59 protein-coding genes and 1 riboswitch (1 of these 60 cut by a window edge) are annotated in these 55,459 nt (G+C 59.7%); of the genes, 37 read left to right on the top strand and 22 right to left on the bottom strand.

Features of this window, described 5'->3' with window-relative positions:
• Together dnaB and alr are read left to right on the top strand one after the other, a co-directional pair.
• Positions 1-1,269, top strand: the 3' portion of a protein-coding gene (dnaB, locus tag AAF659_RS13635; protein WP_349752330.1) for a replicative DNA helicase. 126 nt of this gene lie to the left of the window's left edge; only the last 1,269 of its 1,395 coding nucleotides appear in the window; its start codon lies beyond the left edge, outside the window; its stop codon occupies positions 1,267-1,269.
• Positions 1,269-2,354 (top strand): alanine racemase, encoded by a 1,086-nt coding sequence (gene alr, locus AAF659_RS13630; protein WP_349752329.1) that lies wholly within the window; start codon positions 1,269-1,271, stop codon positions 2,352-2,354. Before dnaB ends, alr begins: the two co-directional genes overlap by 1 nt.
• On the opposite strand, the gene AAF659_RS13625 is transcribed toward alr, so the two are convergent.
• Positions 2,355-2,711, bottom strand: a complete 357-nt coding sequence (locus AAF659_RS13625) for a hypothetical protein (protein ID WP_349752328.1) — start codon at positions 2,709-2,711, stop codon at positions 2,355-2,357. It lies immediately after the preceding gene.
• Between the two features lie 139 nt (positions 2,712-2,850).
• On the opposite strand from AAF659_RS13625, the gene AAF659_RS13620 reads away from it, so the two are divergent.
• The 5 genes from AAF659_RS13620 (at position 2,851) to AAF659_RS13605 (ending at position 8,509) form a co-directional block, all read left to right on the top strand.
• On the top strand, positions 2,851-3,678 hold the full coding sequence (locus AAF659_RS13620; RefSeq protein WP_349752327.1) for a sugar nucleotide-binding protein: 828 nt from the start codon (positions 2,851-2,853) through the stop codon (positions 3,676-3,678).
• Between the two features lie 84 nt (positions 3,679-3,762).
• The gene (locus AAF659_RS13615) at positions 3,763-4,899 is read left to right on the top strand and encodes an efflux RND transporter periplasmic adaptor subunit (RefSeq protein WP_349752326.1); all 1,137 of its coding nucleotides are present in this window, start codon (positions 3,763-3,765) and stop codon (positions 4,897-4,899) included.
• The gene (locus AAF659_RS13610) at positions 4,899-7,946 is read left to right on the top strand and encodes an efflux RND transporter permease subunit (RefSeq protein WP_349752325.1); all 3,048 of its coding nucleotides are present in this window, start codon (positions 4,899-4,901) and stop codon (positions 7,944-7,946) included. The genes AAF659_RS13615 and AAF659_RS13610 overlap by 1 nt, the downstream gene beginning before the upstream one ends.
• Before the next feature lie 30 nt (positions 7,947-7,976).
• On the top strand, positions 7,977-8,264 hold the full coding sequence (locus AAF659_RS15155) for an amidase family protein (RefSeq protein WP_502949216.1): 288 nt from the start codon (positions 7,977-7,979) through the stop codon (positions 8,262-8,264).
• Positions 8,150-8,509 carry an amidase family protein gene (locus AAF659_RS13605; protein ID WP_502949218.1) on the top strand — a complete coding sequence of 120 codons (360 nt, stop codon included), beginning with the start codon at positions 8,150-8,152 and terminating at the stop codon, positions 8,507-8,509. Before AAF659_RS15155 ends, AAF659_RS13605 begins: the two co-directional genes overlap by 115 nt.
• 4 nt (positions 8,510-8,513) lie before the next feature.
• On the opposite strand, the gene AAF659_RS13600 is transcribed toward AAF659_RS13605, so the two are convergent.
• Entirely contained in the window at positions 8,514-9,656 is a 1,143-nt protein-coding gene (locus tag AAF659_RS13600) for an alkane 1-monooxygenase (protein ID WP_349752324.1), read from the bottom strand.
• 151 nt (positions 9,657-9,807) lie between these two features.
• Between AAF659_RS13600 and AAF659_RS13595 the strand changes: the two genes are divergently transcribed.
• Positions 9,808-10,473, top strand: a complete 666-nt coding sequence (locus AAF659_RS13595; protein WP_349752323.1) for a GntR family transcriptional regulator — start codon at positions 9,808-9,810, stop codon at positions 10,471-10,473.
• A gap of 23 nt (positions 10,474-10,496) precedes the next feature.
• Here the strand turns inward: AAF659_RS13595 and AAF659_RS13590 are convergent, their stop codons facing one another.
• Together AAF659_RS13590 and AAF659_RS13585 are read right to left on the bottom strand one after the other, a co-directional pair.
• Positions 10,497-13,085 (bottom strand): EAL domain-containing protein, encoded by a 2,589-nt coding sequence (locus AAF659_RS13590; RefSeq protein ID WP_349752322.1) that lies wholly within the window; start codon positions 13,083-13,085, stop codon positions 10,497-10,499.
• A gap of 125 nt (positions 13,086-13,210) precedes the next feature.
• Complete coding sequence (locus tag AAF659_RS13585; RefSeq protein ID WP_349752321.1) at positions 13,211-13,600, bottom strand: ectoine synthase; 390 nt, start codon at positions 13,598-13,600, stop codon at positions 13,211-13,213.
• Positions 13,601-13,789: 189 nt separating this feature from the next.
• On the opposite strand from AAF659_RS13585, the gene AAF659_RS13580 reads away from it, so the two are divergent.
• Positions 13,790-14,539: a pseudouridine synthase gene (locus tag AAF659_RS13580; protein WP_349752320.1), complete on the top strand. Its 750-nt coding sequence runs from the start codon at positions 13,790-13,792 to the stop codon at positions 14,537-14,539.
• Here AAF659_RS13580 and AAF659_RS13575 read toward each other — a convergent pair.
• Positions 14,502-15,536, bottom strand: coding sequence for a GGDEF domain-containing protein (locus AAF659_RS13575; RefSeq protein ID WP_349752319.1), 1,035 nt, complete (start codon positions 15,534-15,536; stop codon positions 14,502-14,504). The genes AAF659_RS13580 and AAF659_RS13575 overlap by 38 nt on opposite strands.
• A gap of 66 nt (positions 15,537-15,602) precedes the next feature.
• Between AAF659_RS13575 and AAF659_RS13570 the strand changes: the two genes are divergently transcribed.
• The 3 genes from AAF659_RS13570 to AAF659_RS13560 all read left to right on the top strand — a co-directional run bounded on the left by AAF659_RS13570 (position 15,603) and on the right by AAF659_RS13560 (position 18,281).
• On the top strand, positions 15,603-16,535 hold the full coding sequence (locus tag AAF659_RS13570; RefSeq protein ID WP_349752318.1) for a cation diffusion facilitator family transporter: 933 nt from the start codon (positions 15,603-15,605) through the stop codon (positions 16,533-16,535).
• 64 nt (positions 16,536-16,599) lie between these two features.
• Complete coding sequence (locus AAF659_RS13565; protein ID WP_349752317.1) at positions 16,600-17,523, top strand: ABC transporter ATP-binding protein; 924 nt, start codon at positions 16,600-16,602, stop codon at positions 17,521-17,523.
• Positions 17,520-18,281 (top strand): ABC transporter permease, encoded by a 762-nt coding sequence (locus AAF659_RS13560; RefSeq protein WP_349752316.1) that lies wholly within the window; start codon positions 17,520-17,522, stop codon positions 18,279-18,281. The genes AAF659_RS13565 and AAF659_RS13560 overlap by 4 nt, the downstream gene beginning before the upstream one ends.
• A gap of 11 nt (positions 18,282-18,292) precedes the next feature.
• On the opposite strand, the gene AAF659_RS13555 is transcribed toward AAF659_RS13560, so the two are convergent.
• Positions 18,293-18,847, bottom strand: a complete 555-nt coding sequence (locus AAF659_RS13555; RefSeq protein ID WP_349752315.1) for a porin family protein — start codon at positions 18,845-18,847, stop codon at positions 18,293-18,295.
• Between the two features lie 212 nt (positions 18,848-19,059).
• Between AAF659_RS13555 and AAF659_RS13550 the strand changes: the two genes are divergently transcribed.
• From AAF659_RS13550 to wrbA, 5 genes are all read left to right on the top strand, one after another.
• Positions 19,060-20,019 (top strand): D-2-hydroxyacid dehydrogenase, encoded by a 960-nt coding sequence (locus AAF659_RS13550; protein WP_349752314.1) that lies wholly within the window; start codon positions 19,060-19,062, stop codon positions 20,017-20,019.
• Positions 20,016-20,564 (top strand): tRNA 5-(aminomethyl)-2-thiouridylate-methyltransferase MnmM, encoded by a 549-nt coding sequence (gene mnmM, locus AAF659_RS13545; RefSeq protein ID WP_349752313.1) that lies wholly within the window; start codon positions 20,016-20,018, stop codon positions 20,562-20,564. The genes AAF659_RS13550 and mnmM overlap by 4 nt, the downstream gene beginning before the upstream one ends.
• Positions 20,565-20,660: 96 nt before the next feature.
• Positions 20,661-21,017: a transporter substrate-binding domain-containing protein gene (locus AAF659_RS13540; RefSeq protein ID WP_349752312.1), complete on the top strand. Its 357-nt coding sequence runs from the start codon at positions 20,661-20,663 to the stop codon at positions 21,015-21,017.
• Position 21,018: 1 nt separating this feature from the next.
• Positions 21,019-21,471 (top strand): substrate-binding periplasmic protein, encoded by a 453-nt coding sequence (locus AAF659_RS13535; RefSeq protein WP_349752311.1) that lies wholly within the window; start codon positions 21,019-21,021, stop codon positions 21,469-21,471.
• Between the two features lie 161 nt (positions 21,472-21,632).
• Positions 21,633-22,232 (top strand): NAD(P)H:quinone oxidoreductase, encoded by a 600-nt coding sequence (gene wrbA, locus AAF659_RS13530; protein WP_349752310.1) that lies wholly within the window; start codon positions 21,633-21,635, stop codon positions 22,230-22,232.
• Positions 22,233-22,278: 46 nt separating this feature from the next.
• Here the strand turns inward: wrbA and tfpB are convergent, their stop codons facing one another.
• Together tfpB and AAF659_RS13520 are read right to left on the bottom strand one after the other, a co-directional pair.
• A complete protein-coding gene (tfpB, locus tag AAF659_RS13525; RefSeq protein ID WP_349752309.1) occupies positions 22,279-24,045 on the bottom strand; it encodes a type IV pilus assembly ATPase TfpB in 1,767 nt (588 codons plus the stop codon).
• Positions 24,046-24,050: 5 nt separating this feature from the next.
• A complete protein-coding gene (locus AAF659_RS13520) occupies positions 24,051-24,434 on the bottom strand; it encodes a DUF2069 domain-containing protein (protein WP_349752308.1) in 384 nt (127 codons plus the stop codon).
• Positions 24,435-24,533: 99 nt separating this feature from the next.
• Here AAF659_RS13520 and AAF659_RS13515 point away from each other — a divergent pair, with 99 nt between their 5' ends.
• From AAF659_RS13515 to tilS, 4 genes are read left to right on the top strand one after another with little or no spacing between them, the layout of a single operon-like run.
• Positions 24,534-24,995 (top strand): TlpA family protein disulfide reductase, encoded by a 462-nt coding sequence (locus AAF659_RS13515; protein WP_349752307.1) that lies wholly within the window; start codon positions 24,534-24,536, stop codon positions 24,993-24,995.
• Positions 24,996-24,998: 3 nt separating this feature from the next.
• The gene (gene dnaE / locus AAF659_RS13510; RefSeq protein WP_349752306.1) at positions 24,999-28,484 is read left to right on the top strand and encodes a DNA polymerase III subunit alpha; all 3,486 of its coding nucleotides are present in this window, start codon (positions 24,999-25,001) and stop codon (positions 28,482-28,484) included.
• A 27-nt stretch (positions 28,485-28,511) separates the two neighbouring features.
• The gene (accA, locus tag AAF659_RS13505; RefSeq protein WP_349752305.1) at positions 28,512-29,468 is read left to right on the top strand and encodes an acetyl-CoA carboxylase carboxyl transferase subunit alpha; all 957 of its coding nucleotides are present in this window, start codon (positions 28,512-28,514) and stop codon (positions 29,466-29,468) included.
• Positions 29,452-30,810, top strand: a complete 1,359-nt coding sequence (gene tilS, locus AAF659_RS13500; RefSeq protein ID WP_349752304.1) for a tRNA lysidine(34) synthetase TilS — start codon at positions 29,452-29,454, stop codon at positions 30,808-30,810. The genes accA and tilS overlap by 17 nt, the downstream gene beginning before the upstream one ends.
• A gap of 6 nt (positions 30,811-30,816) precedes the next feature.
• On the opposite strand, the gene AAF659_RS13495 is transcribed toward tilS, so the two are convergent.
• Together AAF659_RS13495 and AAF659_RS13490 are read right to left on the bottom strand one after the other, a co-directional pair.
• Entirely contained in the window at positions 30,817-31,575 is a 759-nt protein-coding gene (locus AAF659_RS13495; protein ID WP_349752303.1) for a class I SAM-dependent methyltransferase, read from the bottom strand.
• A gap of 58 nt (positions 31,576-31,633) precedes the next feature.
• Positions 31,634-32,485 carry a histidine kinase dimerization/phospho-acceptor domain-containing protein gene (locus AAF659_RS13490; protein WP_349752302.1) on the bottom strand — a complete coding sequence of 284 codons (852 nt, stop codon included), beginning with the start codon at positions 32,483-32,485 and terminating at the stop codon, positions 31,634-31,636.
• Between the two features lie 65 nt (positions 32,486-32,550).
• Between AAF659_RS13490 and AAF659_RS13485 the strand changes: the two genes are divergently transcribed.
• The 5 genes from AAF659_RS13485 to dsbG are packed head-to-tail and all read left to right on the top strand — an operon-like array spanning position 32,551 to position 35,167.
• Entirely contained in the window at positions 32,551-33,018 is a 468-nt protein-coding gene (locus tag AAF659_RS13485) for a protein-disulfide reductase DsbD domain-containing protein (RefSeq protein WP_349752301.1), read from the top strand.
• Positions 32,921-33,292: a cytochrome c biogenesis protein CcdA gene (locus AAF659_RS15150; protein ID WP_502949217.1), complete on the top strand. Its 372-nt coding sequence runs from the start codon at positions 32,921-32,923 to the stop codon at positions 33,290-33,292. Before AAF659_RS13485 ends, AAF659_RS15150 begins: the two co-directional genes overlap by 98 nt.
• A gap of 20 nt (positions 33,293-33,312) precedes the next feature.
• Entirely contained in the window at positions 33,313-33,753 is a 441-nt protein-coding gene (locus tag AAF659_RS13480) for a thioredoxin family protein (protein WP_349752300.1), read from the top strand.
• A gap of 11 nt (positions 33,754-33,764) precedes the next feature.
• Positions 33,765-34,592, top strand: a complete 828-nt coding sequence (locus AAF659_RS13475; protein ID WP_349752299.1) for a prolipoprotein diacylglyceryl transferase family protein — start codon at positions 33,765-33,767, stop codon at positions 34,590-34,592.
• Positions 34,592-35,167, top strand: a complete 576-nt coding sequence (dsbG, locus tag AAF659_RS13470; protein ID WP_349752298.1) for a thiol:disulfide interchange protein DsbG — start codon at positions 34,592-34,594, stop codon at positions 35,165-35,167. Before AAF659_RS13475 ends, dsbG begins: the two co-directional genes overlap by 1 nt.
• A 6-nt stretch (positions 35,168-35,173) precedes the next feature.
• Here dsbG and AAF659_RS13465 read toward each other — a convergent pair whose 3' ends face one another.
• Positions 35,174-36,160 carry a zinc-dependent alcohol dehydrogenase family protein gene (locus AAF659_RS13465; protein WP_349752297.1) on the bottom strand — a complete coding sequence of 329 codons (987 nt, stop codon included), beginning with the start codon at positions 36,158-36,160 and terminating at the stop codon, positions 35,174-35,176.
• A gap of 253 nt (positions 36,161-36,413) precedes the next feature.
• Between AAF659_RS13465 and AAF659_RS13460 the strand changes: the two genes are divergently transcribed.
• From AAF659_RS13460 to AAF659_RS13450, 3 genes are all read left to right on the top strand, one after another.
• Positions 36,414-37,418, top strand: coding sequence for a histone deacetylase family protein (locus tag AAF659_RS13460; protein ID WP_349752296.1), 1,005 nt, complete (start codon positions 36,414-36,416; stop codon positions 37,416-37,418).
• A gap of 73 nt (positions 37,419-37,491) precedes the next feature.
• Entirely contained in the window at positions 37,492-39,729 is a 2,238-nt protein-coding gene (locus AAF659_RS13455; RefSeq protein ID WP_349752295.1) for an NADP-dependent isocitrate dehydrogenase, read from the top strand.
• A gap of 170 nt (positions 39,730-39,899) precedes the next feature.
• The gene (locus AAF659_RS13450) at positions 39,900-40,949 is read left to right on the top strand and encodes a proline racemase family protein (protein ID WP_349752294.1); all 1,050 of its coding nucleotides are present in this window, start codon (positions 39,900-39,902) and stop codon (positions 40,947-40,949) included.
• 12 nt (positions 40,950-40,961) lie between these two features.
• Here the strand turns inward: AAF659_RS13450 and AAF659_RS13445 are convergent, their stop codons facing one another.
• Positions 40,962-41,606, bottom strand: a complete 645-nt coding sequence (locus AAF659_RS13445) for a class II aldolase/adducin family protein (protein ID WP_349752293.1) — start codon at positions 41,604-41,606, stop codon at positions 40,962-40,964.
• 138 nt (positions 41,607-41,744) lie between these two features.
• Positions 41,745-42,182, bottom strand: a complete 438-nt coding sequence (locus AAF659_RS13440; protein WP_349752292.1) for a hypothetical protein — start codon at positions 42,180-42,182, stop codon at positions 41,745-41,747.
• A 98-nt stretch (positions 42,183-42,280) separates the two neighbouring features.
• Positions 42,281-42,423, bottom strand: a riboswitch (adenosylcobalamin (AdoCbl) riboswitch).
• A gap of 119 nt (positions 42,424-42,542) precedes the next feature.
• On the opposite strand from AAF659_RS13440, the gene bamE reads away from it, so the two are divergent.
• Complete coding sequence (bamE, locus tag AAF659_RS13435; RefSeq protein ID WP_349752291.1) at positions 42,543-42,854, top strand: outer membrane protein assembly factor BamE domain-containing protein; 312 nt, start codon at positions 42,543-42,545, stop codon at positions 42,852-42,854.
• A gap of 31 nt (positions 42,855-42,885) precedes the next feature.
• On the opposite strand, the gene AAF659_RS13430 is transcribed toward bamE, so the two are convergent.
• Positions 42,886-43,566, bottom strand: a complete 681-nt coding sequence (locus AAF659_RS13430; RefSeq protein WP_349752290.1) for a type 1 glutamine amidotransferase domain-containing protein — start codon at positions 43,564-43,566, stop codon at positions 42,886-42,888.
• Between the two features lie 234 nt (positions 43,567-43,800).
• Between AAF659_RS13430 and AAF659_RS13425 the strand changes: the two genes are divergently transcribed.
• The gene (locus tag AAF659_RS13425; protein WP_349752289.1) at positions 43,801-45,198 is read left to right on the top strand and encodes a rhomboid family intramembrane serine protease; all 1,398 of its coding nucleotides are present in this window, start codon (positions 43,801-43,803) and stop codon (positions 45,196-45,198) included.
• Positions 45,199-45,222: 24 nt separating this feature from the next.
• Here the strand turns inward: AAF659_RS13425 and AAF659_RS13420 are convergent, their stop codons facing one another.
• From AAF659_RS13420 to AAF659_RS13410, 3 genes are all read right to left on the bottom strand, one after another.
• Positions 45,223-46,503: a DUF4013 domain-containing protein gene (locus AAF659_RS13420; RefSeq protein WP_349752288.1), complete on the bottom strand. Its 1,281-nt coding sequence runs from the start codon at positions 46,501-46,503 to the stop codon at positions 45,223-45,225.
• 249 nt (positions 46,504-46,752) lie between these two features.
• Positions 46,753-47,748 carry a hypothetical protein gene (locus tag AAF659_RS13415; protein ID WP_349752287.1) on the bottom strand — a complete coding sequence of 332 codons (996 nt, stop codon included), beginning with the start codon at positions 47,746-47,748 and terminating at the stop codon, positions 46,753-46,755.
• Between the two features lie 80 nt (positions 47,749-47,828).
• Positions 47,829-48,494: a GNAT family N-acetyltransferase gene (locus AAF659_RS13410; RefSeq protein ID WP_349752286.1), complete on the bottom strand. Its 666-nt coding sequence runs from the start codon at positions 48,492-48,494 to the stop codon at positions 47,829-47,831.
• Between the two features lie 129 nt (positions 48,495-48,623).
• Here AAF659_RS13410 and cysZ point away from each other — a divergent pair, with 129 nt between their 5' ends.
• On the top strand, positions 48,624-49,382 hold the full coding sequence (cysZ, locus tag AAF659_RS13405) for a sulfate transporter CysZ (protein ID WP_349752285.1): 759 nt from the start codon (positions 48,624-48,626) through the stop codon (positions 49,380-49,382).
• 2 nt (positions 49,383-49,384) lie between these two features.
• Entirely contained in the window at positions 49,385-49,894 is a 510-nt protein-coding gene (locus tag AAF659_RS13400; RefSeq protein ID WP_349752284.1) for a retropepsin-like aspartic protease family protein, read from the top strand.
• Between the two features lie 4 nt (positions 49,895-49,898).
• Here the strand turns inward: AAF659_RS13400 and AAF659_RS13395 are convergent, their stop codons facing one another.
• From AAF659_RS13395 to AAF659_RS13385, 3 genes are read right to left on the bottom strand one after another with little or no spacing between them, the layout of a single operon-like run.
• On the bottom strand, positions 49,899-50,768 hold the full coding sequence (locus AAF659_RS13395; RefSeq protein ID WP_349752283.1) for an alpha/beta fold hydrolase: 870 nt from the start codon (positions 50,766-50,768) through the stop codon (positions 49,899-49,901).
• 24 nt (positions 50,769-50,792) lie between these two features.
• Positions 50,793-51,485, bottom strand: coding sequence for a hypothetical protein (locus tag AAF659_RS13390; protein ID WP_349752282.1), 693 nt, complete (start codon positions 51,483-51,485; stop codon positions 50,793-50,795).
• Between the two features lie 12 nt (positions 51,486-51,497).
• Positions 51,498-52,127, bottom strand: a complete 630-nt coding sequence (locus tag AAF659_RS13385; RefSeq protein ID WP_349752281.1) for a SatD family protein — start codon at positions 52,125-52,127, stop codon at positions 51,498-51,500.
• 117 nt (positions 52,128-52,244) lie between these two features.
• On the opposite strand from AAF659_RS13385, the gene AAF659_RS13380 reads away from it, so the two are divergent.
• A complete protein-coding gene (locus AAF659_RS13380) occupies positions 52,245-53,024 on the top strand; it encodes a PhzF family phenazine biosynthesis protein (protein ID WP_349752280.1) in 780 nt (259 codons plus the stop codon).
• Here AAF659_RS13380 and AAF659_RS13375 read toward each other — a convergent pair.
• A complete protein-coding gene (locus AAF659_RS13375; RefSeq protein ID WP_349752279.1) occupies positions 53,017-53,586 on the bottom strand; it encodes a cyclin-dependent kinase inhibitor 3 family protein in 570 nt (189 codons plus the stop codon). The two genes, AAF659_RS13380 and AAF659_RS13375, sit on opposite strands and share 8 nt — an antisense overlap.
• 55 nt (positions 53,587-53,641) lie before the next feature.
• Here AAF659_RS13375 and AAF659_RS13370 point away from each other — a divergent pair, with 55 nt between their 5' ends.
• The 3 genes from AAF659_RS13370 to AAF659_RS15145 are packed head-to-tail and all read left to right on the top strand — an operon-like array spanning position 53,642 to position 54,657.
• Positions 53,642-53,965 (top strand): antibiotic biosynthesis monooxygenase family protein, encoded by a 324-nt coding sequence (locus tag AAF659_RS13370; protein ID WP_349752278.1) that lies wholly within the window; start codon positions 53,642-53,644, stop codon positions 53,963-53,965.
• A gap of 60 nt (positions 53,966-54,025) precedes the next feature.
• Positions 54,026-54,520: an NlpC/P60 family protein gene (locus AAF659_RS13365; RefSeq protein WP_349752277.1), complete on the top strand. Its 495-nt coding sequence runs from the start codon at positions 54,026-54,028 to the stop codon at positions 54,518-54,520.
• On the top strand, positions 54,517-54,657 hold the full coding sequence (locus AAF659_RS15145; RefSeq protein WP_502949215.1) for a hypothetical protein: 141 nt from the start codon (positions 54,517-54,519) through the stop codon (positions 54,655-54,657). Before AAF659_RS13365 ends, AAF659_RS15145 begins: the two co-directional genes overlap by 4 nt.
• A gap of 3 nt (positions 54,658-54,660) precedes the next feature.
• Here the strand turns inward: AAF659_RS15145 and AAF659_RS13360 are convergent, their stop codons facing one another.
• A complete protein-coding gene (locus tag AAF659_RS13360) occupies positions 54,661-55,365 on the bottom strand; it encodes a Crp/Fnr family transcriptional regulator (protein ID WP_349752407.1) in 705 nt (234 codons plus the stop codon).
• Positions 55,366-55,459: the final 94 nt, after the last annotated feature.

Here is a 55,459-nt window from a genome sequence, read left to right as displayed (position 1 = left end):
GGGCTCGTTACCCCAGGGGACTTCTACCGCTCCGAACACCGTTTGATATTTCACGCCAGCGAGCGCTTGATCGCTAATGACAAGCCGCTCGATATGGTCACTGTGGGTGAGTGGCTGGAACAGGCCGGGGATCTCGATGCCTGTGGTGGGCTGGAGTATTTGGGCCAGCTGGTGGAACAGACGCCGGGCGCCGCCAATCTCCGCAGCTATGCGGAAATTGTTAAGGAACGGTCCATTCTGCGCCAGCTGGTTGAAGTTTCCGGGCACATTGCTGATTCGGCGTTCAACCCCCAGGGACGCTCCAGCGCGGAAATTCTGGATGCCGCTGAAAGCGAGGTGTTCCAGATTGCCGAACACCAGGTCCAGCAGAGTGGCGGTCCGCGCGATATCAATCCAATTCTCCGGGAGACCCTGGAGCGCATCGAGTCGCTTTTTGAGACCGAGGGCGGTCTGACCGGCCTGACCTCTGGTTTTAAGGATCTCGACGATATCACCTCCGGCTGGCAGCCCTCCGATCTTGTGATCGTGGCTGCGCGCCCTTCCATGGGCAAGACGGCGTTTGCCATGAATCTGGTCGAGAACATGCTGATGGCGTCAGATAAGGGCACGCTGGTATTCAGCATGGAGATGCCAGCAGACGCCATTGTGATGCGGATGCTGTCGTCCATCGGCCGTATTGACCAGACCCGGATCCGTAACGGCAATCTTGAGCAGGATGACTGGCCACGTCTCACGTCGGCCATCAGTCTGCTGAAGGACAGACCGCTTTACATCGACGACACGCCTTCTCTCAGCCCCACCGATATGCGCTCGCGGGCGCGACGCATTGCTCGGGAAATGGACAGCCAGGGTACGGAGCTCGGTATGGTCATGGTGGATTATCTCCAGCTGATGCGTGCGCCCGGAAACAATGAGGGCCGGACAGCCGAGATTTCCGAGATATCGCGGGGCCTGAAGGGGTTGGCCAAAGAGCTCAACTGCCCGGTGATCGCGCTATCCCAGCTGAACCGGAGTCTGGAGCAGCGGCCCAACAAGCGTCCGGTCAACTCGGACCTGCGTGAGTCAGGGGCCATCGAGCAGGACGCTGATGTGATCGCCTTCATCTACCGCGATGAGGTCTATAATGAGGACAGTACCGATAAGGGCATTGCTGAGATTATCATCGGTAAGCAGCGTAATGGCCCTGTCGGATCCGTCCGACTTGCCTTCCTCGGCCAGTACACCAAGTTCGAGGATCTGGCCTACGGGGATTATGGAGGCGATTATTAATGCCGCGTCACACCCGGGCCCGTATCGATCTGGATGCGCTCCGGCGTAACTTCCGTCAGGCCCGGCTGAGGGCGCCCCGTTCCGCCTCCATGGCGATCGTTAAAGCGGACGGGTATGGCCATGGTCTTGAACCGGTTGCGCGGGCGCTGGCCCGGGAAACCAGTTGCCTTGCAGTGGCCACCCTGGAAGAGGCCCGGCGCCTGCGTGATGCCGGTATTGAGTCGACGATCGTCCTGTTTGAAGGGGTGCATGAGGCGGCGGACTGGCCAGTTGCTGCGGACCTTGGGTTGCAGCCAGTACTGCACAGCCGTCATCAACTGGAAGGCGCTGAAGGCCTTAATCAACGGGTAGCAGTCTGGATCAAATGCAATACTGGCATGAACCGGCTCGGCGTAGCGCCACATGATGTGGCCGCCTTTCGCCAGGAGCTTGAGGCCCACCCTGGGCTATGGCTGACCGGTCTTCTTTCCCATTATGCCTGTGCGGATGACCTGTCACACCCTATGACCCGCCGCCAGCACGAATGCTTCCAGCACCTGCGTGATGAACACCCGGATCTTCAGGTCAGCCAGGCGAACTCCGCGGCCCATTTCCATGAGCCGGCGCCGGACTGTGACTGGACCCGCCCTGGCATCATGCTCTATGGGGGGACGCCGCTGATCGATACCACGGGGCCGGCGCTGGGGCTCGAGCCGGTTATGAGCCTGGCGTCACGGCTTATTGCTGTGCGGGACCTGGAAGCTGGTGAGCCTGTGGGTTACGGGGCTACCTGGACAGCGCCGGGCCCACGCCGGATGGGTATTGTGGAGATTGGCTATGGGGACGGTTACCCCAGGCATGCGCCCAGTGGCACACCAGTGGCCGTTGGCGGATGCCGGTGTGAACTGATCGGCCGGGTTTCAATGGATATGATTGCCGTGGATCTGACGTCCTTCCCGGATGCGGAGCCCGGGACGCCAGTGGAGCTCTGGGGCGCCCAGGTTAGCGTCGACGAGGTGGCCGGCATGGCGGGTACCATCAGCTATGAACTGCTGACCGGCGTGTCACCACGGGTGCCGCGGACCCATGAGGGCGGGCAGGACTGATCACGCGGTACTGTCGGGTTCGAACAGGACCTCTTCGAGAAACACCAGAATTCCTTCGATGTGTTCGTCGTCCGCTTTCTTGAGTACGTTGTGGATCACCATCCGGGTGCCTTTGAGCATGCTGCTGATACCCATTTTGGCCATTTTCTGGAGCATGGAACCGGCATCCATTCGCCGCAGCGGCTCAAGGAAGAAAAAATCCGTGCCTGTCTCTGTGAGCTCCATGATCAGGTTGTAGAGATCATCCCGTCGCTCCCTGGTGACGCCATTGGTCCGGATGTCCTCGATTACCTCGTGCGCTCGCTGGTACTGCGCGTCGGGCAGGGGGGCTACCAGGTGGTGCTGATCTTTTGGCATGGGGACGCTCCTTTGTGTACAGATGTTTTGTATCGCCGCTATTACAAGGGTTGCATGAATCTTGGGCATTGGCTGAAATGGCGGTTATGCTGTCCCTTCGTGCAACCCGTCGTAATCCGAACCTGCAAGTGATCCTGTTTTGAAAATACTCGTGGTTTATGAACCCGGTGAACTCGGTGAAGCGCTGCTGTCGCGTCTGGACGCCACCGGACTGGAGCCCACGCCTTTGCTGCTGAGCCGCCCCTCGGATGTGGCCCTGGACCAACTGCAGTCCTGGGTGGAGCCCTGTTTTGACATGGTCATCAATGCCATCACTGGCGCCGACCCTGAAAAGGCGGAGCAGGCTCCGGAGGAAACCCGTCACCGATTGTATGATCTGCCTGTGGCGTTGGCGCAGCGGGCTGCATTCCACGCAATTGCGATGATGAGCCTCTCCAGCTGCCAGGTTTTCGACGGCCGCAAACAGCAGGCCTATATCGCCAGTAATCCGGGCAACCCACTGTCCGTACTGGGTCGTTGCCAGTGGGACTGTGAGCAGGCCCTGCGCAGCCATCTGCCGCGGCACCTGATCCTGCGGGTCGGCTGGTCGCTGGCGCGGTTCATGGAGCGGATAAGCCGGCATGACTCGACGGAAATACTGTACCTGAGCAGCCGCTACCAGGGCCAACCCACACCCTGGCCTGACTGCGCCCGGGCGATGACAGCCATAGTCCAGCAACTGGATTGTGGCGCGGAAGCCTGGGGAACCTACCAGTATGCGGCCAGTGAAACGGTTTCTTTGTATGACCTGGGACTGGCGCTTCTGGATCAGTTTCCTGTGAACCAGCGCCCCCATCTGGTTGATGAGGAGGCGACATGGATGCGGCTTGAACCCGCTAATGCCGTGCTTAACTGCCGGAAAATCCGGTATACGTTCGGTGTCCAGCAACTGTCCTGGTCCCCGACGATTGCTGCGCCTGAGGCATGACGAACCTGTAATGGAAGAGTAGACTGGTCGACCTTTCTTGCGGGCGTAGCGATTGCCCTTAATCAACGATTCAGGATGGACGTCATGTCAACGACACGCCGATTCATAGTGGTTACTCTCGGGCTGGTGATCGTCTTCGGGGGCATATTCGGCTACAAAGCCTTCGAATTCCGGATGATGCAGCAGTACCTCAATAAGGAAGAGCCGCCAGCAGTTATCGATGCCACCAGGGCTGGTACCCGTGAATGGGTTCCGTCCCTGCATTCCGTCGGCAGCATCCGGGCTGTCAACGGTATCAAGGTAGCCAATGAGCTCCCCGGGGTGGTTGAAAGTATTCGCTTTGAATCCGGGGACATGGTTGAAAAGGGCGATGTGCTGGTGAAGCTGGATGTGGAGTCTGATCAGGCAGCACTGGAGACCCGCCGAGCGGAAGCTGAAAGGGCGCGGCAGTCTTTTGAGCGCATCTCCAACCTGATTGAGCGCGAGGCGGTTTCCCAGTCGGAGTTCGACGAAGCCAAGGCCGCTTATGACGCGGCGAAAGCGCGGGTTCGCGAGCAGGAGGCGCAGCTGCGCAAAAAGATCCTGCGGGCGCCCTTCGACGGCAAGACCGGCCTGAGGCTGGTCGACCAGGGAGAGTATATGCCCACTGGTACCCCCGCCGTTGAGATCAACATGGTGGATCCCATCTACGCCGAATACACCATCCCGGAAAAACACCTGAGCCGCGTCGAAGTTGGGGATAAAGTAACGGTTTCAGTGGCCGCTTACCCGGAGCGCCTGTTCGAGGGTGAGATCAGCGCTATCAACAGTTCCGTCAATGTCGACAACCGCTCGGTGCGAGTGCGGGCAACTCTGGATAACGCGGATGGCGCCCTGCAACCAGGGATGTTCGCGGATGTTCGCACCCTTGAGCCCCAGCCGCGTGAAGCCGTGGTAATTCCACGTACGGCCGTGTCCTTCAACACCTATGGGGACTTCGTCTACGTGCTCAATGAAAACGATGACGGAACACTGGTTACCGAACGCCGCAGTATCCAGACCGGCCCCGAACGCAGTGATCTGGTGGAAATTGAGTCCGGCTTGGAGGTAGGCGAGCGGATTGTCGCCAATGGCCTGCTCAGGCTGAGCGCCGGCCAGCGCGTGCAGGTCGCGGATGAGGATGATCGGCCGGGCGCTACGGTTGAAGACAATGGTAGCGATGCAGGTCAGGGAGACGGCTGATGCGATTCACCGATATATTTGTTCACCGGCCGGTGCTGGCGACGGTGGTCAGCCTCCTGATTCTGCTGCTTGGCGTGCGAGCGGCTATGGAAATGGAGATCCGCCAGTATCCGGAGCTGGAGAGCACCACGGTTACTGTGGCCACCGCTTACCCCGGAGCCAGTTCGCAGCTGGTCCAGGGATTCGTAACCACGCCGCTGCAACAGGCCATCGCCGAGGCCGATGGTATTGACTACCTGACGGCAACCAGCCGCCAGGGCAGCTCCATCATCCAGGCGAAGATGAAGCTGAACTATGACGCCAATGATGCGCTTTCCGAGATCCAGGCGAAGGTGGCGAGTCAGCGCAACGAACTACCTGATGCGGCGCGGGATCCAGTGATCGAGTCAGAGACCGGTGATTCTACCGCGCTGATGTACATTGCGTTTCACAGTGACTCGCTGCCTGTATCGCAGATCACCGACTATCTAACCCGTGTGGTGCAGCCACAGCTTCAGGCGCTGAGCGGCGTGGGCAAAGCTGATCTGCTGGGTCGGACCTATGCCATGCGCGTTTGGCTTGATCCCGCCCGGCTTGCCAGCCTGGACATTACGCCGCGCGAGGTCGCTGAGGTGTTGCGCGCGAATAACTACCAGGCAGCGGTCGGTTCTATCGAAAGTGATCTGGTCCGTGTGAGCCTGGATGCTGATACCGATATCGCGGATCCGGAACAGTTCCGTAATCTGGTCGTGCGTGAGGTGGATGGCAGTCTGATCCGTCTGGAGGACATTGCAGAGGTCAAACTCGGCGCCGAGAACAACGATCAGATTTCGTACTATGCCGGCAGCCCTGCCACCTATCTGGCCATTGAACTGGCGCCGGGGGCCAACCCACTGGATGTGGCCGAGCGCGTGCGTACTGAGCTGCCCGAGATTGAATCCCAGCTGCCTGCGGGCCTGAAGGTGGACCTTCCGTATGATGCCTCTGAATTCATAGAGGACTCGATCAACGAAGTGATTCGCACGCTGGTTGAGGCGCTGATCATCGTTCTTGTGGTCATCTTCCTGTGTCTGGGCAGCATTCGCGCTGCTGTGGTGCCTTCCGTAGCGGTACCGCTGTCGCTCATCGGCGGGGCCTTCCTGATGCTTCTGATGGGCTTTTCCGTGAACCTCCTGACACTGCTGGCGATGGTTCTGGCCATCGGTCTGGTTGTGGACGATGCTATCATTATGGTTGAAAACGTCCATCGCCACATTGAACGCGGCGAAAAGCGATTTGATGCAGCCATCAACGGGGCACGTGAAATGGCGGTGCCAATCATTGCCATGACCACCACACTTGTTGCCGTATTCGCGCCCATCGGTTTCATGGGGGGACTGGTCGGTGCGCTGTTTACCGAATTCGCGTTCGCTCTGGCGGCAGCGGTGGTGATCTCTGGTATTGTGGCCCTGACGCTGTCGCCGGTCCTTTCCGCCAATGTTCTCAAGCCTTCCGGGCAGTCAGGGCGGTTCGAGCAGATGGCGGAGTCGTTCTTCGAGAGGCTCTCCAACCTCTACCGGCGGGCGCTCACCAGCGTTGTGCAGAGCCTTTCCGTTATTGCGTTTTTCGGGGTGGCCATACTGGTAGCGATCTACTTCATGGTGACCTTCAGCCAGAGTGAGCTGGCGCCGGACGAAGACCAGGGCATTGTGTTCTATCAGGGTACGGCGCCCCAGACCGCGAATCTCGATTATCTCAAAAAGTATGGGGCGCAGATGCAGGAGCGCTTCGAGACGCTGCCTGGTTATGAGGAGTCGTTCATGCTGATGGGCTCCACTGCCCCGAACGAGATTTTTGGCGGTTTCAAGCTCAAACCACACAGCGAGCGGGATATCTCCCAGTTTGACGTACAGCCCATGCTCCAGGAGGAGATGGACCGTGTGACCGGGTTGCGTGTGGCTACCTTTCCGCGGCCACCTTTGCCCGCATCCGGAGGCGGCCTGCCTTTCCAGTTCGTTCTGACAACGGGCAATGACTTCAAGCAGCTCAATGAGGTAGCGCAGGAAATGCTGCAGAAGGCCAAGCAGAGCGGCAATTTCATCTATCTGGAGAAAAGCATCGATTATGATCGTCCGGTGACCGGTATCAAGGTGGACCGCGAGCGGGTGGCGGATCTTGGTTTATCCATGGCGGATATCGGTCAGACGCTGTCCACCATGCTGGGTGAAGGGTTTGTGAACCGGTTCAATATGGAAGGCCGGGCCTATGATGTGATTCCGCAGGTATCGCGGCCTTTCCGCAGCGATCAGGAAAAGCTCAGGGAGTACTACGTGCGGGCCTCTTCCGGCGAGCTGGTTTCTCTGGATCAGGTGGTTGATTTCGAGCAGCGGGTTGAACCCTCAAGTCGCACTCAATTCAATCAGCTCAATTCGATCACCCTGCAGGGTGTACCCATGCCCGGAGTCGCCATGGGGGATGCCATGGGCTATATGGAAGGATTGGCCAGCAACACGCTGCCAAAGGGCTTTGGCACGGACTACAAAGGTCAGTCCCGCCAGCTCGCTCAGCAGGGCAGTGCTCTGATGGTGACTTTCTTCCTGTCGCTGTTGGTAATCTATTTGGTGCTGGCAGCCCAGTTCGAAAGCTGGCGCGATCCGTTCATCATCCTGGTTTCGGTGCCATTGTCCGTCGCGGGCGCGATGATTTTCATCGTGCTTGGTGTGACCACCATGAATATCTACTCCCAGGTGGGGTTGATTACATTGATCGGGGTGGTGGCCAAGAACGGTATCCTGATCGTAGAGTTTGCGAATCTGCTGCAGAAAGATCGTGGCATGGGGGTGCGTGAGGCAGTCATTGAAGCGTCTGCCATTCGACTTCGCCCGATCATCATGACCTCCCTGGCGTTGATCGTGGCCATGGTGCCGCTGTTGATCGCCTCCGGCCCTGGCGCTGTGAGCCGGTTCGCAATCGGGCTGACGGTTGCCACAGGGCTTGGTTTCGGAACCTTCTTCACCTTGTTCGTTCTGCCTGGGTTCTACATTATGCTGGCACGGGATCGAAATGACGTGGCGCCCACGCAGGCGTGACCGGCGTACCAGCAAGGCAGAGGGGGAGCGATGCAGCCGGACGAGTGCATCAACCAGGATGCCACCGGGCCGGCTGACCTGCCCATGGCCGGCGCCAATGACGGCGTCGGCTCCATCCGGATCCCTGCGGCCTATAACGGTCTGTTTGGCCTCAAGCCCTCGCGCGGGCGCTGGGGCAGTTCTTTGTTAACTACGACCTGTGTCTGTCGCCCACGACCGCACAGCCGCCAGCACGGATTGGTGAGCTTGAAACGCCCGCGCATCTCAAATTCGCGGCACGGGTGCTGGTGGGCCTGCGCACGGGCAGTCTGGCGCTGAAAAGCGGTATGATTGAAGATTTGGCTCAGGAGAACCTAGCGCGTACGTCGTTCACGCAGCTTGCCAATCTCACAGGGACGCCCGCGATATCAGTGCCACTGCACTGGTTGCAGGCGGGATCGCCGATCGGCGTTCAGTTTGGCGCACCGCAAGGTGACGAGACCACGCTCATGCAACTGGCAGCCCAGCTGGAAGCCACCCATCCCTGGTGGCCTCGCTATCAGTCCCTTTGGCAGCACCAGTAGCGGCTCAGGCCTTGCTATAGGGGCGCTGAGTCCGGAAGAGCTGGTCGAGCTCGCCTTCGTAGTAGGCTTCAACCCGTGGGTTCATTACCTTTTTCCACAGTGGCGGCACAAGCGCTAGAACGAACATGGCGGCATAGCCGCCAGGCAGCTGCGGGCTTTCATCGTAATGGCGCAGAACTTGATAACGCCGGCGTGGGAAGGCGTGATGATCGGAATGACGCTGAAGATGGAAGAGAAAGAGGTTGGTCAGCAGGTAGTTGCTGTTCCAGCTGTGGGCCGGGGTGACCCGCTCGAAGCGGCCGTTTTCCTGTACCCGGCGATGCAGGCCGTAGTGTTCGATGTAGTTGATCACTTCCAGGGTTGCCGCGGCGAAGAAGCTCTGTGCCAGGAAAAACACCAGCCCGGCCCAGCCAAGGGCGACGGTGAAGGCCACCGCGAACAGCGCTGAAATGGCGTACCACCAGATTAGCTCATTGGCCGGCCCCCAGGGGCTCTTGCCCTTGCGGCGCAGTTTCTTCGCTTCCAGCCCCCAGGCGTTCATGAAATTGCGTGGGAATGCCTGCATCAGGAAAGCGTAGACCCCCTGGTTGTAGCGCGAGGAACTGGCGTCGTCCGGTGTGGACACGTGCACATGGTGACCCATGATGTGCTCCACCTTGAAACCGGCGTAGGTCACGCTGGAGAGGGCGAGTCCGCCGGTCCAGGTTTCCAGTTTCGTATCCTTGTGGATCAGCTCATGGCCGATATTGATGGCCATGATCCCGCCGACGACCCCGATCGAAACGACCCAGCCGATCTGCGCGGCCAGCCCCATCTCAACCGTTGCGAAAGCCCAGCCGGCATAGACCAGAACAGCCAGATGGATGGGCACGCACACCAGGGTCAGGGCGCGGTAGTACCAGTCGTTCGTCATGTCCGGAACCTCAACCTCTTCGTCGGGGTTAGCCGGATCCTTGCCGATGATGTAATCAAGCACGGGAATGATCCCGAAGATGAAAAGCGCAGGGAACCAGGCCCAGAACAGGACGTTCTCGCCCAATGTCAGGCGCCACGTGACCCAGGCGCCAATGGCCGGGACCACAAGCACCAACAGATAGGCGTAACGTTTGATGCGCAGCATTACTTCCGGGGGAACTCGGGAAAGCATGAGGGGATTCTCCTCTGGTTATTATCAAAAATGGCGATCAACGCGGAATCAGGCTAATTCTTGAATTAATGAATTGTCAAACAACTCATGTGTAACAAGCTTTGCGTTTCCTGTAGAATATCGGGAGTCGCATTACGAGGACGCAGATACCATGGCCTTACCGCAGCAGCTCAGTCTCAGTGAGCGGATCGCCCATCATCTATCGCTGGAGATCATCCGTGGCAGAAAACAGCCCCTGGAGCGGTTACCGGAGACCGAGCTGGCGGCCGAACTTGAGGTCAGTACCAATTCCCTGCGCGAAGCCTTCCGCCTTCTTCAGGGCTGGCATCTGGTGGAGATTCAGCCGCGCCGTGGCGCCCGTGTCTGTGACGTGGGCGAGGCTGATGTACGCGACCTCTATGATTTCCTGTTCCTGCTCCTGGGCCGTCTGGCCAGTGATGTGGCCCATAACTGGCAGCCCGGCCAGCTGGAGCCCTTCCTGGCCATAAGCCGGGAATTCGAGGTGCAGGCTGAGCACCGGGATCGGGAGCGGGTGCACGAATTGGCGTTCGAGTTGGCGCGGGAAGGACTGAAACTGACCACCAACCGCTACCTGACGGATGCCATTGAGGATCTGCTACCGCTGCTGCAGCGCTATTCATTCATGGCACTGCAGGAGGAGACCACAGAGCTGGCGCAGTCACTGGACTGCATGCGCGACACCATTGAAGCGGTATTGGCAAGGGATGCCGAGCGGGCCGCGCAGTGCTTGAAAGCCTATGGGGAAAACCAGTGTCAGATCGTGTTGAGGGCGCTGGCGAAGAGAGAGGCCGCCTGAGGCCCAAAGATGGCACAGGGCATTTACGTTTGGGCATTGCCTTGGTCTGGATCCAGCATGACCGGCTGCCCCCAGAAAAAACCCTGTCCCTTTAGATCAGTGAACTGACGCAGCCATTGCACTGTCTGCTCATCCTCAATGCCTTCCACGACCGTATCCAGACTCAGTGACTGCGCCAGCTCGACCGTCGTCCGGAACACTTTCTGACGATCCTGGTCGGCAAGTAGCCGCGTCAGGAAACGCCTGTCGATCTTAACTTCATCCAAGGGGAATTCCGTCAGGGCCGACAGCGAGGAGGTCCCGGTTCCGAAGTCATCCAGTGCCAGACTGAAACCGCTGCGCCTGAGTTGGCCCAATCGCTGCGAGGTCAGTTCGAGATTCTGGATGACGGCGGTTTCGGTGATTTCCAGAATGAAGTCTTGGGGACTACGACCGTGGTTCCGAACGATGTCCTCAAGACTGTCAGCCAGCTCAGGGAGCGCAAGATCTCTGGACGAAATATTGATCGCCACACGGGTGCCCATTCCGTAACGGCTGCGGATCCGTTCAAGGTCCACAGCCGCGCGGGCGAGTACCCAGCGCGTTACGCGGGTAATACTGCCGAGTTCCTCCACAAGAGGGATCCAGTCACCTGGCGGGATCAGGTGGAATCGCGGATGATACCAGCGAATCAGTGCTTCCACGGATTCCGTCTGGCCAGAGCTGAGGCTGACCTTGGGTTGGTAGGCAAGATGAACCTGGTTGGACGTAAAAGCGTCCTCCAGGTCGAGCATCAACAGTTGCTGGTGTCGCTGGTGTTCACCCACCGTGTTGTCATAGAAATTCAGTGTTCCCTCCTGAAGACTGGCGTATCCTGCTGCGGAAAGGGCTTGGTGAATGCTGTTGCCGTGGCGGGGCAATGAGGCGACGCCGATCGAGCAGAGCCAATTAAAGGTGTAGCCCTGGTGCCTGGAATCCGGCGTCACAACGTCAATGAGCGTTTGCCAGAAATTGGACTCGCTGGGTATTTCGTCGGCGAGAATGAACACGGAGTGCATAGTGTCAATGGATATCAGCAGCGCGTTATCGATCCGCACCAGTGAGCTCGGCCCATTGAGTTGGAGATGATTTTCTAGGCTGGTCAGGTAATCGCGTACAAACAGTTCGGCGAGTTGGTGGCCAACTACATGCTCAACCTCATGAAAGCGGGTCAGTCTTAGAACGACGAACTGGAGCGTTTCGCACGCCCGTTCACTCAGAAACGCCTCCAAAGCTGAACGGTTAGGCCTGCCAGTCAGCTTATGGGTCCTCAGGCTTTTTTCAAGCTGATTCTGTAACGCAATCCGGTATTCCTGTTCACTGGCTTTATCGGTGGCGGCGATCCGTCTCAGCTGTTGTTCCCGCAGGAAGAAATGCACTGCAGCTGCGAGTAGAACAATGGCGGCAAGAATCGTTGCGAAGGAAAACGCTGTTTCCGTTGCAACGTTGACGGGCAGAATGCCAACCGTCCTGAGCGCGGTTGCGGTATATCCGGTTGTGAGAATCAAAACCGCGATGGTGAAGTAACGGGCGTACAGCGAGTCTGTGAAGCGGTGGACCGAGATGGCGAACGCCGCAATACAGCCGATTGACCCGAGAATGAGTATGGCCGGCTGGAGTGACAGCGTCGGAGCTGCGAGGTCAATAAAAATCAGCAGTAGTGCTGCAAGAGAGAGAGCGTTCAGGAACCAGCGGTAAGGTCGAGCAGGGTGAAGTGCTGCAACTGTATGCTGCAAAAAGGCGATCAGCACTAACAGCATCGAAGTAGTGAAGGCCATTCCCAGCGAAGGGATTGCTCCCCAGAACAGCCATGCACCAAACCCGTTAAGAACAAGTTGGATATGAATGACGCCCGCGGTGAGCACCGTGAGCCAGGTGAGCATGGTCGTCCTGAATCGCACCATCAAAAACACGTTGATGGCCAACAGGAAAGTAGAGAGCCCCAGCAGAACCCCGTTGATCGTGGCACGGGAAACACTGTTGTAGACCAGACCGTCATCGCCCTCAATGGAAATGGGAAGCAGCGTTGGTCCTGAGTTGGTGACTTCAAAAAATAGCGTGATTGTCTCTCGCCCGGGAATGGTTACAGGCCAGTGAAATGAGGGCAGCGCTATGGTACGGCGGGACAGGGGGGCAAGCTGACCCTGGGTGCGCATGGGAAGCAGCGGGCCTCCTGGTTCATTGAGCCGCGCCACACGGATACGGTCAATATAGGGAGCCGGCACTGACACCCATTGCTGGTTTGGTGTTTTCGCTTCGTTGGTGAGTTCAAGCCTGAAGGTAATGGGATGGTCCTTGAAACCAACAGCTGGGTGAGTTGATTGAATACGTTGCCAGCCCTCACTGGAGCGCAGTTGGCCTGAGCTGTGGAGTTGCGCGATGGAGCCAGCCTGGAAAGCCAGGTCGAGTGGCTCTGATAGCGAGGCGGAGGGTGTGTACCAGCTTGTGTCCACAGGGGTACTTGAGCGCTGCTGGTTGTTTATGACCGTTGCAAACGCCATGAGGACGATAAAAAAGATAAGAGGGGCAAATGGATGGTTTCCTGAAGGCAGACGCGAGGTACCGCTGGAAACGTCGTTTCGCCCATCAGGCATTGGCAGGGTGATCCTCTATATTGGGTTAGGCTCCGTATTACAGATCAGAAAGCTGCATTTTGCAATTCGCAACATGTAAGCCTCAGTATCCACACCGCCTGTGAATACTGGGCTGGTGGGCGGAATCAGCTGTCGTCGGGCAGGTAGGCGCCATCCTCATCGTGAACTTCACGACCCGTTACCGGTGGGTTGAAAGAGCAGATCAGGCGCATGGCCTCAGTGCCGCCGCGCAGAATGTGTCGATCATTGTTGTTCAGCGCGTACATGACACCGTCGTGAATCTGGTGGGTCTCACCAGTGGCCAGATCTTCGATGCTGCCATTGCCGCCAACGCAGTAGACCGCCTCCAGATGGTACTTATACCAGAGATGGAGTTTGGCACCAGCGGGAATAATGGTCTCGTGGAATGAGAAACCCATGCCATCCTTCTTAAGTAGCATCCGGCGGCTCGTCCAGCCCGGCCCTTCAACTTCGCGCTCGGTTCCGATAATGTCCTTGATGTCACGTACTATCATTGCTTTCTCCATCTATCGAATGTGATATCTATCCGAGTCTAGCGCCTGAAGCCCGGGGCGCAATAGCGTAAAACCCCTAACGCCCGTATTTGAAATGCTGTCAGAACCCTGATCGGAACTGGGTTATTCATGTAGAATAACGGTATTCCTTGCCAGTAATCATGCATTAACCCAGAAGGCAGAGCTGCCATGACGGAGCCTGAGAAACGCCGGCGCCGCAGGCTCGATTTTCTAGTTGCGCGCTTGATCGGCGCTACCCGTAAGGACGCGAAACAACTGATCAAGACGGGCCGGATTGAGGTTGAAGGCCACGAGACCGGGGGGCTGAAGGCCCAGACCCGGGTGGGTGTCGAGGACGCCATCTATCTGGATGCACAGCAGCTCGAGCGTGAAGCCGGAGAGCGCTATCTGATGCTGAACAAGCCCAGCGGCGTCGTCAGCGCCACCAAAGACGACTATGACCCCACGGTTGTTGATCTGCTCGAGCCGGAGCTGCGCCGCGGGCTGCATCCCGTGGGTCGGCTGGACAAAGACACCACGGGCCTGTTGTTGCTTACCACTGACGGTGAATGGAGTCACCGCATCACCTCCCCCCGTCATGGCTTTGCCAAGACCTACCGGGTGCGGGTTGCTGATCCCGTCACTGATCAGGAGCTTGCCAGTCTGGAAGCGGGCATTATGCTCAGGGGAGAGGATACGCCTGCCTTTGCCCATGACATCAAGCGGCTGGGTAATACAGAACTGCGGCTGACCCTGACCCAGGGCCGTTATCACCAGATCAAGCGCATGATGGGGGCGATTGGCAACCGGGTGGTCCAGCTTCACCGTGAACAAGTCGGCCCTATTGAGCTGGATCCGGCGCTGGAAGCTGGGGGGTACCGTGAATTGACCGAAGCAGAGGTCATGGCCTTCTATCCGGCCCGGAATCCGCCACAATGACGGTGTCCCGGCCGTTATTCTTGGCCTGGTAGACCGCATTATCCGCCCGGTTCAGCCAGCTTTCCCAGTTATCCTCCGGGGCAGCAAGGGCGGCTCCGATTGAGCATGTGACCGGCTGACCCTCGATGCTGAGGCGGTCTCTGATGGTCTGCTGAAGGTGTCGTGCCGCCAGGATCATGCTCTCTTGGTGGACGTTATTGAGCAGCAGGACAAACTCTTCGCCGCCGAAACGGAACAGCCGGTCCTCGTGCCTTGAGTGTGTGGTAACCAGCTGCGCGAATTTCTTGAGCACGTCATCACCTTTACTATGCCCATACCGGTCGTTTATCTCCTTGAAGTGATCCAAATCCAGCATCAGCAGTCCAGCACCGGATGCGTCGCGCTGAACCCGGGCGATGGCGATGCATAGCTCCTCTTCCAGGGCGCGCCGGTTGCCGATACCGGTCAACGGATCCCGTATGGCCAGCTCCTCGAGCTGCCGTGCCTGGGCCAGGGAGCGTCTGGCAAAGCTGAAAGCGAAAACGGAAACCACAAAGATCGTTGTTGCATAGGAGATCAGGGGCAGTAGGCCCAGTCCCGCCTTCGCGCCCAACGTTGTGGTCGCTGCCATCATGAGCACAACCTTGGGAATGGCTACTGCCGGCGGTGCCAGGAAAAAGGTGGCAATGGTGTCAACATAGGCCCAGAAAAGGCCAACCAACCCGGCTAGATAAAGCACGGCTAGAACCCCGGCGCCGGTGAACAGGACCAGTACAACACCAGTGATTATGGTATGGCCCGTAATCCAGGCGCACGCTGAGATGCTTATCAGAAGCAAGACCAGCATGGAATCCACCACTGTCATCAGGAGGTCGCCGTCCAGAAAGCGGAAAACGCCGAAGCCTCCGATGGCGATGGCGGCGGGAACACAGAGCATCGTGATCACCGAAAGGCGGAAGTCTGCGGCCAGCCGTTGACGGATGCGCGGGAACCGATTCCCAAGTTTTGTCAGCATCATGCAGTCACAGTAGTTGAATTGCGGGTAAAATACATTTTCTGAACCACTGATGTAATGGTCTGTGTCATGCGAACGGAAACTGGCGCGCTGCTGCTCTCCGCCGGGATGTCACTCTTCCTGGGGATGACCGGCCTCATCCTGTCGGTAATCACCGGCTCTCAGGTCATTCTTCTGGACGGTCTCTTCAACCTCATCTACAGTGTCATGGCATTTCTCAGCGTCCGTGTGGCGCGACTTCTTGCCATGCCGGATACTGAAAAGTATCCCTTCGGCCATGCCTATTTCGAATCCTTGGTCAATGCCGCCAAAGGTCTGCTTATACTGGGGATATCGCTGCTGGCACTGGGGGACTCCGTGTTGGTGCTGCTGGCTGGCGGCCGGGAGATCGCTGCCGGGCTGGCTATTGTTTATTCCGTTATCGCGACCACCAGCAGTGGTATTACCTTTGTACTGCTGCGCCGCGCCCGGAGCTATACCAGCAGTCCGCTTGTGGAGGCCGATTTTGCCAACTGGTGGATCAATACCGTTATCTCCGCCTCGGTGCTTCTGGCTTTTTGCCTGATTCCTGTGGCTGAAGCGGCGGATTTTTCCGTAATAACCCCCTATGTGGATCCGCTGATGGTGGCCACGGTGGTGATTCTGTTCTGCGTCAGCACACCCTTCCGGATGGCTTCGGATGCCATCAAGGAGCTGCTCAACCGGGCGCCGCCAAAGCATGTGCGCCAGCCGGTCCATGATGTGGTTGCGGAGGTCATCGCGGAGAGTGATGCCAACGAGTTCTCGTTGAGGATGGTTCGCCCGGGGCGGACCCTCTATCTGCTGGTGCACGTGGTGCTGCCCGAGGAAAGTGGCAATGCAGGCCTGGCGCAGCAGGATCGCATCCGTACCCATCTGGATGAACGGCTACGTCGTATCGTTGGGGCGCTGGTACTCGACGTGGTGTTCACCGCGGATCCCCGGTGGGCCGCACCTTTCAAGGGTGACCAAGCCGCTTTATAGGTGAGAGGCGAGCGCTGCCGCTGGTGTGATATTGTTGAACGGCTGTGAGCAATTGAGGTGACGTGTGACCCCCATCCTTTCGATCGAGAATCTCGACAAGACCTACCGGGACGGGTTCAAGGCGCTCAGGGATATCAACCTGGACATCCACAAAGGGGAGATTTTCGCGCTTCTGGGCCCCAACGGGGCTGGCAAGACCACGCTGATCAGCATCATCTGCGGCATCGTGAATGGCACGGGCGGGAAAGTGACAGTGGATGGTTACGACATCCAGCGCAACTATCGCCAGACCCGTTCACGTATCGGTCTGGTGCCCCAGGAGCTGACCCGTGATGCTTTTGAAACGGTATGGGCCAAGGTCAGTTTCAGTCGGATGCTGTTCGGCAAGCCCCGGGATGACGCCTACCTTGAGCGGGTTCTGCGTGATCTCTCATTGTGGGAAAAGCGTAACAGCCAGCTGCGAATGCTTTCCGGCGGTATGAAGCGGCGTCTGCTCATTGCCAAGGCGCTGGCTCACGAGCCATCAGTGCTGTTTCTTGACGAACCCACTGCTGGCGTCGACGTGGAACTGCGTCAGGGCATGTGGGAAACAGTGGACTACCTGCGCCAGACCGGCGTAACTGTCATTCTCACAACCCATTACATTGAAGAAGCCGAGAAGATGGCGGACCGCATCGGCGTCATCAACCAGGGGGAGATTGTGCTGGTTGAGGATAAGAAGCATTTGATGCGCAAACTGGGGACCAAACAGCTGACGCTGCAGCTGCGCGAGCCGTTGGAGGCGGTGCCGCCTGCGCTGGCGCCGTATGGGCTCCGGCTGACCGAAGACGGCAGCGGGCTCATTTACACCTATGAGACACAGTCCGCGCATACCGGCATTGACGATCTTCTCCTGGCCCTGGGCGAGTCGGGGATCCGCTTCACGGATCTGCACACCACCCAGAGCTCGCTGGAGGACATTTTCCTGGATCTGGTGAACGGCTCATGAACCTGCGTGGCATGTATGCGATCTATCATTTCGAGCTGGCCAGGGCTCTGCGCACCTGGCTGCAGTCGATCATCTCACCCATTGTGACCACGTCTCTCTATTTCGTGGTGTTCGGGGCAGCTATCGGTTCACGGGTGGAGGAGGTGGACGGTGTCGCCTATGGCGCCTTCATTGTGCCCGGCCTGATCATGTTGATGCTGTTGACCCAGAGCGTGACTAATGCCTCTTTTGGCATATTCTTTCCGCGATTCACCGGCACCATCTATGAGTTGCTGTCCGCACCGGTGTCCTACCTGGAGGTGGTGGTGGGGTATGTCGGCGCGGCGGCCACCAAGTCACTGGTGCTCGGGTTGATCATCCTGTTTACCGCTCAGCTGTTTGTGGATGTGCCGATACAGCACCCGTTCCTGATGCTGGCCTTCCTGGTGCTCACGGCGTTCACCTTCAGCCTGTTCGGTTTTATCGTGGGGATTTGGGCGGAAGACTTTGAGCAGCTCCAGATTGTGCCTCTGCTGTTGGTGATCCCGCTCACTTTCCTTGGAGGTACCTTCTATTCCATCGACGTATTGCCGGAATTCTGGCAATACGTTTCGCTCTTCAACCCGGTTGTCTACCTGGTCAGCGGCTTCCGCTGGAGCTTCTATGAGGTTTCCGATGTGCCGCTACTGATCAGCTTGGGCATGACCTTTTTCTTCATGCTGCTGTGCCTGACACTTGTCTGGTGGATTTTCCGGACGGGCTATCGCCTCAAGTCCTGAGGCCCCGGGCCTCAGAAATAGAACTGCATGCCAAGCGTGAAGCCGTTCAGGCGATGGCCGTTTTTTTCCATGAAGCGATTGTATTCTAGGTTGAGCCCACTCTGACGGCTGAAATTGATCTGATAGCCCGCTCCATAGGACCCGGAGAATTCGGTCTCACTCAATTGCCGATCCGGGCGTTCAAAGCGGGCCTTGAACTCACTGAACCCGCCAAAAACATAGAATGATGATCGCGAGCCCAGCGGAATGTGGCCGGTCGCGTAGGTGCCGGCGAAATGCTGCACTCTGGCTCTGACCAGGCTGTCGTCCTTAGCGGTAGCCTGATCACTTTCAACACCGGTGCCATAGCGGGCTTCGATCGCAATGTTGTTGAGCAGGAAGACGCCGCCGCGCAGCATGACCATGGAGGGTGTTGCTGAAGTGACGAGTCGGTCCGATGAAAATGTCAGGCGCGAATACTGGGCCCCGAGATAGGTCGTACCCTGGTCTATCGGCCGTTGTGGGCCAGCCATGGCCAGCGGGTGGGCGGTCAGCATGATCAGGCCGAGGGCGAGAATGCGCTTCATGGGAATACTTTCCTTTTAAGTGGATGAGACTTCCTTGGTATGGAATCATGCCATCCGACATCACCCGGTCAATGCCCGCGCCTTTCTGTGGCTCATAATTGACGACGGCGCCACATTTGAGGCGCGACCCTGGCCGCTCGATTGCCCTGCTGCGGGGCAATGGTGACAATACGCTCCATCGTTGCTGAATCCGATCAGGAGGAGCCATCATCGTGAAAGCTGTTTTTCTGGATGCCAATACTCTGGGCTCGGACGTGGATCTGGAGCCGATGCAGGCCGCCGCCGACCTCACGCTCTACGGAGCCAGTGGTCCCGACCAGGTGGCGGAGCGCATCGCGGACGCCGAAGCCGTGGTTACCAACAAGGTTGTGCTTGGGGAGGCGCATTTTGCGGCTGCGCCGAAGCTCCGGGTAGTGGTGGTGACGGCAACCGGCGTCAATAACATCAACCTGGAAGCGGCGGAGGCCAGAGGCATCCGGGTAGTCAATGCCATCCGCTATGCGCGCCCGGTGCTGGTCCAGCATACTTTTTCCCTGATCCTGGCTCTTGCCAACCGCCTGGTGGATTACGTTCAGGACGTGCGTGGCGGCTGGTGGCAACGCAGTACCATGTTCTGCCGCATGGATCATCCCATCATCGAACTCGAAGGCAGAACGCTCGTGATTCTGGGCTATGGTGACCTGGGGCAGGGCGTTGCCGGGCTTGGGCGCGCTTTTGGGATGGATGTGCGGATCGCGGCCCGGCCCGGTCAGCCGCCGGGGGAGGTTGATGGTTTTACGAGAGAGCCTCTGGCTGAGCTGCTGCCGGTAGCCGATGTGCTGTCCGTGCATTGCCTGCTGAGTGATGACACTCGGGATCTGATTGATGCTCAGGAGTTGAAGGCCATGAAGGATTCGGCTCTTCTGGTGAATACCTCCCGTGGCGGTATCGTCAACGAACAAGCCCTGGCCGATGCCCTGCGCCAGGGCGATATTGCCGGTGCCGGGGTGGATGTTCTGACCCAGGAGCCGCCAGTGGATGACAACCCATTGCTGGCGGACGACATTCCCAATCTATTGGTGACACCGCATTGCGCCTGGGCCAGCCAGGAGGCACGCCAGCGCATGGTGCAGCAGAGCGCGGATAACCTGAGGGACTTTGCTGCCGGCACGCTCGAGCGGTGGGTGGTGTGAGACTGACCCAGAAGGCCCATGAAGGGGTGGCCAGTGTGCTGCGCGAGGGCAGCCTGGTTCTCGATGCTACGGCAGGCAACGGCCATGACACACGCTTTCTGGCGCAACAGGTAGGTGAGTCAGGTCATGTCTGGGCGATGGATGTTCAGTCTGCTGCGGTGGAAGCAACCCGCAGCAGACTGGCCGAAGCCGGCCTTGGCGAGCGCGTAACGCTGCTGTGTGAAAGTCACGCCCGAATCCATGACCAAGTGATAGTACCGAAAGAGCGCAAGCTGGGGGCGGTGATGTTCAATCTGGGTTATCTGCCAGGGGGCGATCACACCCGCATCACTGCGGCGGAAACCACTCTGCCTGCTCTGGAGCAGGCCGCGGATCTGCTCGCGCCTGGCGGCTGCCTGTCGCTGATGGCCTATCGCGGGCATGAAGGAGGCGAGAGTGAATGGCGAGCTATACGGGCATGGTTGGCTGGGTGTGGTCTTGACTGGCGCTTTCCCGTGGAGCCCAGTAGCCAAGCAGGGCCTGTCCTGGTACTGGCTACCCCTTAAATGGTTAATCCAATGAGTAGCTTTTCGACGTATTCGCCACGTGTATGGAAGATATTTTCCTCGGGTGCTCCATCGGGTTCTAAACAGGAGAAAATCATGGGATGGCTGAAAACAGTGCTGTTGGCGCTGGTATTGACGGTCCCACTCTCAGGGCTGGCAGGTGATGATCAACAGGGCAGCGTTGTGCGGATTACCAACGGCGAGTGGCCTCCTTACCTCGGCAGTGAAGAACCCGGTTACGGTATCGCCTCAAGGATTGTGACCCGTGCCTTTGAACGTGCGGGGTATAAGGTGGTGTATGAATTCCACCCCTGGTCCCGTTCCCTCTTACTGGCCCGCAAGGGGCAGCGTGATGGCACGGCTGTCTGGTTACCTTCCGAAGAGCGCCGCGAAGAATTTTTCATCAGCCGACCGGTAATTGTGACGGAGTATGTTTTTTTTTCATCGGGCTGATATGCCATTTGACTGGCAGACCGTTGCGGATCTTGCAGATTACCGGATTGGTCTGACGAGGGACTATGACTATGGCCAGGTCATCGATCGGGTAAAGGCCCGGGGGATCGCTCACACCGAGATTGTGTCATCGGATGAGCTGAACTTCAGGAAGTTGATGGCTGAGCGTATTGATCTTTTCCCCCTCGATCGTGTTGTGGGGCAGCGGATGATTGATGATCTGTTCGGTGCTGATGAAGCCAGCAGGCTGACCTGGCACCCGCATCCAGTGCGCAAGGATAGGCTGCACCTACTGCTTTCCCGTAAGGTCGCCGGTAACGCTGAGCGTATGGAAGCCTTCAACCGGGAGCTCAAAGCTATGCGCTCAGAAGGCGAAATCCAGCACATTCTGTTGAAGGCACTGGGCGCCCACATCACGGGGTTGGACCGGCTTGAACCCGACGACAAGAACTGATCAGGGCAATGGCGAGCGAGCGTCCCTGGGGGAGTCTGGCCGCTGATCAATTATTTTGAACACACTGCCCAAAATGTTCCGCTTGGATGGGGGCAGGGGAGGGAATAGCCTGTTCCTGTGTGACAAACCAGCAGCAACATCACAGGACCAGGAGAGAAACAATGGCGAAAGTATTAGTGCTTTACTATTCGATGTACGGGCACATGGAAGACTTCGCGAACACCGTGGCCGAAGGTGCCAACAGCGTTGATGGCGTTGATGTGACGGTCAAACGAGTGCCCGAAACCATGGATTCCGACGCTTTCACCAATGCCGGTGGCAAGGCCGACCAGCAGGTGCCGGTGGCCACCCCGAATGAACTGGCGGATTATGACGCCATCCTGTTCGGGACTCCTACCCGCTTTGGCAACATGGCCGGCCAGATGCGGACCTTTATGGACCAGACCGGTGGGCTCTGGGCCAAAGGTGCCTTGTTCAGTAAACTCGCCAGCGTTTTCGGCTCTACCGGTACTGGTGGCGGTGAGGAACAGACGCTGACGACCTTCTGGGTAACCCTGGCCCACCACGGGATGACCATTGTGCCGATCGGCTACGGCACTGGTGAGCTGTTCGATATTTCCCAGCCCGGCGGTGGCACCCCCTATGGCGCCACCATGCTGGCCGGTGGTGACGGTTCCCGGCAGGCGGACGAGCGCGAAAAAGCTATTGCCCGGTTCCAGGGCAAGCATGTGGCGGAGCAGGCTGCAAAGCTGTTCGGTTGATGCGCAGCGGCCCCGGCATAGCCGGGGCCTTGCCTTCGGGGCAGGCCTACTTCTGACTCTCTGGAGTGACCCGCATGACCTCTTCCACGGTGGTCAGTCCCGCTGCCACTTTCTGGGCGCCGGAAAGGCGCAGTGACATCATCCCTTGGCGATAGGCTTCCCGCCGCAGCTGGCTCAGGTCGCAATCGGCAGTGATCAGCGCCTCTATCGCCCCATCAACGGGCATGATCTCATAAACGCCGGAACGTCCGAGGTAACCGGTGTTGCGGCATTGCAGACAGCCCACAGGCTGGCAGGCATGTTCCGGTGTGGGCGCTTTCCAGGGCCGGGTGAGATTGCGCCAGGCCTGCGCGTCGATGCTGCCGTCTGTTTTACACTCGGTGCATAAGGTTCGCACCAGGCGCTGGGCCATGACCCCAATGACAGTGGTCCGGATCAGATAGCTTGGCAGCCCCAGCTCCAGCAGCCGCGTAATGGCACTCGGGGCGTCATTGGTGTGCAGCGTGGCAAGCACCAGGTGGCCCGTCAGTGCGGCCTGAACCGCCATGTCCGCGGTCTCCTGGTCACGGATCTCGCCGATCATGATGATGTCAGGATCCTGGCGCAGCAGTGCACGTACACCATGGGCGAAGGTCAGGTCGATGCCGTGCTGCACCTGCATCTGATTGAAGGCGGGCTCAACCATTTCGATGGGGTCCTCAATGGTGCAGATGTTGACATCGTCCGAGGCCAGCTGTCGTAGCGTGGAGTAGAGGGTGGTGGTCTTGCCGGAACCGGTGGGGCCGGTGACCAGGATAACGCCATAGGGGTTGCTGGTGATGCGCTCCCAGCGCTCGCGGTCGTCGCGGGAGAAGCCCATCTGTTCGAAGGGCTTGAGCAGGACCTCCGGGTCGAAGATCCGCAGGACCATTTTCTCCCCGAAGGCGGTGGGCATGGTCGCAATACGCATCTCCACTTCGCTTTCATCCGGCTTGCGCGTTTTGATGCGCCCGTCCTGAGGGCGGCGTTTCTCGGCCACATTCAGTCGACCCAGAATCTTGAGGCGGCTGAGTACCGCAATGCCCACGTTAATCGGGAATTCGTAGACGGTGTGCAGGACACCGTCGATGCGGAATCGGACCTGCGACATCTCGCGGCGGGGTTCGATGTGGATATCGCTGGCGCGCTGCTCAAACGCATAGTGCAGCAGCCAGTCGACGATGCTGACCACATGCTGGTCATTGGCGTCCGCCTTGCCTTCGCCCAGATCGAGAAGCTGCTCGAAGCTCTGTACGTGCTTGTTGGCATCCTCACCCCCGGCCTTACTGACGGAATTGGCAAGCTGGTAGAACTCCACCGTGAAGCGGCGGATAGAGGCCGGATTGGCCACCACCGGTGTCACCGTCCGGCGGGTGATGTGTTCCAGGTTGCTGCGCCATTCGCTCTGGAAGGGTTGTGCGGTGGCGACCTGGATCTCGTCACGGGTCACACTCACCGCCAGGATACCGTTACGCTGAGCATAGGCGTAGGACATGACATCCGCTACTGATGGCACGTCCACTTTCAGCGGGTCGATGTGCACGTAGTCCAGCCCCGCCCAGTGCGCCAGCCACTCAGAGAGGTTATCCAGATCCAGCAGTCTGCTGGTGGTGGCATCCTGCAGCTGGGCCTCTGCCAGCATTTCCAGGGGATGCTTCTGGGTATTCGATCCCAGATTGGCGTTGCGGACATCCTGGGCTTGTTCCCGGGTGATGCGTTCATCCTGAACCAGGCCATCGCAAAGCTGATGCAGAGTGAGTGTGTGATCACGCTCGGGGTTGGATGCTCTCGCCATAGGGATCAGGTCGTACTGGTGCCTGGATTGCGTGGGTCCTGGCGCAGCTTGAACAGGGTCGCCACGAAGAACACCAGCGTCAGTACCGTGGGGATCACGCTGGTCAGCGGCCAGCCATACAGATAGGAACTGACCGACAGAGGCACGAAGTAGATCATCATCATGAAGCAGGCCCAGATATAGGTAATGTTGCGGCCACGCAAGAGTCCGGGTACAAAAATCAGCAACGGCACCAGCTTGATGCCAAGAATCGCCGTCTTGGATGCATCCTCCACGGGATTCGGCCAGAAGGTGGTCAGCGCGAGTATGGCGATCAGTGCCAGAAAGGTGCCGAGGCCAATCCAGTGAGCCAGCGGCAGGTCGGAACGACGGCGTGTGGTCTCGGTCATTACGGGGGATCCACTTCAGAAGGTACGGATTACGGATACCGGTTTTGTCGTTACAATAAACGATCCGGCTTTGCCCGTTACTCTATCAGGAGGTTGGCGTTGATTCATCTCATGCGCGCGACTGTTGTCGTGCTGATGCTCGCGCTCGCGGGGTGTGACGGTATGCCCGGTGGCCTGGGTGGCAGCACCGATTTCGCCACCGCTGAGGGTGGTAGCGTGCGCACCGGCGAGCTGAAAGGCCAGTGGGTTTTCGTCAACTACTGGGCCGAGTGGTGCAAACCCTGTTACGAGGAAATCCCAGAGCTGAATGCACTGGATCAGCGCGACGGAGTGCGGGTGCTGGGCGTTAACTTCGATCAGGTTGAGGGCGAGTCACTGCGCAGCCTCAAGGCCGACATGGGGATCGCATTCACTGTTGTTACCGACGATCCGCAGGCCCATTACGGTTGGGAACACCCGGTCTCCCTGCCTGCTACCTTTGTGATCAGCCCGGACGGCGGGGTGGTCGAGGCCCGCTTCGGGAAGCAGACCGAAGAAGAACTGGTTGAGGTCATGGAGTAGCCCGTGTCGAGCACATTCGTTCATCTTCGCATCCATTCGGAATACTCTCTGGTCGACGGCCTGACCCGGATCAAGCCACTGATTGAGCGTGTGGCGGAAATGGGTATGCCCGCCGTTGGTCTGACCGAGCAGTCCAACATGTGCTCGCTGGTGAAGTTCTACGAGGGAACCACCAGTGCCGGCATCAAGCCGATCATTGGCGCTGACATCTGGCTTCGCAATGAGGAAGACTCTTACAAGCCCTTCCGCATCACCCTGCTGGCACGTAATCAGACCGGTTTCGGTAACCTTACCGAGATTATATCCCTGGGCTATACCGATGGTCTGGCCACCGGCGTTCCGGTGGTGGAGCGCGAATGGGTCGAGCAGCGGGCGCAAGGGCTGCTCATGCTCTCCGGGGCGCGTGAGGGAGACGTGGGCAAAGCCATACTGGCTGGCAAGCAGGAGCTCGCTGAAGAGCGAGCATGCTACTGGGCCGATCTGTTTCCGGGCGCGTTCTATTTCGAGCTCCAGCGCACCGGGCGCGCCTATGATGAGGATTGTGTCCACGGGCAGGTGGCCCTGGCCCAGAAGTTCCAGCTGCCTGTGGTCGCCACTAACGACGTCCATTTCCTGGACGCCGATGACTTTGAGGCCCATGAAGCCCGGGTCTGCATCGGCGAGAGCCGAACACTGGATGATCCGCGCCGGGAGCGGCGCTTCGGCGAACAGCAATATCTCCGTTCCCAGGAGGAGATGATAGAGCTGTTCGAAGACATCCCGGAAGCCATCGATAACACGCTTGCAATCGCCAAGCGCTGTACCGTGCCGGTGCGGCTGGGTGAAATCTCGCTGCCCCAGTATCCCATCCCGGAAGGGATGACCATGGATGAATACTTCCGCAAGGTTTCCGAGGAAGGGCTGGAAAAACGCTTGGAGCGCATCCTGGATCGTTCCGACCCGGAATACGAGGAGAAGCGGGCACGTTACTACGAGCGTCTGGATTTCGAACTCAATATCGTCAATCAGATGGGGTTCCCAGGGTACTTCCTGATCGTGATGGATTTCATCCAGTGGGCCAAGGATAACGGCGTGCCGGTGGGGCCGGGGCGCGGCTCCGGTGCCGGGTCACTGGTCGCGTACGCGCTTCTGATCACCAATATCGACCCGATGCAGTACGATCTGCTTTTCGAGCGCTTCCTGAACCCGGAACGGGTTTCGATGCCCGACTTTGACGTGGACTTCTGCATGGAAGGCCGCGATCGGGTCATCAACTACGTGGCCGAACGCTACGGCAAGAACGCCGTTTCCCAGATTATCACCTTCGGTACCATGGCCGCGAAGGCTGTGGTGCGCGACGTCGCGCGCGTCCAGGGCAAGTCCTACGGCCTGGCAGACCGCATGTCCAAGCTTATCCCCTTTGACCCGGGCATGACGCTTGAGCGCGCCCATGAGGAAGAGGAGCCGCTGCGCGAGTTTCTGGCGCAGGACGAGGAAGCCCAGGAAATCTGGGACATGGCGAAAAAGCTTGAGGGGATCTGTCGTAACGCGGGTAAGCACGCCGGCGGTGTGGTGATTGCCCCCACCAAGCTGACGGACTTCGCGCCGCTGTACTGTGAAGAAAATGGCGGCAGTGTCGTTACCCAGTTCGACAAGAACGATGTGGAAGAGGCCGGACTCGTCAAGTTCGACTTTCTGGGCCTGAGAACCCTGACCATCATCGACTGGGCTCTGGCGATGGTGAACCGCCGTCGGCGTGAGCACGGCGAGCCGGATATCGACATCGACGAGATCCCGCTGAATGATCAGCCCTCCTTTGAGCTGCTCAAAAAGGCCGAGACCACGGCGGTGTTCCAGTTGGAATCCCGGGGCATGAAAGACCTGATCCGGCGCCTGGAGCCGGCCAGCCTCGAGGATATGATTGCCCTGGTGGCCCTGTTCCGGCCCGGCCCGTTGCAGTCCGGTATGGTGGATGACTTCATCGACCGCAAGCACGGCCGCCAGCCCGAGGCCTACCCGCATCCGGACTTCCAGTACGATGGCCTCAAACCGGTGCTCAAGCCCACCCACGGCATCATTCTGTACCAGGAGCAGGTGATGCAGATCGCCCAGGTGATGGCTGGCTTTTCCTTGGGGCAGGCGGACCTTTTGCGCCGCGCCATGGGTAAGAAGAAAGCCGCCGAAATGGAGAAGCAGAAGAAGGCGTTCCTTGAGGGTTGCGAAAACAACGGCATCAGCAAGGAACTAGCCGACAACATCTTCGATCTGGTGGAGAAGTTCGCCGGTTACGGCTTCAATAAGTCGCACTCGGCGGCGTACGCGCTGGTCTCCTACCAGACGCTCTGGCTCAAGGCTCATTACCCCGCCGAGTTCATGGCCGCAGTGTTGACCGCAGACATGCAGAACACCGACAAGGTGGTGACGCTCGTCGAAGAGTGTCGGCGCATGGGGTTGGCGTTGGTGCTGCCGGATGTGAACACCAGTGCGTTCAGCTTCACGGTTAATGATGAGGGCCAGGTGGTCTACGGCCTGGGGGCCATCAAAGGGCTCGGTGAGGGCCCCATTGAGAGCATCGCGGCAGCTCGGGCGGAAGGCGGCGTTTTCCGGGACATGTTCGACTTCTGCGCCCGTGTCGATGTGCGCAAGGTCAACAAGCGCGCCATCGAGGCGCTGATCCGTGCCGGCGCTCTGGATAACCTGGGCCCGAGCCGGGCGAGGATGATGGCCAGCATTGACAAGGCCATCCAGCAGGCCGGCCAGCTCAACCGCAATGCGGATGCCGGCATGGGGGATCTCTTTGGTGAAGATCTGGTTTCCACCGGGGACGAGGATCCCTTCGCGGATGTGGCCCACCTGCGGGAGTGGAGTGACAAGCAGCGCCTGCAGGCGGAGAAGGAAACGCTCGGTCTCTATCTGACCGGTCATCCTTTTGATGCCTATGAGAGCGAAGTCCGGCGATTTGTGCCAACCCCCATTGCGCAGTTGCAGCAGGGCAAGGGCACCCAGAGGATCGCCGGTCTGGTTGTGGCGGTGCGCACCATGAAGAACCGTCGCGGTCAGCCCATGGCCTTTGTCACCCTGGACGATCGCAGTGGCCGTATTGAGTCGACTCTGTTCACGGATGCCTTTTTGGAGTACAAGGATCTGCTTCAGGCCGACAATGTGCTGATCCTGGAAGGGCGTGTCAGCCACGATGATTACAGCGGGTCGCTCAAAATGACGGCGGATGGTGTGATGGACATCAATGCCGCCCGCCGTCAGTACAGTCACGGTATCCGCCTTGCAGTGGACCGGCCGCAGTGCGCCAACGGCTTTCTGGATCATCTGGAGGAAGTGTTGCGGCCTTACCGTGGCAATGGCTGCCCGGTTAATCTGGCCTACTACAGCCCGGACGCCAGTACCCTGATCCGGCTGGGAGAAGAGTGGCAGGTGCAGCCGGATGACGAATTGCTATTGAGTTTGCGCCATCTGCTGGGCGACGATCGTGTTACTTTGGTCTACGATGAATAAACGGTTGCAACGAACAGACGGAGCGTCATGAACCCCCAATATCTGGATTTCGAACAGCCCATCGCCGAGCTTGAGGACAAGATCGAAGAACTCCGTCTGGTCGGCAATGATGCCGACGTCAATATCTCGGAGGAGATCAACAGGCTGCGCAACAAGAGCATCAGCCTGACTGAAAGCATCTTCGGTGACCTCAAGGCATGGGACATCGCGCGCTTGGCTCGCCACCCGCAGCGTCCCTATACTCACGATTACATCGACGAGGTGTTCACGGACTTTGATGAACTCCATGGTGACCGCAGTTTTGCGGACGACCCGGCCATTGTAGGGGGAGTGGCGCGGCTTGATGGTCGGCCCGTGATGGTTATCGGCCATCAGAAGGGGCGTGAGATCAAGGATAAGGTTCACCGCAATTTCGGCATGCCCAAGCCTGAGGGTTACCGCAAAGCAGCCCGACTCATGCGCATGGCGGAGCGCTTCCAGTTGCCGCTGATCACACTGATCGACACGCCTGGTGCCTATCCCGGCATTGGGGCTGAGGAGCGTGGCCAGAGTGAGGCCATCGCCAGCAATCTGGCGCTGATGTCGCGTCTGCAGACGCCCATTATCTCCACCGTCATCGGTGAAGGCGGGTCCGGCGGTGCGCTGGCGATCGGCGTTGGCGACAGGCTCTGCATGCTGCAGTATTCCACCTACGCGGTCATATCGCCAGAAGGCTGTGCCTCCATCCTCTGGAAGAGTGCTGACCACGCGGCGGATGCGGCCGCAGCCATGGGCGTTACGGCTGAAAGGCTCAAGTCGCTGGGCGTCGCTGACCGGATCATACCGGAGCCGCTGGGTGGTGCTCATCGCGACCAGTCGACCATTGGCGCGAGTCTGCGGGATGCCCTGATTAAGGAGCTGGATGCGCTCGAGCAGCTGTCCATCCCGGATCTTCTGGAACAGCGTTATGAGCGTCTGACCCGCTACGATGCCAGTAAGCAGTGACCGGCTGGCCCTGGAGAACTGGCCGTGGGATCTGACCGCGGCCTTCCAGACCCTTCCTGAAAGCCGTCGGTGGTGGCTTGCTCTCAGCGGCGGTTGTGACTCGACTTTTCTTCTGTACTGTCTGTCAACGCTGGCGTCACGTCACTCCATCACCCTCCACGCCATCCACCTCCATCATGGACTGAACAGCGATGCGGATCAGTGGCAGCGGCACTGTGAGCGGGTCTGCGAGGCGCTTCGTGTTCCGCTGGTGACTGAGAAATTGGCTCTGGACCCCGAAAAGCCGGATCTCGAGGCTCGGGCCCGCAGGGCGCGTTATGGTTGCTTCGAGTCCCTTCTGGAATCCGGGGATCGGCTGTTCATGGCCCATCATGCTGATGATCAGGCCGAGACCGTGCTGCTGCGCATGCTGCGGGGCAGTGGTGTGCGTGGCCTGGCCGGGATGCCCGCGCAAAGGCGGCTGGGTGGTGGCCGCCTGGTGCGGCCACTGCTGGGGCTTGAACGGGCTCGTATCGAGGCCCTGGCTGGTGACTGGGGCCTGGACTGGTGCGAGGACAGCTCCAATCAGGATACCCGGTTTGATCGCAACTACCTGCGTCACGAAGTCATGCCGGCGCTGGAAAGACGCTGGCCCCGCAGTGGACCACGTATTGCCCGCAGTGCGGAGCACTGTCGGCAGGCGGACCGACTGCTTGGCGAGCTGGCGGAGCACGATGCGCGAGAGGTGGCCAGCGGTACGGGTGTCAGCGTTCGGGCGTTCGCTGGGCTGGCTGATGCGCGCCGCCAGCAGCTGTTGCGCCACCTTCTGATCCGCCACGGTTACCAGCCCCCGGGCGAGCGGCGTTTGACAACGGGTCTGGAGGCGCTGCTTAAGGCCCCGGAAGATGCCCAACCCGAGCTGCGCGGCGAGGGTTACCGGGTTTGTCGCTATCAGGATCGGCTCTGGCTGGTCCCTGATCTGCCTGATCCGGATGCGGACGCCGCGTTGCAGTGGCGAATCGATGCCGGTCTGGACTGGTTCAGTACCTGGCTGACCGCAGAGCCGCGTGAGGGGGCGGGCATTGCTACCTTTGGGGGCGAGCGTTTCGGGGTCCGCGTTCTGGCTGCAGGGCAGCGCTTCCGTCCGGGGCCGGATCAGCCCCGTCGCCCGCTGCGCAAATGGCTGCAGGAACACCATGTTCCACCCTGGGAACGGGCCTGGCTTCCCCTGATCTTTCACGGTGAAACGCTTGTAGCGATAGCGGATCTGTGGATAGCGCCGGCATGGCGTGTAACGGTAGGGGAAACCGGCTGGCAGCCGGTCTGGCACCGCCCCTGGCAGCTGCTGCGGGCGGTACCGTAACCTGAATCAGCTGCGACGCTTGAGCGCCCAGATCTCCAGCATGGCCCATTCTTCGCCCGGGTAGTTGGCGCGTTCCAGCTCGGACATAAGGCGGTGGCGCGAAGCCATGCTGCCCACGAACTCAAAGCGCTCAAGCAGGATGCGCTTGGTGGCATCCGCTGCTTCCAGTGCGAAGGGGTTGAGGAAGTTGACCAGCATGTAGCCCTCCTCATCCCCGGCCGCGAATTCATCCATCAGCCGCTCAATGGCATCCGGCTGGAGGTAGACCAGTGCCGCTGTTGAAATCAGCACGTTGGCGTTCTTGATGGCCTTTTCAAGCTCAGCCTGGGTCGCCGCCTCCGGCGTGTTGAGGTCCGCCTGGATGATGTCGTCATAAATGCCTGCGGACTTGCCGTAGGCCAGGGCATTAGCAGAGATGTCGATGCCGGTGATGTTGGCACTGAAACGTCGCGGCTGAGCAACGGTCCGGCAGGCGTCCGTGTCCTTCCAGTTTTCGCGGATGCTGTCGTAGTCCATGCCGTTGATGGTTGCCATGGTAGTGTTGCCGAAACAGCCAGCAAGATCCACGACGTTCAGGGCGCCGCTGGCGGCCTTCTTTTCAGCCCAGGGCAGGATCAAGCGATCAAACGTCTGACGGTTGAAGTTGTCAGAGACGTATTTCAGTTCGTCGAGGATGCGTTCCTTGAAGGGGACGGGCGTTTCCGCCACGTAGATATCGTCAAAGTGTTGTTTTTTCTCATCGGTTTTTACGCCTGAATCACTCATGCGCTCATATCCATATTGCGAAAGGGGCGCTTATGATCGTTGGGGGTGGGGTGCTGGGTCAAGTCGGCCAGGCGATAACGGCCTGTACCCTGCCGTCCTCCGGATGCCGGAATTCGAACCGGGCACCAAACCGTTCAGTGATCGCGCGCACGATCGTCAGCCCCAGACCATCGCTGTACCCGGGGTCCGGTTTCGGGCTGTCTGCGGCCTGATTGGTCACCGTCATCACGATCGCATCAATGGTGTGTTGGACGCGCAGTTCCACGGTGTCACTGCTGGTGCCGTGGCTCAGGGCGTTTTCCAGAAGATTGCGCAGTGCCGCTGAAGCCAGGGGCTGAGGGAGTGGCAGGGGTGGCAGGGGTGGCAGGGACGGGATCATCTCGACCCGGATCCGGTTGCGCTCCGGAAGGTCCATCATAGCCTGGTGGATAACAGTTTCCGTGGCTGCCTGCGCATCGCTTTGCGGGCCCGTGCGCTCAGCCCGGGCGAGCATCAGCAGCTGCTCAATGATGCGCTGCAGGCGCTGGATGCCGGCTTGCGCCTGGTCCAGGGCCTGGGTGGCTTCGGGCGCCTGACGCACGGCCACCTGGAGGTTCGTCTTGATGGCGGTCAGTGGTGTGCGCAGCTCGTGGGCGGCCTGGCTGGCGAAGTTCTGCTCCCGCTGTATGGCATCGTTGACCCGCGCCAGAAGACCATTCAGCATTGCGACCACCGGTTGGAGTTCAGCCGGGGCTGAACCGATGGCCACAGGGGTGAGCATGGTGGGGCTGCGCCGGGAGACTTCACGGCTGAGCCGCTCCAGCGGGGCCAGACCCCGGCTGATGCCAAACCAGACCGCGCCAATCATTTCCAGGCCGCTGACCAGCCCGGAGGCCACCAGGTCGTCGTCTTCAATCAGTAACACATGCATCTTAATGCCCACTTAATCGGTGAACTGCATACTGCTTCCAGTTGTGATAACAGCAGGGAGATAGAATGAGATACATCCGGTCTGCAGTGACCGTAATGCCAGCCCTTTTCCTGATGCTTGGAAGCATGATACCGGTTCAGGCCGCCATCGATCAGTCCGAGTTCCTGTCGCCGGAGGACGCTTTCCAGTATGAGCTGGTCTCGGACGGTGATCGACTTGGTCTTGAGTGGACGATTGCAGACGATTACTACCTCTATCGCAAGCGCATGAGCGTTAGCGGGCAGGATGCTGAGCCCGCGTCTGTGAGTTACCCGGAAGGTAAGATCATCACGGATGAGTACTTCGGGGAGTCCGAGGTCTATTACGGTCAGGCCGAGGTGATGATTGATCCAGGAGCGGTTCGCACCTTGAAGCTCAGCTGGCAGGGCTGTGCTGATGAAGGGCTGTGCTATCCGCCCCAGAGTGCCACCGTTCATCGGCGGTCTGGCGGGCATTTTCGTGCTACTGGCGCTGTCGATGTTCGGCGTTTATGAACTGAAGCTGCCGGGGGCATACGCGAGCGTCTTGAGACCATCAACAATCGCCAGGCGGGGGGCACCTGGGCGGAGCTGCCCTGATGGGCTTCTTTTCAGCCCTGCTGGCAAGCCCCTGCATGACGGCGCCGCTGGTGGCGTTTGGAACCCTGGGGGCGAGTTGTCTTCCAAAACCCGGTCTCTGGATGAATGGCGTCAAGGCATTGTTTGGACTGGTCCTTCTGGGAACTGCCATCTTGGTTCCTCGATCGAATTCTGCCTGATTATGCTGTGATGGGTCTCTGGGGGGCTCTGATGCTGGTTGGATCTTCCGCAGGTGGCAGTGAGCCGGCCGTCGCTGCTGTAGAAGCCGATGACGGGATGGCCGGTTTCGACGTCATCAAGTCACACGCCGATCTGGATCAGGCGGTGGCCAGTGCTGGCGAACAGGGCCAGTGGACTCTTCTGGAGTTCTACGCGGATTGGTGCATTACCTGTGAGGTCATTGAGGAAGAGGTTTTTGGTGATCCTGAAGTACAGAAGGCACTGGCTGATGTGCAGCTGCTTCAGGCGGATGTCACCGCGAACGACAGTACAGACGAGACACTGATGGACAAGCTGCAGGTGGTGGGTCCGCCGACGATCATGTTGATCGGCCCGGATGGGGAAGAGCGTCGCGGTTATCGCGTCACCGGTGAGATCAGCAGCGATGCGTTCCTGCAAAGACTGTTAGCCATCGGCGCTTCATCACTTTGAGGGAGATATTGATGTCATCAATCGCCGTGGGGCCGCTGAGCCTTTCGATTGCCCAGGGTCTGATGCTCGTGGCCTTTGGGGTGGCCCTGTTTGCCGGGGCCGTTGCAGGGCGCCGGGAGCAGGTGAGTGTGGGCGGACCGCTGACGGATGTACTGCTCTGGTCGCTGGTCTGTGCACGCATTGGTTTTGTAGCGCTCTACTTTGACCACTACCGGGATGATCCGTTGGGCATGATTGATATCCGTGATGGCGGTTTCCATCTGGTTTCCGGTCTGATCGGATGTGTTATTGCAGCCGCCTGGGAGCTCTGGCGTCATCCAAGGGTCCGCCAAGCCTTGGGGATTGCGATAACGATCGGGGTTGTGGTTTGGGCCCTTCCCTGGGGGCTGATCAAACTGATGCAGGTCCAGGGGCAGGGCATTCCGGATGTCGCGGTTGAGTCACGCGACGGTAAGGCTGTGGCGCTGGAAACCATGGCGGATGGTCAGCCAATGGTGGTCAATCTATGGGCCTCCTGGTGTCCTCCCTGTGTGCGTGAGATGCCGGTGCTGGAGCAGGCCCAGGAAAGCCATCGGAATGTGGCCTTTGTGTTCGTCAATCAGGGCGAGGGCACACCGACCATCAACAGCTTCCTGGATGAGCATGACCTGACGCTGCGCAATGTGGTTCTCGACCGCCAGCGCCAGGTGGCTTCCAACACCGGCAGTCAAGGGTTGCCCACGACGCTTTTCTACAACGCATCCGGTCAGCTGATGAGCGTCCATCACGGCGAGCTCTCCAGCGCGACCCTTGCGGATAACCTTACGGAATTTGGAATCGACACAGGAGATAACAACTGATGAATATTAAAACCACAGCAAAATCCGGTCTTTCTGCCGGGCTTGTGCTGATGATGGCTCTGGTTTTTCCCGTCCATGCCCAGCAACAGACGCAGGATGGGGAAGCCATCTGGCAGACTCTTGAGGACAGCTACTGGGTCCAGGACGGAGCGGATGATGCGGCCAGAATCATCTACACTTTTACCGATCCGAATTGTCCCTACTGCGACCAGTTCCGGGAGCAGGCTGATCCTTGGATCGAGGCGGGTAGCGTCCAGCTCCGCCACATCATGGTGGGCATCATCAAGAGAAGCAGTACGCCAAAGGCGGCCACCATTCTCGGCAGTGAGAACCCGGAAGCCAGGCTGGCGGAAAACCGCAAGGCCTATGAAAGCGGCGGGATCGACCCCGAGGAGGCCATCGTGAAGAAAACGGAAGGTCAGGTGCGGGACAACAACGTCCTGATGCGGGATCTGGGAGCCAGGGCCACCCCAACGACCATCTACTGGGATAGTGGCGGGGAACTTGCGGCCAAGCAGGGCGCACCCCGGCCCCGGGCAATGCCTGATATCATGGGCAGCCCGAAACCGGAATAGTGCGGATCAGTGCTGTGGCACAATCAGGATCTTGCCGTCGCGCTCACCTGATGCGGCAGCTGCTACGGCCTGCTTGATGTCACTGACATCGTATTCACCTGCGATCGGTGCCGTCAGTGCGCCGCTGGCGATCTGTCGGGTTACCTCGCTGTAGATGGCCATCTGCTGCTCACCACTTGCCTGGCTGAACCAGCGTGACAGCCAGAAGCCGCGCAGCGAAATGTCGCGGAAGACCACGTTTGCCGGTGACATGTGACAGGACTCACCGCCCATCATGCCGTAGTTGACTACGGGAGAGCCCGCCGTCAGGCAGTTGGCCAGGTGATCGGTGGCGTCGCCGCCTACTGCGTCGATGCCAAGCCGGATGTCAGCCCCGCCTGTCGCTTTCTTAACGCGCTTGTGAAGATCAGGACCATCCACCAGCGTCACGTCACCACCCTGGGCTTCCACCCCAGCCACCGCGGATTCGCGCCGGACCACGTTAACGGTGCGCAGCCCGCGCTGGGCCGCCAGCCGGACCAGGTAGCCACCCACGCCGGAGTTGGCGGCATTCTGGATGACCCAGTCGCCTTCCTTGAGATCCACAAACTCCTGCAGCATCAGCATTGCAGTGGGTGGATTGATGGTCATCATGCTGAGCTGCTTCGGGTCCGCCTCGTTCGGCAGGGGGATCAAGTCCTTGGCATCAGCCAGTACGTGGCTGGACCAGGTACCAGAGCCCACTGGCAGCAGTGCCGTTTGGCCCTGTTCGACCCCGGAAACGCCATCACCAAGTGCGGCCACACGGCCGACACCCTCGTTGCCGCCAACCGCGGGAAGTGGCGGCAGGATGCCGTATTCGCCGGTCAGGGTCAGTACATCGGAGGGGTTGATGGGGGCCGCTTGAACTTCGAGCAGGACCTGGCCGCTGCCCGGTTGCGGGGTTTCTTCGGAAACAGCTTCGATTACGTCTTGAGGGACGGGACCGCGACTACTGTATTGTGCCTTGAGCATGTAGAGCTCCGTTCGGGGTGTGTGTCTGTTCAGCGTATTCCGTTGTACTGCCATGTAAAGCCTGTGGATCAGGAAAACTTCGACCAAGGTCGGACGCATGATCCAGTGGGAAAGCGTATAATCTGGCACAGGAAATCTGAGCGGACCATCGAGTCTTTCGGTGATCCGCGAAGGCAGACTGGCCGGAAGTCTATTATCATGAAGGTCTGAGCAAGGTCCTATCCGAAAAAGAACACTGCCAAAGGAGTCCGCCGTGAAAGCATTCTTCCATCCCTCGCAGAACCGGCACCGTCCGCTCACCTACCTCACCCGCGGCAAAATGCGCCCGCCGCAGGAAATTCCCGAGCGCACGCCGGAACTGGTCAAGGGTCTGGAAAACGTGGGCATGCAGGTAGCGGAAGCTGCGGATCACGGTATGACCCCCATCAGCGCGGTGCATGATCTGGGTTACCTGCGCTTTCTGGAGTCAGCGCACCGGCGTTGGCCGGAGGATTGGGGCGAAGAGGTCATGTCCAATATCTTCGTGCGCGCGCCCAATCACATGCACGGTATTCTGGCTGAATGCGCCCATTACCAGGCGGATGGCAGCTGCCCCATAGGCGAGGGCACCTGGGAGGCTGCGTACTGGTCGGCCCAGAGCGCGCTCTCTGGCGCGCAGGAGCTTGTCAACGGTGAGCGCCGCGCCTACGCCATGTCCCGCCCGCCGGGACACCATGCCCGCCGTGATGCAGCTGGAGGCTTTTGTTACCTTAATAACGCTGCCATCGCGGCGCAGGCGCTGCGCAGCTGCTTCGGGCGCGTCGCCATCCTGGATCCGGACATGCACCATGGTCAGGGCATTCAGGAGATCTTCTACGAGCGCAACGATGTGCTCTACATCTCGATCCACGGCGACACTACCAACTTCTACCCGGTGGTCAGCGGCCATGAAACAGAGCGTGGTGAAGGTGCTGGATTCGGTTACAACATCAACCTTCCCATGCCCCATGGCTCACCGGAGTCGACCTTCTTTGAACGCCTGGAAGAGGCGCGCAACGCCATCCGCCTTTTTGACGCGGATGTTCTGGTGGTTTCCCTTGGGTTTGACGTCTATCAGGAAGACCCGCAGGCGAAGGTGGCAGTCTCCCAGGGCGGTTTCGAGCGCATGGGCGGACTGATCAGCGAGCTGGACCTGCCCACGCTCGTAGTCCAGGAAGGTGGCTACCATCTGGAGTCACTGGCGGACAACGCAACGGCTTTTTTCACCGGCCTGTCATAACAGGCCCGGTACCATTGAATAACGGGAGTCCCGCGAATCCCTCCCGTCACAACACTGAAGGACAGAGGCACTCATGACAGACAAACAGCCAACCATCACCTATACCGAGACCGACGAAGCCCCGGCACTGGCGACCTACTCGTTCCTGCCCATTGTCAGGGCTTTCGTCTCCCCGGCAGGCATCAAGGTTGAATCGGCAGACATCTCGCTCGCTTCCCGCATCCTCGCCCAGTTCCCGGACTACCTTCCCAAAGACAAGCAGGAACCCGATTACCTGGAACAGCTCGGCGAACTCACCCAGGATCCCGATGCCAACATCATCAAGACGCCCAACATCAGTGCCTCCGTTCCGCAGCTGCGGGCGGCGATAAAGGAGCTTCAGGAGAAGGGCTATGCGCTTCCTGAGTACCCCGAGAATCCGCAGACCGAGGATGAAAAGGCGCTCAAGGATCGTTACGCAAAGGTCCTGGGCAGTAACGTGAACCCGGTTCTACGCCAGGGCAACTCGGATCGGCGTGCGTCGAAGGCGGTGAAGGAGTTCGCCAAGAAGCATCCTCACCGCATGGGTAAGTGGAGTCAGGCATCACGCACCCATGTGGCGCACATGCGCAAGGGCGACTTCTACCACAGTGAGAAGTCCACCGCCATGGACAAGGCCGGCAGTGTGCGCATCCAGCTGGAAGGCAAGGAAAGCGGCAATACCACCGTGCTCAAGGAAGGCGTGCCGGTACTGGAAGGCGAAGTCATCGACGGCATGTTCATGAGCGTGAACCATCTGCGCCAGTTTCTTGAGGAAGAGATTGAGGGCGCACGCCGCGCCGGTCTGCTGTTCTCACTGCACGTTAAGGCGACCATGATGAAGGTCTCGCACCCCATCGTGTTCGGCCACGCGGTGACCGTTTACTTCAAGGACGTGTTCGAAAAGCACAAAGAACTGTTCGAACGCATCGGGGTGAACCCGAATAACGGTATGAGCCATCTTTATCAGAAGATTGCGGATCTGTCCTTTTCTGAGCGTTCAGAGATTGAGGAAGACATCCGGGATTGCTTCATCAATCGCCCGGAAATGGCCATGGTTGACTCCGATCGGGGCATCTCCAACCTGCACACGCCCAGTGATGTGATCGTGGACGCGTCCATGCCCGCCATGATCCGGGATGGTGGCAAGATGTGGGGCACCGATGGCAAGCTCAAGGATACCAAGGCGATCATCCCCGAGAGCACCTACGCCACCATCTATCAGGAAGTCATCAACTTCTGTAAACACCACGATGCCTTCGATCCGAGCACTATCGGCACCGTGCCCAACGTGGGTCTGATGGCGCAGCAGGCGGAGGAGTACGGCTCCCACGATAAGACCTTCGAGCTGCCGGAAGACGGTACCGTCCGCGTTCTGGATGACGACGGCAACACCATTTTCGAGCACGATGTGGAGAAGGGCGATATCTGGCGTATGTGCCAGACCAAGGACGAGCCGGTCCGCGACTGGGTTCGGCTGGCTGTGGAGCGCTCACGCAACAGTGGCATGCCGGCGGTGTTCTGGCTGGATCCGGAGCGTGCTCACGATGCTCAGCTCATCAACAAGGTTGAGCATTACCTGAAAGAGCACGACACCGAGGGGCTCGACATTCGCATCATGGGCTATGACCAGGCGATGCGCTGGACTCTGGAGCGGATGATCCGTGGCAAGCACACCATCTCCGTGACCGGCAACGTGCTGCGGGACTACCTCACGGACCTGTTCCCGATCATTGAGCTGGGAACCAGCGCCAAGATGCTGTCCGTAGTCCCGCTGCTCAAGGGCGGTGGCCTGTTCGAAACGGGCGCCGGTGGTTCCGCGCCGCGTCACGTGCAGCAGTTCCTGGAGGAGGATCACTTGCGGTGGGATTCCATGGGCGAGTTCATGGCCATGATGGTGTCGCTCGAGCACATGGGTAACAAGCAGGGCAACCCGCGTGCCGCCGTTCTATCGCAGACTCTGGACCAGGCAACTGCCCGGTTCCTGGAGGACGACCGTTCGCCTTCGCGCAAGGCCGGCGAGGTGGACAACCGGGGCAGCCATGTCTGGCTGGCACGCTATTGGGCTGAGGAGTTGGCGAATCAGGATCAGGACCAGGATCTGAAGGCACACTTCCAGAAGATGTCGAAGAAGCTGGAAGACAATGCGGATCAGATCCTTCAGGAGTTGATCGACATTCAGGGGCAGGCCGTGGACATTGAGGGCTACTATTACCCGGATTCCGGGAAAATCAAGAACGCGATGCGTCCGAGTCAGACCCTGAATGCCATCATCGACGAATTCGTGGACTGAGATGAGCGAGGTTTCCGTCCCCAAGTCCAGGGCGCGTTCCGGTTTTCCAGACTGCGCGAAGCGGAGGCATACTGCGTCAATCGCGGCAGTGATTACCTGGGCAAGATCGTAATCGTGCCGGACAGCCAGTGGGATCAACAGGGCGCCTGCGTCGCCATTGAGGCTAATCGATGAGCAATGACCTGACCCTGCGGCTCATGGATACCCATGCTGGCGGGGACGTAAGCCGGATCGTGACCGGCGGTGTCGCGCCTCTGCCCGGGGCCAGCGTGCGTGAGCAGATGGAATACCTGCAGGGGGACGGGGACGGACTGCGTAAGCTGCTGCTTTTTGAGCCCTACGGCATACCGGAGATGTCCGTGGATGTTCTTGTGCCACCCTCGGATTCACGGGCGGTAGCCGGCTACATCATCATGGAGGTGATGGGCTATCCCATCTATTCCGGTTCCAACACCATCTGTACCGCTACGGCCGTTCTGGAGCAGGGCATTGTGCCCAAGCAGGAAGGGCATCAAACCTTCCTGCTGGAGGCGCCGGCAGGGCTGGTGCAGATAGAGGCCAGGGTCGAGAATGACGTGGTTGAAGCCATTACCTGTGAAGGGCTGCCCAGCTACATCGACAGCTATCGACACAGTATCCATGTACCCTCACTGGGCAACGTGACCTACAGTGTGGCTTACAGTGGCGGTTTCTATGCATTGGTAGACGCCACCGAGCTGGGGTTTGACCTGACCCTGGACGAAGAGGATGAACTAGCTGATTGTGCCTATCGCATCGTCGAGGCCATCCAGGCGGAGCGTGGGTTCTCGCATTACGCCCTGGGCGATGTAGGGCCACTGCCGTTTCTGCATTTCATGGGGCCGGTGGAGCAGGTGGCAGACAGCTTCTACCGCTCGCGTTCCACGACCTATGTGCATCCCGGCGTCATCTGTCGCAGCACCACGGGCACGGGCACCTCCGCGCGTCTGGCGCTGTTGAATCATGAGGGGCGCATTCAGCCTGGTGATCGTCTAGAGACCGTGTCCCTGCGCGAGACCGGATTCATCGGCACCTTCACTGGCACCCACCATGAGGGCGTGCATCAGTTGGTGGCGAACACAATTACCGGCAAAGGGTTTGTGCTCGCCCGTTCGGACATTGTGGTTAACTGTAATGATCCCATGGTCGAATGCAGCGCGCTGCACCACATAGTGAACCACGAAGAGGCTGGTCAACGCTGAGCCGCTGGCCTTTCAGGTCTTAGTTGTCTGGGCGTTGCGGTGGTAGCCCTTGAAGCGGTCCTGCACCTCGGCCATCTGCGCATCATCCAGAAGCACTGGTTCGCCCAGCGGCAAAAGCTGGCCAAAGCAGCGCGCCAAATGCTCGACTTCCTGCGCCAGTTCCAGCGCCGCTTCCGGCGTGTCCGCCAGCGCCACCTGACCGTGGTTGGCCATCAGGCAGGCGTCGCGCTCCGCCAAGCCTGTTGCTACGTGCTGAGCCAGAGTCTCAGTGCCGAAGGTGGCGTAGGGGACACAGGGGATGTCGGTACCACCGGCAACCGCAACCATGTAGTGAAAAGGGGGGATGCAGCGGTGCAGGCAGGCCAGTGACAGAGCCCAGGGCGAGTGAACGTGGACTACCGCTCCGGCGTCCGGGCGCTGGTGGTAGATGGCAGCGTGAAACGAAGCTTCGCTTGAGGGCTTCAGCGAGCCACGGTAGCCGCCTTCCAGATCCGCTTCCACAACGTGGCGGGTTGTTATGTGATCGAAATGGCAGCCCGAAGCGGTGATCAGCATGCTGTCGCCACAGCGTGCGCTCAGGTTACCCGAGCGGCCCTGATTCAGGCCGGTGGTGTTCATTGCGCGGGCAGTTGCTACAAGCTGTTCATCCAAAGTCATAGTGCGCACTCTCCCTGATCGCCCGGCGGCGTTCAAGCCTTACCGGAATTTTTGCCGGCCCATCTGTCCCGTCCTTAAACCTGCGGGCCGCCTGCCACAGCAAAGCTCAACAGGGCCATCAAGGCCCTGTGACGCCTCTCATGCGCCCGGATGGCGCAGGAGGTCGTGCAGTACGAGTCCAGCATCAATGCCGTGGTCCCCGAACTCGATGCCGCCGTCCATATCCAAAAGTGTGCCGGCACGCTGACGACGCAGTAGTTCAAGCGCCCACTCTGGCGTGCGCAGATCGTCCTCTTCGCGCCGGAGTTCGTCCATCAGCATCTCGGCTTGTTCCGGCGGCAGCCATTGCAGAGCCGGGCGCTGTTGGGCACAGGCCAGCCGGTAGACGGCGGGCCCAGTGACTTTGTACCAGCGCACTGGTTCAATACGCACGCCCATGGCCTCCAGCAGGCGCTGGGCACTGCGGGTCAGGCGGCTTTGCAGGATGAGAGTGTCAAGGCCCTGCGTGGCATCCCCGGTCGGGATACCCTTGGTGTGAACGGGATTGGGATTGGATTGGATTTTAGCTTCCAACACGGGCTTCTCCTCGAGTCTTTACAGGGGGGTATTGGAGAAGCCAACGCGGAGTCGAAACGGAGGGTCGGGGCCCATGAGGATGGTGATACGACGCCCTTTCCGACCTTTCACCCTTGACGCGAAGGCTCCAGTCTCCGTTCCGCAGAGGTAATCGGGCTTAGTGGCAAAACCACCATACCGTTGCGCGACAGCCCCGGATTTTCACCGGTGTTCCCCTCGCTGCGGAACGCTACCAATGTAGGCGAGAGACCCCCTTGCAAGCAAGAGGCATGGGAATGAATAAACCGCAATCAGTCGTGACTTTCAGCGCGCACGGGCTCTGGGTAGGATGGGAGCGTCATCCGTAAACGGAGCAGAAAAATGAGTACAGGCAAACAGATCGCAGGCGTGCTTCTGGCGGGTGTGATGCTCGTCGCCGCCGGTTGCGCCAGTGTTGGAAAAGACTTCGCGACGCACAAAGTGGAAGAGATCACAGTGGGTGAAACAACCCGATCGGATATTGAAGCTATGTTCGGCGATCCGTGGCGTACCGGCTTGGAGGATGGCATGCGTACCTGGACCTACGCGAAGTATCGCTGGTCCGCCTTCCGGGAGGCGGAAACAACGGATCTGGTGGTGCGTTTCAAGGAGGACGGCACAGTCGACTCCTACGTCTATAACACCACTCAGTAACCCGGATCGGGCCCTGCCGAGCCCGTTGCTGTCACTGTTTCAGGGTGTTCAGCACGGCTTTGGCGGTTTCCTCGGAGGAGGCCGGGTTCTGACCGGTGACCAGCTTGCCGTCGCGAACCACGAACGAACCCCAGTCTTCCCCGCAGCGATAATCCGCACCATTGGCTTCCAGCATGTCCTCCACCAGGAAGGGTACGACCTGCGTGAGCCCAACCGCTTCCTCCTCGGTGTTGGTGAAGCCGGTGACTTCGTGGCCCCTGACCAGTGACTCACCATTGGCACCGTTAACGTGGCGGAAAACTCCGGGTGCGTGGCAGACGGCGCCGATGACTTTATCCCGCTTTGCAGCGTTTTCGATCAGGCTGATGCTATCGGCGTCTTCAGCCAGGTCCCAGAGGGGCCCGTGACCGCCGGGGTAGAAGACAGCATCGAACTCATCGATGGAGGTCCCGGATAGCTTCCGGGTGCCGGCAAGGGCCGCTTTCGCCTCTTCATCAGCCTCGAAGCGGCGTGTGGTTTCCGTCTGGGCATCGTCGGCAGCGCTGTTTGGATCCACGGGCGGCTGGCCGCCCGCTGGGCTTGCCAGCGTGATATCAGCGCCAGCGTCACGGAACACGTAATAGGGGGCTGTAAACTCCTCCAGCCAGAAACCGGTCTTGTGGCCGGTGTTGCCCATCTCGCTGTGCGATGTCAGGACCATCAGGATTTTCATGGGAGTGCCTCTGTCTGTTCGTGTGAGTAATTACACTGTCGTGATACGTTGACTCTGCCAGAGGGATCGGGGCTGGCGACAGGCGGCTAATGAGTTATGCTCTAACCGGACAAGGTCCGGAGGAAGCCGGACACAAAAAGGACGCCTGCCATGTTGATTATCCCACTCCATAAAGCTGTTTCGCGCCATAATTTCCCGCTCATAACGCTGCTACTTATTTTGTTGAATGGGGTCGTGTTTGCTGTCTTTCAAGGTGGCGAGAGCGAAGCCATGCGGGAGGCGGCCTCCCACTATCAGGAAAGTGGCCTGGAGGAGCGCGAGTGGGCCTGGCTGGAAGATTTCGTGCCGGGGTATGAGGTGGAATTCCGTAACCAGATGGAAAAACTCGACTCAGCAGCGCAAGAGGGAGTGGACGAGCAGCGCATTGCGCTTGCCCGGTCGCGCCTGGTGGCTTCCCACCCGGATTTCCTGTCCGCAATGCGCTCCGGCGAGATCATTGATCCGGACAGTGAGCGTTATACCCAATGGCAGTCCGACAGAAGCGAGTTTGAGCGGCTCATGGATCAGAGTTTCACGCGCCGGTACATGATGCACTATGACGATGTAGCGCCGATCACCTTGCTCAGTCACATCTTCCTTCATGGCGGCGTGGGGCATCTGGCGGGCAACATGCTGTTCCTGTTGCTGCTTGGAATCCTGGTAGAAGGCGCTCTGGGGCCAGTGTTGTTCCTCGCCTCCTATCTGGTGGCGGGGCTTGGCGGGTCGGCCCTGTCATTGGCGGTTCACTGGGGTACGCCGACTGGCATGCTGGGGGCGTCCGGCGCTATTGCCGGCCTGATCGGGCTGTTCACGGTTCTTTATGGGCGTCTAAGGGTCCGTTTCTTCTATTGGATCTGGGTTTACTTTGATTACGTGCGCGCGCCGGCCATCGTGCTGCTGCCGGTATGGCTGGGGTGGGAGCTGGTGCAGTTTGTGATAGCGGAGGGCAGCAACGTGGCCTATGAGGCTCATGCCGGTGGTATCGTCACCGGGGCATTGATCGCTGCTGGTGTGCGCGCGCTCGGTTGGCAGCGCAATGAGTTTCTGCAGGAGGAGTCCCAGCGCGAGAATGACCGCGAGATTCTGGAAGCGGCGCAGCAGGATCTTGCCGCCCTGAATGTGACCCGCGCCAAGTTCCGGCTCCGGCCTCTGCTTGAGCGTAACCCAGCGGATACCGCTGTTCTGGGGAGTTGGTATAACGCCTGCAAGGTACGGAAAGAGGACCCGGATCTGCATGATGCAGCCGGCCGCATCCTGGCTCTCCCCGGCGATACCGCGCAAGAACGTGCGCTGGTGATGGAGACCTTCGCCGATTACCGCCAGCGCGCCAATCCGAAACTATCGGCCAGCCAGGCCACAGATCTGTGCTGCCGCCTTCTGCGCTGGGAGGCATTGGAGGAAGGCCGCATGCTTTTGGACCGGTTGATGGGGCTGAAAAAGACGCCGGCGGAACTGCCCCGGGCGTGTCTGCTTGCCGCCCAGCAGCTGCGCCGCCAGGGCCGGAGCGAGGAGGCGAAGCCCTTTATGGAAGCCGTTCAGAGGCTGACCAGTGATCCGGCCATGATGCGTGCGTTGCGCCAGATCCAGGATTGACGCTTGTGTTCGCAGCGTGCCCGCTCAGCTGGCCGCGATGCGCTCCGCCCGCTCCGCCAGCTCATCCACACGGTCCCGCAGCTCGTGGTCCGGGAAGTGTTTCTGGAGCTGGCGCAGAATCTTCAACGCCTTCTGCTCATCGCCGCGCCCTTCGAACAGAGCCTTCGCGCCCAGATAATAGTTTTCCGGCAGGTGCGGGTGTTTCGGATTTTCTTTGCCGAAAGGGCTGGTAAGGCGGATAACCAGGTCATGATGCTCATACTGGTCAGCCAGGCGGGCAAGGTCGCGCACCTGTCTCGGATCCTCCGGCTGGAAACTGGTGTCCAGACGTAATGCCTCTTCCGCAATACTCATGGCCTTCTTGGGTTGCTCAAGTCCATAGAGCAGCGTTGAGATGTAGGCGCGGGAGTGGGCGAGCAGATCCTCTGTGCGCCCCTGGAGATGGAGCAGCTTGCGGTAGCGTTCGTGCTCTTGCGGCTGCAGGCCGCTCTGGCGGAATTCGCGTTGCAGCCGGTCAATGGCATCGCCCACGTTACCGTCAGCCACTAGTCCTTCCACTTCTTGCAGCAGTGGGGTGAGATCCGGGTTGGCGGCGCGCGCGCGGTCAGCAGCGGAGACTTCCTGCTCAACACCCAGGCTGTGGTGATGCTGGTACACGAGATAGCCCATGAGGTGGAAGGAGGCCACGAGAAAGTAGCCGCCAATCAGGAATACCCCAACCTGTCCGAGCAGGTTGGGGCCGAAAACACCAGCGACCATGGATTCCGCCATACCCTGGCTGATGGACAGCATCAACAGCAGCAACGAGGCGATGAAATAGGGCAAGCCCACCGAGCGCATGATGCTGACCCAGGTCCCGGGATTGAGCGCCGCCATCAGGCTGTTGCTCATGGCCAGAGTGATGATGGCCGCTGGTAGCGCCGCTACGATGAACAGGCTGGTGGTGGCCACCAGCACCATGGACCCGGTCGCGATGGCAATGCCGGTAACCGCGATCCCCAGAAGCACAAAGAGCCCGAACGTCTTGACCAGCACCCAGCTGTTACTCTTGCGCTGAATCTCTGGAGGTGTCATCCAGCCCCGGGCGGTAGCCTCCAGCACATCATAGGCGAATTTGTAGAGCACCACCCAGGCCACGATCACCAGGATGAGCCCGAGCAGCGGCACCAGCATCCCGATGGCGTAAAGCAGGGCCGCCAGCCCCAGCGTTGTCAGGCAGGCGGGTTTGAAGGGGTAGCCGAAAATCTGTGGCAGACGTTCCCACACCGGCGGAACGCGGCTGCTGTCCCTGGCAATTGAACTCATGGATCCTCCGTGGATGTTCTTGGTTTTGGGGCTATTCCTGGCCCGTAATGGGGGAAATGCGTCATTGTATTCTGGTTGAAAGATAGAATGCCCGAGGCCAGACGGCAAATTGATCAATGATCAGGAAAGTTCGACTTTTCGAGAGCGGCGTCGGGCCTCTCCTGCTGGGTATGCCTGAAGGTGTGGGGGAGGCGCTAGCAAATGATAGAAGAGGGAGATCCGGAGCCTGTCTGCTCCGGATTATAAGTGTTACAAGTTTCTGAGGATCTGGTGGACGAAATCCCGCTGATTGGGTTCTTTTTCACCGGTTGTGAAATCCAGCGAAGAGTCATCCGGTTTCAGCTTCAGCGTATCCCTGAACCTACAGTTAACGGTATCAAAGTCGCCAGCTGTCGACTTGAAATCCTCATCAGAACTGCAGAGGCGCTCCATCTGAGATACAACAATGCCGCAGTAGCCGGAAACACTGAGCTCCTTGAGCTTGCTGTCATCAACGGTGCTCCATTCAACTTTAGTGGTTACGTCGGAGCCGCATGCTTCAGCTGCTGAAGCATCCATGTCAGCAAGGCTGGATTTCTGAGCTTCTTTGTTGGCTTCACGGTCAAAGGCCGCGAGTTTTTCCTGTACTCCATCGTTCTTCTGCTGTTGAAAAGTACTCAGAAGCTCATCCGTTTCGAAGGATTCGCTTTCTTCCTTGCCGCGGGCAAGGTGATACTCATCGCCGTCGGGAATGTAAGCCGTGTAACGATCGGATCCCCAGTGGCGGCTCTTCAACAAGAGAGCTCTCGTTTCACCATCAATCTCGGCCTCGTAGGCGGTCCTGTCCTCCCCACGGCTGGTAATCTCGGTGCGGAATACCACGCCATCGATTTCATGCTCTGTACCGGTGATTCGGAGAAGGGCATAGTCACCGGATTTTTCCTCGACCAGGGTTGCCTTAAGGCTTCCCTCGCTCACGAAAACATCCGGGTATTGGCTCAGTTGAAGGCTGGCCGCACAAGAAACGGAAAACATGACCAGCGTGGTCAGAAACAGTCGTTTCAGCATTGCATCTAATCCTTTAGTTGATTGATTCCGAATTACGGTTCGCGGTGAGCGCGAACCCAGTGTCGTACCCCGACCGATAACGCCAGTGGTCGCAGCGTTATCGGGAAAGGCAATGTCATTGAGCGTCGAAAGCTCCAGGCGAACTGAAACGCTTGTTGGGGCGACTTGAGGACAGGAAGACTGAACTCCTTTCAGCACTTGAATGACATTTCCTTTGCCAAGGTAGGTGGAAATCTACTAGCAGGCGTGGTGCTGAGTCAAGCTGGCAGCTAGCTGAATCATTCGATGGCTTTTTCAAGAACTACAAACCACAAATCCCTCACCCTGGGTTCGCCGAAGCGCGGGGAATCGGGGAATGGGGCGGTCTCTCCGGTACGCTCGAACCCCAGTGATTCGTACCAGTACAGCAGCTCCGAGCGTTGGTGGAGGACGCGGATGCGCAGTGTGCGGCAGCCGAGGCGGGACCGGGCGGTCTGTTCCGCATCGGTGACCAGGCGCCTACCAAGCCCCTCGCGCTGATGCTCCGGCGCAACAGCCAGCATGCCCAGTTCGGCGGTACTGTCGTCCAGATAGTCGATCTGCTGAGTACCAACAAGGGTGTCGCCTTGCCAAGCCAGCCGGAACAGCGAGTCAGTCAGCAGCTCCCGGATCATGGCGGCATCGGTGCGCTGGCCGCCCAGAAGGTCGGCCTCCGTGGTCCAGCCCTGGCGGCTGATGTCGCCGCGGTAGGCGCTGTTCACGCGTTCGGCGATGGCCTCAGCGTCATCCGGGGTGGCATCGCGCAGTAGCGGTTCACTGGCACCGTTCAGAAGCTCATGGGCCCGTGAGAAATCCACGCCGCCGCTGAGTTCCCCGGGGTCATACCGGAAGCCGCAGCCGGAGCGGCGCATGGCCGGCTCGCGGATGGCACCCGGGCTGGGGCGTGTATCGTCCTCATCACTCATGGTCGCCTTTCTCTATCCGGTAATCCTGGTGTTATTATGGCCCGCCGGAGACGGGTTGCACAGGGCAGCGCTGTCTGGGCTGGCGTGGTAGGCTCCCGGGGAATGACTGGTTCTCCGGAGGAGTGCAACGTGCGAGGCAATCCATTCCGTGGCATGGGCTATCTGGGCGAGGGGTTCCGGCTGATCCGCCAGCCGGGACTGCGCCTGTTCGTGGTGCTGCCGCTGATCCTGAACATCATCGTGTTCGGCGTGCTCATCTGGTTGCTGGGTGAGGGCTACGCCATGATGGTGGACGCTGCCATGGGCTGGCTTCCGGACTGGGAGTGGCTCCAGGTTCTGGACTGGGTGTTCTGGATCCTCTATGGCCTGGTGATCCTTCTGCTGCTGGCCTATGGTTTTGTGATGGTGGCCAACCTCATCGGGTCGCCCTTCTACGGTTACCTCTCCGAACTGGTGGAGAAGGAAATCGCCGGGGAAACGCTGACACCGGACGACGGCTGGCTCCAGATCGTGAAGGACATTCCCCGTGCCCTGTATCGGGAGGTCCGGAAAATCGTCTACTACTTGCCCCGGGCACTAGTGCTGTTTGTGCTGGGGCTGATCCCGGTGGTGAACCTGCTGGCTGCGGTGCTCTGGTTCCTGTTCAACAGCTGGATGATGGTGTTGCAGTACGTGGATTACCCGGCGGACAACCACCGTGTTTCCTTCGATGGGCTGCGTAAGCGCGTGGCGACCCAGCGGCTGACGGCGCTGGGCTTCGGGATGCCGGTGGCGGTTCTGGCCATGGTGCCGCTGGTCAACCTGGTGCTGGTGCCGGCCGCCGTCTGTGGCGCCACGGTGTACTGGACCCGGGAGATGCGGGATGCGGACCAGAGAGGAGCCGCCTAGGTATGGCGAGCGAGACCCGTTACCTGCTGTATTTCGGCGGCTTCTGGCTGGTGCTTATCGGGGGTGCCACCTGGTTCTTTGGCGGTATTACCGAGAGTCAGCGGAACCCGAACCAGACTCCTGAAACGGAAATGGTCAACGGTGTCCAGTCCATTGAACTGGAGGCCAATCGGCAGGGTCACTATGTCGCGGGGGGCGGCATCAACGGCGCTGACGTTACCTTTATTCTGGATACGGGGGCCACTCGAGTGACGGTCTCGGATGCGATCGCCCAGCGGGCCGGCCTGGAACGCGAAAGCCGCGGGCGGGCCCGGACCGCCGCCGGCACTGTCACCGTCTGGAGCACCACGATCCCGGAGCTGCGCCTCGGTGATATGCGCTTCCGCAATGTTCCGGGCACGATCAGCCCGTCCATGGATGACGACATGGCGCTGCTGGGCATGAGCGCCCTGGGGCAGGTGGATTTCTCCCAGCAGGACGGCGTCCTGACGCTGCGGCGCGCCAGCCCCTGATGATTCAGGGCGCCAGGAAGCCGTTCAGATGCTCCGCCACCGCCTCTGGCTGCTCCTCCTGCAGGAAGTGCCCGGCGGCCACCTCGCGCACCGTGATGGACTCGAAACAGTCCTCGATGTGGTTCAGGTATTCCGGCAGGATCACGAGGTCCTGGTTGCCATAGATGTAGAGCCCGGGCATCGGCCAGACATGATCGGCGAGGGTGGCCCAGCGTTTGGCGTCGTCATGGAAGGTGCGGTAGTAGTTGGCACTGGTGTGGGGCGTGCCGGGTATCCGGAAGGTGCGTACGTATTCGTTGAAGGCCTCTTCCGGGAAGGGCTCGCGATTGGCCAGTTTCAGGAAAGTGCCCAGCCACTCTGTCTCCGCGCCCGGGATCATGGCCTCGGGGAGCCCTTTCGTCTGCATGAAGTGCTGATACCAGTACTGGGCACCGCCTGAGCCGCGAACCTTCTTGATCACCTCCTGGTTGCCGCGCAGGTTGTTGATGATGGCAATGTTCAGGATGACCATCCGCTGCACGCGCTCCGGCACCGCCAGGGCCATTTCCTGGGCCACCACGCCGCCCCAGTCGTGTCCCACCAACTGGAAGTGCTCGATGCCCAGCGCATCCATCACGGCGATCACGTCCTGAGCGAGGTTCTGCTTGCGGTAGTGCTCCGGGCCTTCCGTGCGCTCGCTGTCACCCAGACCGCGCAGGTCTGGGGCAATCACTCTCAGGCCGGGCTTCAGGTGGTCACTGACCGCCGCCCAGCACCAGGAGCTTTCCGGCCAGCCATGGATCATGACGACAGGTGTGCCGGCAGGGTCACCGCCTTCGCGCCAGGTGAAGCGGCCGCGTTCGGTATCGAGAGACTGGGCAGGGCTCAGGGGCATCTGGGGCCTCCGTAACGGTCTGGATCAGAGGAAATAGAGAATCGACTGGCCGATCACCACGGTGAACAGCAGCGAGGCCAGGGTCCCGATCAGGACGTATTCCGCGAATTCCCGCTCCTCCAGCTGGCGGAAGCGGGCGAAGCCTTTGGCGGCCAGGATGAGCGCGATCACGTTGTAGTTCTGGGCGAAGACCACCACCAGGTAGATGAGCCAGCGTTCTAGCATGCCGATCACGCGGCCGGCGTTGTACTCACGGTCGTCCACAGTGTCCGGCTCGCCGTGGCTGGAGGTGGTGGGCTCCATCTGGAAGCGGTGTAGCAGGGAACGGATGGCGAGGTTGGTCTCGTTCGCCACCAGCAGGAAGCCGAGCAGACCCAGCAGGGCTGGCCGCAGCACCGCCGGTGGATGTGCGGGCAGCAGCCAGGAGCCGGGCATCCCGTAATGGGCGGAAAGGAAGGCCACTACCGCTACCAGTGCACCGCCCGCCAGGCGCCCCTCGTTGAGTCGTTCCTTTGGCATCCAGGCCTCGGAAAGGGCAAGCGAGGCGATCACGGCTGGAATGAGGGCCAGGGTATGCAGCCCCGGTGTCAGCACGCCGATCAGCACCACCTGGACCAGTGCCAGGCCGGTCCATTCATGCGTGGGCAGGGGCCGGTCCCGGAAGGTGAACCAGAGACGGGTGAGCAGCCAGGCATTGAGGAACAGAAGAATGGCCATGGGAACTCCGTTTCAGTCGGTGCGCGCCAGGGCGTTGTTCATGCGCGCGGTCAGGGCCTGGGTCAGCTGGATGGCATGTTCAAGGCCGCCCTCACGAATGTTCTTGTACACACTCTGTTCTGTGATGTCGAGATGGTCGGCAATGGTCCCCGCCTCCCAGCCCTGCAACAGCAGCCGCAGGATGTCGAGCCGGTTGGGCCGCCATTTCCGGAGCTGGTGGTCCAGCAGGCCAAGGGCGCTCTCCTGCAGGCCATCGTCTTCCGGGAGGCCAGCCACAGCAAGTATCCGTCTGTCTTTTTTCATGCGTTCCAGCAGGTCACGTGCCTGGTAGAAGGCGGGGCCGTCCATGCCGATGGCCTGTTCCGGGTTGATCCGGGTGGTGATGGGCCCGATCCCGAGAGCCAAGCGCAGCCCGACTGGATGCAGTGCCCGCAGGATGGCGAGGATGTCCGGGAAGACCCGGTCCGCATCCTTGAATACGGCCTGGAATTCATCGCCGAGGGTGATGGTGTAGGGGGAGGCCAGGCCAGTCCTGTCCTTGTGGAGCGTGTGCAGCTCGGCTTCCAGCAGTGTCTGGACCTGCCCGCGGTTGGCCAGTTGTCGGGAGCCGATGACATCGGCGATCATCACCAGGTGGTTCATGGTGCCAGCTCCAGTGAGCGCGATCAAAGACTAAACTATATCAGGTTATATTTTCCATTTAAACCAAATTGGATTAAATGAACGTTTTAATCCAGAACGGTATTGGAGGGACGATCCATGCGTTACGCCATACACCAGATTGATGCCTTCACCGACCGCCTGTTTGGTGGCAACCCGGCCGCTGTGGTGCCCATGGACGAATGGCTCCCGGATGACACCCTTCAGGCCATTGCGGCGGAGAACAACCTGGCCGAGACGGCTTTCGTGATCCCCGGAGACACCTGCAAGCTGCGCTGGTTTACGCCCACGCTGGAGATGAACCTGTGCGGGCATGCAACCCTCGCGGCAGCCTATGTCCTGTTCCGCGAGCACATGCCCGAGTGTGAACGCATCGACTTCGAGACCCACAGCGGTAAGGTATCCGTCACCCGGTCCGGGGACGTGTTGAGTCTCGATTTCCCGGCGCGGGCCGGAGAGCAGGGCAGCGTGGCGACGGAACTGGCAGGAGCCCTGGGAACCCGTCCAGTGGACGTGCGGGAGAGCCGTGACCGGCTTGCGGTGTTCGAGGATGAGGCCACCGTGTGCAACCTGCGTCCGGACCTGGAGGCGATTACCAACCTGGATACCTTCGCCGTTATTGCAACGGCGCCGGGAACGGACGTTGACTTCGTGTCGCGCTTCTTCGCGCCTGGTGCCGGCGTGCCCGAGGACCCGGTAACGGGGTCAGCGCACTGCACGCTCATTCCCTACTGGGCGGAGCGGCTTGGCCGTCAGCATCTCAGCGCCCGGCAGGTCTCGGCACGCGGTGGTGACCTGGACTGCGAGTGGCTCGGCGAGCGTGTCCGCATTGGCGGGCGCTGCGTGGAGTACCTTCGGGGCAGCATTGAGGTCAGCTGACTTCCCGCCACGCAAGACCCTGAAGCCCGACAAGGCTGTGGACGTACTCGACCTGTTCCGCATTCTCCACCGTTCCCTGGCGTGCTCGGCGTACTGTGGCTATGGCGGATTCCGGGTCATGCCCGAACTCAAGCAGCAGGCGAGCCGCCACTGTTCCCGTACGCCCAAGCCCGGCACGGCAGTGAAGCAATACGTCCTCGCCCTGGCGCAGCCGCTCCCGGATAACCGGCCCGGCCTCGGCCCAGGCCAGCTCAAAGGCACTGCCGGGGGCGCTGAAGTCCAGGATGGGGGCGTGGAACCAATCGAACCCCCGCGCGGGCACGTTGGTGGCCATCTGGGGCACACCCAGCGTTCGGAGTTCGGGCTGTTGCACCAGTGTCACCATGGTGCGAGCCCCCCAGCGGCGGATCTGCTCCAGATCCCTTTCCAGGTCCCGCTGGCCGCCCATCAGCCCCCATCCGCGCAGGTAGCGGCCCGGGCAGTAGCTCATGCCGATGCGCCCCTCGCAATTCGGGGCGCGGACAACATCAATTGGCAGTGGTTCCAGCCAGGACAACGACATGACCCAATAATGGCCTTAGTCTGGGGGGATGTGAAGCGACATTACCGGAGGCACAATGAAATACCTGTTTGAGGTCCATATCCGCGAAGGCCACACGGCGGAGGAATACGCTGATGCCTGGGTGCGGGCCAGCGAGATCATCCAGCAGGCCGCCGGTGCCAGGGGAACAGCGCTGCACCGGAAGATGGACGATCCCAACGTGCTGCTTGCCATTGCCGAATGGGACAGCAAGGCAGATCGGGACGCCATGGAGGCTGCGCCGGATCCGAGGGTGGCCGAGATCATTCGAAGCGCGTCCCATCTGTGTGATATCCGCCCGCTCGGAGAGTTTGATGAACCGGAATGGGTGGTGATGCCTCCGGGGCAGGACGAATCGTAACTTGCCACCCTCGCGAACGAAGCTAGCCTATAGGTAAACGTCTAAGGAATACACGCGGCGATGATCCGACAACTTTGCTGCTGCTTGGCATTGATTACCTTGGTTGGCTGTGCCAGTACTGGTGGCTCCCTTCAGGAGTCAGTCTCCGTAACACCTCGTGAGAATGCGGTGGACCTGGCAGACCGACAGAGGGTCCGCAGCATCCTGTTGGATCAGTACGCGCAGTGGAAGGGCACCCCGCACCGGATGGGGGGTATGAGTCAGAGTGGCGTGGACTGCTCCGGGCTGGTTCACCGGACCTTCCTGGCCCGCCTCGGCCATGACATTCCGCGTACCACCAAGTACCAGGCCACTGTTGGCGAGCGGATCCGTCGTGACAGACTCCGTCCCGGTGACCTGGTTTTCTTCAGAACCGGCTACAAGACACGCCACGTGGGTATCTACACGGGTAACGCCCGGTTCCTGCATGCTTCTTCTTCCGAAGGAGTAACCACCTCGGCGCTGAGTGATCCCTACTGGACCTCCAATTACTGGCAGGCTCGGCGCGTGCGTTGAGCATTGGTGTTAGCGTCTACCCGGATGATGGGGTCGAGCTGGCGACCCTTGTGGGTAAAGCGGATCAGGCCATGTACGCTCAAAAAGAATCCTGTCGGTTGTGCCACGCCTCCTTAATGGACTCACTGATCAGGTAACGGTTAAACGCCGGAGGATGATTGCAGCCGATCGGTCTCCTCTTTGACCGTGGCGTAGCATTCGCAACAGGTCGCTTCCAGCGCTTCCCGGTCCAGTACCTTGATGCGGCCCCGAGAATACTCAATGATCCCCTGGTGCTGGAGTTTACCCGCAGCCTCAGTGACGCCCTCGCGCCTTACACCGAGCATATTGGCAATCAGTTCCTGGGTCATGGCCAGTTCGTTGGTTGGCAGGCGGTCCATGGACAGCAACAGCCATCGGCACAACTGCTGTTCAATGGTGTGGTGACGGTTGCACACCGCAGTCTGAGACATCTGCGTGATCAACGCCTGTGTGTAGCGGAGCATGATCATTCGCATATCCGGGGAATGGTGGAACTCGTGCTTCAGCTCTGTGGCGCTCAGGCGATAGGCGGATCCAGCACTCTGAACAACGGCACGGCTTGGCGTGCTCTCTCCGCCCATAAAAACAGCGATACCGACCAGCCCTTCATAGCCCACCACGGCGATTTCCGCCGAGGAGCCGTTAGCCATCACGTAGAGCAGAGAAATGATGCTGTCCGTGGGGAAGTAGGCGTAGTCCAGCTCCTGACCGGATTCATAGATCACATCGCCCAGCTTGAGTTCGATAGGCGAAAGGTGCGGGAAGATGCGTTGCTGGGCGTCAGGTGCTAGGGAACTTCTGAATAACCGGGCTTGAGCACCGATTCTGGGTTCCGAGCCGGAGATAGGCCGATTTCAGCGGTATATCCCCAGTCATTTTGTTCAACTTCTGTCCGATTTCCGCCTTTTTGGCGGCAAC

This window comes from Salicola sp. Rm-C-2C1-2 (assembly GCF_040196175.1).
Classification (GTDB): Bacteria; Pseudomonadota; Gammaproteobacteria; order Pseudomonadales; family Oleiphilaceae; genus Halospina.
This window is presented reverse-complemented; position numbering and strand designations above follow the sequence as displayed.

Bases quoted from the DNA above. Each gene is read 5' to 3' on its own strand.
- AAF659_RS13485 (WP_349752301.1), top strand. From the start codon at position 32,551: ATGAGATACATCCGGTCTGCAGTGACCGTAATGCCAGCCCTTTTCCTG.
- AAF659_RS13480 (WP_349752300.1), top strand. From the start codon at position 33,313: ATGCTGGTTGGATCTTCCGCAGGTGGCAGTGAGCCGGCCGTCGCTGCT.
- dsbG (WP_349752298.1), top strand. From the start codon at position 34,592: ATGAATATTAAAACCACAGCAAAATCCGGTCTTTCTGCCGGGCTTGTG.
- AAF659_RS13495 (WP_349752303.1), bottom strand. From the start codon at position 31,575: ATGAGTGATTCAGGCGTAAAAACCGATGAGAAAAAACAACACTTTGAC.
- AAF659_RS13600 (WP_349752324.1), bottom strand. From the start codon at position 9,656: ATGCTTTCCCGAGTTCCCCCGGAAGTAATGCTGCGCATCAAACGTTAC.
- AAF659_RS13575 (WP_349752319.1), bottom strand. From the start codon at position 15,536: ATGATGCTGACAAAACTTGGGAATCGGTTCCCGCGCATCCGTCAACGG.
- AAF659_RS13610 (WP_349752325.1), top strand. From the start codon at position 4,899: ATGCGATTCACCGATATATTTGTTCACCGGCCGGTGCTGGCGACGGTG.
- AAF659_RS13390 (WP_349752282.1), bottom strand. From the start codon at position 51,485: ATGGCCATTCTTCTGTTCCTCAATGCCTGGCTGCTCACCCGTCTCTGG.
- AAF659_RS13385 (WP_349752281.1), bottom strand. From the start codon at position 52,127: ATGAACCACCTGGTGATGATCGCCGATGTCATCGGCTCCCGACAACTG.
- tfpB (WP_349752309.1), bottom strand. From the start codon at position 24,045: ATGGCGAGAGCATCCAACCCCGAGCGTGATCACACACTCACTCTGCAT.
- AAF659_RS13365 (WP_349752277.1), top strand. From the start codon at position 54,026: ATGATCCGACAACTTTGCTGCTGCTTGGCATTGATTACCTTGGTTGGC.
- AAF659_RS13595 (WP_349752323.1), top strand. From the start codon at position 9,808: ATGGCCTTACCGCAGCAGCTCAGTCTCAGTGAGCGGATCGCCCATCAT.
- AAF659_RS13615 (WP_349752326.1), top strand. From the start codon at position 3,763: ATGTCAACGACACGCCGATTCATAGTGGTTACTCTCGGGCTGGTGATC.
- alr (WP_349752329.1), top strand. From the start codon at position 1,269: ATGCCGCGTCACACCCGGGCCCGTATCGATCTGGATGCGCTCCGGCGT.
- wrbA (WP_349752310.1), top strand. From the start codon at position 21,633: ATGGCGAAAGTATTAGTGCTTTACTATTCGATGTACGGGCACATGGAA.
- AAF659_RS15155 (WP_502949216.1), top strand. From the start codon at position 7,977: ATGCAGCCGGACGAGTGCATCAACCAGGATGCCACCGGGCCGGCTGAC.
- AAF659_RS13560 (WP_349752316.1), top strand. From the start codon at position 17,520: ATGAACCTGCGTGGCATGTATGCGATCTATCATTTCGAGCTGGCCAGG.
- AAF659_RS13370 (WP_349752278.1), top strand. From the start codon at position 53,642: ATGAAATACCTGTTTGAGGTCCATATCCGCGAAGGCCACACGGCGGAG.
- AAF659_RS13455 (WP_349752295.1), top strand. From the start codon at position 37,492: ATGACAGACAAACAGCCAACCATCACCTATACCGAGACCGACGAAGCC.
- AAF659_RS13555 (WP_349752315.1), bottom strand. From the start codon at position 18,847: ATGAAGCGCATTCTCGCCCTCGGCCTGATCATGCTGACCGCCCACCCG.
- AAF659_RS13625 (WP_349752328.1), bottom strand. From the start codon at position 2,711: ATGCCAAAAGATCAGCACCACCTGGTAGCCCCCCTGCCCGACGCGCAG.
- AAF659_RS13520 (WP_349752308.1), bottom strand. From the start codon at position 24,434: ATGACCGAGACCACACGCCGTCGTTCCGACCTGCCGCTGGCTCACTGG.
- AAF659_RS13490 (WP_349752302.1), bottom strand. From the start codon at position 32,485: ATGCATGTGTTACTGATTGAAGACGACGACCTGGTGGCCTCCGGGCTG.
- AAF659_RS13380 (WP_349752280.1), top strand. From the start codon at position 52,245: ATGCGTTACGCCATACACCAGATTGATGCCTTCACCGACCGCCTGTTT.
- AAF659_RS13585 (WP_349752321.1), bottom strand. From the start codon at position 13,600: ATGATAGTACGTGACATCAAGGACATTATCGGAACCGAGCGCGAAGTT.
- AAF659_RS13540 (WP_349752312.1), top strand. From the start codon at position 20,661: ATGGGATGGCTGAAAACAGTGCTGTTGGCGCTGGTATTGACGGTCCCA.
- AAF659_RS15150 (WP_502949217.1), top strand. From the start codon at position 32,921: ATGAAGGGCTGTGCTATCCGCCCCAGAGTGCCACCGTTCATCGGCGGT.
- AAF659_RS13420 (WP_349752288.1), bottom strand. From the start codon at position 46,503: ATGAGTTCAATTGCCAGGGACAGCAGCCGCGTTCCGCCGGTGTGGGAA.
- AAF659_RS13450 (WP_349752294.1), top strand. From the start codon at position 39,900: ATGAGCAATGACCTGACCCTGCGGCTCATGGATACCCATGCTGGCGGG.
- bamE (WP_349752291.1), top strand. From the start codon at position 42,543: ATGAGTACAGGCAAACAGATCGCAGGCGTGCTTCTGGCGGGTGTGATG.
- AAF659_RS13465 (WP_349752297.1), bottom strand. From the start codon at position 36,160: ATGCTCAAGGCACAATACAGTAGTCGCGGTCCCGTCCCTCAAGACGTA.
- AAF659_RS13535 (WP_349752311.1), top strand. From the start codon at position 21,019: ATGCCATTTGACTGGCAGACCGTTGCGGATCTTGCAGATTACCGGATT.
- AAF659_RS13375 (WP_349752279.1), bottom strand. From the start codon at position 53,586: ATGTCGTTGTCCTGGCTGGAACCACTGCCAATTGATGTTGTCCGCGCC.
- accA (WP_349752305.1), top strand. From the start codon at position 28,512: ATGAACCCCCAATATCTGGATTTCGAACAGCCCATCGCCGAGCTTGAG.
- AAF659_RS13475 (WP_349752299.1), top strand. From the start codon at position 33,765: ATGTCATCAATCGCCGTGGGGCCGCTGAGCCTTTCGATTGCCCAGGGT.
- AAF659_RS13590 (WP_349752322.1), bottom strand. From the start codon at position 13,085: ATGCCTGATGGGCGAAACGACGTTTCCAGCGGTACCTCGCGTCTGCCT.
- AAF659_RS13580 (WP_349752320.1), top strand. From the start codon at position 13,790: ATGACGGAGCCTGAGAAACGCCGGCGCCGCAGGCTCGATTTTCTAGTT.
- AAF659_RS13395 (WP_349752283.1), bottom strand. From the start codon at position 50,768: ATGCCCCTGAGCCCTGCCCAGTCTCTCGATACCGAACGCGGCCGCTTC.
- tilS (WP_349752304.1), top strand. From the start codon at position 29,452: ATGCCAGTAAGCAGTGACCGGCTGGCCCTGGAGAACTGGCCGTGGGAT.
- AAF659_RS13400 (WP_349752284.1), top strand. From the start codon at position 49,385: ATGGCGAGCGAGACCCGTTACCTGCTGTATTTCGGCGGCTTCTGGCTG.
- AAF659_RS13445 (WP_349752293.1), bottom strand. From the start codon at position 41,606: ATGACTTTGGATGAACAGCTTGTAGCAACTGCCCGCGCAATGAACACC.
- AAF659_RS13570 (WP_349752318.1), top strand. From the start codon at position 15,603: ATGCGAACGGAAACTGGCGCGCTGCTGCTCTCCGCCGGGATGTCACTC.
- AAF659_RS13410 (WP_349752286.1), bottom strand. From the start codon at position 48,494: ATGAGTGATGAGGACGATACACGCCCCAGCCCGGGTGCCATCCGCGAG.
- AAF659_RS13430 (WP_349752290.1), bottom strand. From the start codon at position 43,566: ATGAAAATCCTGATGGTCCTGACATCGCACAGCGAGATGGGCAACACC.